We start from the raw sequence: 56,435 nt of genomic DNA, 5'->3' as shown, positions 1-56,435 counted from the left end.
GGTCCAGGCTGCCCCAGTTGACGCCGATGCGCACGACCTTGTCGTACTTCATCGCGGCCTCGATCATCTGGGCAAACTGGCGGTCCTTCTTGTCACCCTTGCCCACATTGCCCGGGTTGATGCGGTACTTGGACAGGGCCTGGGCCATGGCCGGGAACTCGGTCAGCAGGCGGTGGCCGTTGTAATGGAAGTCACCGACCAGGGGCACGTCGATGCCCATGCGGTCGAGCTGCTCGCGGATATGAGGCACAGCCTCGGCGGCCTCCGGCGTGTTGACCGTGATGCGCACCAGCTCCGACCCGGCCACGGCCAGTTCCTTGACCTGGATCGCGGTCTCGATGACGTCCACGGTGTCCGTGTTGGTCATGGACTGCACACGCACCGGGGCGTCGCCGCCGATGGTCACGACGCGGTCGCCCCAGCTCACGCGGGCCTGGCGGCTGCGGCGCGCGGCCGGACTGGCCGCAGCGATGGCGTCAAGGCCCTCAGGCATTTCAGGCGGGGTCGTCGGGGTCACACTCATCACTTCTTTCAGCTAGTTCGGCTCACCGGGCACGAGGCGGAGCCGCTCAGGGCAATTCCAGGCGTGCCACGTTGTCACGGGAACGGGTCTGCAGGTCCACCGTCTCACCGCGCAGGCTCAGGCTGGTGCCGGATACATTGCCTACGCGCAACTTGACTGGTGTCTGCACCTGCAGGTCGGCCACCTCGCCGGCACGCATCAGGCGGGAATACTGGACCTGTCCACGTGCATCGACCACCTCCACCCAGCTGTCAGCGCTGGCACGCAGCACCAGAGGCGCAAGGCCGGTGGTGGTGGGGGCGGAGCCTGGGCCAGCGGGGCTTGCAAGGGGAGTTGCCACGGACGTTGCGGTCGTCAAGGGCACCTGCCGCGAAGGCTCGGTCACGACAGGCGATGGAGCAGGTGCGGACTGTGTCACGCCAGGGGCGGCGTCGACAGACGTGGCCGGTGAAGGCAGCGCTGCTGAGGCCGCAGCAGTCCCCGGCGCCGCAGACACCCCAAGGGCGGGCGCAAGCGCAGGAGACACCACGGCAGACGCGGGCTCGGCCACCGGCGTCGGATGCGGCTCGAAGGCCGGCTCGCTCGCTGCCGGAGCGCCGGCCATGCGCCAGCGCGAGACCAGATCCGTGGGCACCAGGTACACCGCCAGCGCCGCCAGCAGCAGGCCCAAGGGCGCCAGCACCACCGGCTTGCGCAGCACGGCCAGGCTCACGCCCTCCCCGCCCAGCGCCTGAGCCTTGAAGGGCTGGTTCAGGCCCTTGCTCACCCGCTCCAGCCCCGGCTCTGTCGAGGCCGGCAACAGTTTCAGGACATCAGCAGGGTCGACCTTCAGCACGCGACAGACGGCCTTGGCCAGCGCGCGGGCAAAGGTGGCATCGGGCAGTTCGTGCAGCCGATCTGCCTCCAGCGCCTCCAGGCGGGCCTGCGGCACCTTGAGGGTGGCAGACAGCAGGCCGATGTGCATGCCGGCCGCCTCGCGCAGCGCCTTGAGCTTGGCGCCTGCGGTCGTCGGCTCAGCACGCCGAAGTCCCAGGCCCGTGGCCTCCTGCTCAGGGAACACCTGACCCTCACTCATCGAAGCGCCCATCCCGCAGACGTTGGGTCTCCACGGCGTCGGAGAAACGACGGCGCAGCTGCTGGCTGAGGTCATCCACCACCACACCATTGTTGAGCTTGCGCTCAATGCGCAGCTCCAGCCACAGGCTCTGCGCATTGACCAGATCGGCCTGCGCATTGATGCGGCGTGCGTAGAAGCGGGCACGCTCGTATTGCTGCTGGTGGTAAAGCACTTCAGCCAGATTCAGGGCCACGGCGGGATTGGCCGGATCCATCTCGAAAGCCTTGGAGAGGCTGCGCTCTGCGGCCGGCCATTCGCCGTTGCGAGCCTCGCAGACGCCACGAGCCAGCAGCGTCCGGCCGCTGCCGCGATAGTTGGGCAAGGCCAGCGCCTGCTCGAAAAGTGCGCGGGACGGTGTCCACCGGCCTTGCTGACAGAGGAACCAGGCGTAGTTGTGAATGGCATCGCCGTCCGTCGGCGCTGCGTTCAGGGCGCGCTTGAAGCCCTCCTCGGCCATTGCTGTCTCGCCCATGGCCGCATAGACCAGGTTGCGCAGGTTGACGGCTTCACGCAGCTCGGGCTTCAAGGCCAGGGCCTGCTTGATCTCATCCAGCGCGGTGTCGTACTGACCGCGAGCAAAGTAGCCGGTGGCCAGCTCGACGCGCACGGATGCCCGGCGGTCAAAGTCGGTGCGGTCGCTTTCCGTCTTGGGCTCGGCCGAGCTGCCCGAGCCCGTGCTGGCGCAGCCTGGCAGGAGCATCGCCACCGAGAGGGCCAGAAGGCCCCTCAGCATCAGGGGGCGCAGAAAACGGTGAGGACTCTGAAACACGATCGCTGGCGTCATCATGGAGGGAGCGTAGCTCGGGATCAGGAAGTAGGCTGCCCCGGCACGGTGCTCGCGCCATCGGCAGGACGGTCGACCGCATTCTTCACCACAACCACTGGCCGCACCATGCGTAGATGCGCGCGGGTGCGATCTTGCACCTCACCGGCCAGTTGGCCGCAGGCGGCGTCAATGTCGTCGCCGCGGGTCTTGCGCACGGTGGTGACGATGCCTGCCCGGATCAGCACCTCTGCAAAGGCCTGAACCCGCTCCTTGGGGCTGCGCTTTAGGCCGGAGGCAGGGAAGGGGTTGAAGGGAATCAGGTTGAGCTTGCAGGGCACCTTGCCCTTGAGCAGGCGCACCAGTTCCTCGGCCTGCTCGGGCGTGTCATTCACCTGGTCGAGCATGCAGTACTCGAAGGTGATGAAGTCGCGCGGTGCAGCGTCCAGATAGCGATTGCAGGCCGCCAGCAACTCGGCGATCGGGTACTTCCGGTTCAGCGGCACCAGTTGGTCGCGTAAAGAATCATTGGGGGCATGCAGGGACACGGCCATGGCAACAGGGCAATCCTCGCGCAGGCGGTCCATCATGGGCACCACGCCTGAGGTCGAGACCGTGACCCGGCGGCGCGAGAGGCCGTAACCGTGGTCGTCCAGCATGACCTTGAGCGCCGGCACCAGGGCCGCATAGTTCTGCAACGGCTCGCCCATGCCCATCATCACCACATTGCTGATGACGCGCTCCGGCGTATTCAAACGCACGCGCAGATGGTGCTCGGCAAACCACAGCTGGGCCAGGATCTCCCAGGTCTCGAGATTGCGGCTGAACCCCTGGTGGCCGGTGGAGCAGAAGCGGCAGCCCACGGCACAGCCGGCCTGACTGGACACGCACAGCGTGCCACGATCGTCCTCGGGAATGAACACCGCCTCGACGGCATTGCCCTGCCCCACATCGAACAGCCACTTGATCGTGCCGTCGGAAGAGGCCTGCTCGGAAATCACCGGCAGCGCCTGGATGTAGGCGCGGGTGGCCAGCTTGTCCCGCAGGGACTTGGCCAGGTCAGACATCTGCGCAAAGTCAGACGCCCCTTTTTGATGGATCCAGCGGAAGAGCTGGGTCGCGCGGAAGCGCTTCTCCCCCAGCTGCTCGCAGTACGCGGCCAAGCCTTCGAGATCGAACCCGAGCAGGTTCGTGAGTCCGGGTGGATTGACCGCGTCGTTCATGGTCTTGCCTCTCAAGGAAACGCCGAGCCGCCCCAGCCTACTGGCCCTCAAGGGGCCCGGCTCTCGGCGGCAGGTCTGGGGCGTTCTTCAATCAAATGCCGACCGCCCCAGGCACTGCACAAGGCAGCACGGCCGCGATGACGGCCTCCTGAGGCGGCTTTGTTGCGACTCGCCCCTTGAGGCCAGCTGCAAGAGGCTTTGCGCGACTTAGCGGCTGTAGACGTTCATGCCGGGGAAGAAGAAGGCAATTTCCACAGCGGCGGTTTCGGGAGCGTCAGAGCCGTGAACGGCGTTGGCGTCGATGCTGTCGGCGAAGTCGGCGCGGATGGTGCCCTTCTCTGCCTTCTTCGGGTCAGTAGCGCCCATCAGGTCGCGGTTCTTCAGGATGGCGCCTTCGCCTTCCAGCACCTGGATCATCACCGGGCCGGAGATCATGAAGTTCACCAGATCGTTGAAGAAGGGACGGGCCTTGTGCACAGCGTAGAAGGCTTCGGCTTCACCGCGCGACAGATGAGCCATCTTGGCGGCGATGACCTTGAGGCCGGCGCCTTCAAAGCGCGAGTAGATCTGGCCGATGACGTTCTTGGCCACGGCATCGGGCTTGATGATGGAAAGGGTGCGTTCGATGGCCATTTTTTTCTCCTGGAATCTGAGGCTTGGCAAAGCCGATGATTGTACTGCGTGAACTTGATGGGGCGGTGTCCGCCCCTATTGACTGTTGCAGGTGACTGCAGTCGCGCGGAAAGACCTGACCGAGATCAGGTCCCGCGCGCCGGCTCAGCGGCGGCCGCGGCCGCCACCGCCACCGCCACCGCCACCGCCACCGCCGCCACGGCCACCCCGGCCGCCGCCACCGCCGCGGCGGTGGAAGGCATCGGCACCGATGTAGCCGACCGAGGTCTGCATGGGATCCGGCTCGCGGGGACCGCCGCCGCCCTTCTTGCCGCCGCGCGGACCGTGGTCCACCGGATCCGGCCCGCTGCCACCACGGCCGAAGCCTTGCGGAATGCCACGGGACTTCCCGCTGGCAAAGCGGCGGTCGAAGGTCTGCTCCAGCGGGTTGATGTTGCGCGGGATGAAGTCGTCGTCTTCGTCATGGTCACGGTCGCGCGAACGCTCCTGCGCACGCGGCTCGACGAAGCGCTCCTTGCGCTCCGGACGCGGCTGCTGAGCCTCCTGCGGACGACTCGGGCGCGGGCCCGTGCCCTGGGCGCGATCCCCGCGGCGCTTGCCGTTCTTGCGGTCACGCTGCTGCGGCTGCTGCGGATTGCGATCCCCGCCGCGCTCGGCACGCTCCTCGCGAGGGCCGCCGGCCAGACGGCGGATGACGCGGACGTCACCGTCCTCCAGCTCCACCCACACGCCGCGCTTGAGGCCGCGCGGCAGCACGACCGTGCCGTAGCGGATGCGGATCAGGCGGCTGACGGTAAGACCCACGGCATCGAAGAGCTTGCGCACCTCGCGGTTGCGGCCTTCGGTGATGATGACGCGATACCAGTGGTTCACACCCTCGCCGCCACCATCCTCAATGCTCTTGAAGCTGGCCGTCTGGCCTTCGATTTCAACACCAGACAGCAGCTTGGCACGCTGCTCCTCATTGAGCGTGCCCAGCACGCGCACGGCGTACTCTCGCTCCACGCCGAAGCGCGGATGCATCAGCTGGTTGGCCAGTTCGCCGGAGTTGGTGAACAGCAGCAGGCCTTCGGTATTCAGGTCCAGACGCCCCACCGACTGCCACTTGCCATGGTGCAGCTTGGGCAGGCGGCGGAAGACCGTGGGACGGCCTTCCGGGTCGTTGTGGGTGACCACCTCGCCCGCAGGCTTGTGATAGGCAATGATGCGCGGCGCCGGCGGCTGGATGCGCACCTTGATGGGCTTGCCATTGACGGCAACACGGTCGCCAAAGGAGATGCGCTGGCCGATGTGGGCCACTTCGCCGTTCACCGAAATCTTGCCTTCGGCAATCATGTCTTCGATGTCGCGGCGCGAGCCGATGCCAGCCTGGGCCAGCACCTTCTGCAGCTTGGGTGCGTCGAGCTCAGGGGCCAGCACACGCTTGGTCTCCTGGCTGGCCTCCTCGTCAACCGGCACCACATCCTCGCCGTCGTAGGCGCCAGACAGCAGTTCCGCAAAGCGCTCGCCGGCCTGCGCCATCAGCTCTTCAGCCACGGGTTCTCCGCGCGCAGCGTCGCCTTCAGCGTCCTCAGCTTCCTCACCCAGAGTGAACACGGCTTCGGCGGGACGCGCGGAACGGTCGGCACCGCGTTCAGCACCTCGTTCGCCGTCACGCTCTCGGCGCCCCCGGCGGCGGTTGCGCCGGCCGCGGCCCTCTTCACCAGCCTCGCCGGTCTCACCAGCCTCGCTCAGGGGTGCGGACTCAAGCTCGGGGTTGGCAGTGACCGGCGCCACAGCGACTTCATTGACGGCCTCATCGGGACCCACTTCACGGCCCACTTCACGGCCCACTTCACGAGCCACCAGCTCAGCCCCCCCCGCAGGCGCTGCTTCAGCAGCCTGCGCAGCATCCAGGTCGGCCTGCGCCTTCGCGGTCTTGGCCGATTTGCGAGGCGCGCGGGCCTTGACCGGCTTGGGGTGCTGAGCGTCAGGCGCAACGGCCGCAGACATGTCCGGCGCAGCGAGCAACTCGGCAGCGACCTCGGTCACGGCCTTCTTGGCTGCAGTCTTGCGCGGCGCTCGCGGCTTGGGAGCCGGCGCCTCGCCTGTGGGCTCGGCCGCTTCAGGCGCGGCCACCTCGGCAGCGGCCTTGCTGCGTGCGGGGGCACGGCGGCGCTTGGGCGCCTCGGCTTCAGGATTCATCGCGCCCGCGCCTTCGGCGGCCGGATCGGTGTCATGGGCATTCATGCGTCAGCTTGCACCTTGTCATTCACATCGGGATGCTGAGCTTGCTGTGGCACCAAGGCCTCGGGCTCAGCGGGGACAGCGGCGACATCGGTCACCACCTCGGCGGCGTCGCCGGGGACGCCTTCTTCTGATTGCTCTGGTCGTTCGTTTGTTTCAATCACTTCACTCGCGCCTTCGGGCGGACTGGGCGCCACCCCGGGCATCGGCGCCTGAGCCCACCCCGGCGCTGCAGCCGGAAGTTCCAGACTGTTTGCGCCAGCGGTATCAGCGGCTGCATCAGTGGCTGTATCAGCCACCGAAGACACCCCGCCCGGTTCCATCTCCGTTTCCAGCAAGGACCCCTGCCCCTCCAGCACCTCCACCAGGGCGGAACCAGCTTCGCCAGCCGCCTCCAGCGCCGGCAGCTGGGACAGATTGAGCAATCCGAGGTCGTCCAGGAACTGCTGCGTCGTCGCGTAGAGCGCCGGGCGACCTGGGGCCTCACGGTGGCCGACCACCTCGATCCAGTTGCGGTCTTCCAGCTGCTTGACGATCTGCGTGGACACCACGACACCGCGGATGTCCTCGATGTCGCCACGCGTCACCGGTTGACGATAGGCAATGATGGCCAGTGTCTCCATCACAGCCCGTGAATAACGCTGCGGTTTCTCCGGATGCATGCGATCCAGGAATTCACGCATCTCCGGCCGACTCTGAAAACGCCAGCCGCTGGCAATCGCCACCAACTCCACGCCGCGGCCCTCCCAGTCCCCGGCCAGTTCGTCCAGCAGCATGCGCAGGCTGTCCGCACCGATCTCGTCAGCAAAGAGACTGCGCAGATCCTTGATCGTGAGGGGCTGCTGCGCACAGATGAGCGCGGTCTCCAGGACTCGCTTGGCTTCCTGCGTGTTCATCGCGTGTGTCGGCAGCACCTGCTCATCGAGCCGGCCATGGTGTTCAACAGTGTTCTATCGGAGGGCCAGAGGCCCGGAGGCAAACATCAGCTCATGCCGCTGTAGCAGACCCCGCATGTACAACAGACGATGCGCGACGGCGCTCGGCCGGCTCCGCATCTGATGCATGCAAGGTCAGGATCAGTCCAGCAACTCGGACGGCGAAACTCTCTCTCGCCCTCAGGCGCCGATCGCCCCTCACGGACGATCACCAGCCACCTGCTCGAAATGGATCGGGCCTCTTCGGCATTGCGTCAAGCTCAACAAGCCGCCAGGCCGAGGGCCGTAGACCCAAGCTCTGCGCTCATATTGTACCCTGCCGGCCGCCCTCACATTCAGAGGGCTGGCGCGGGGAATCCCGCAAGGCTCCAGGCCTGGGCCAAATCGGCCGGCAGCGGTGCCAGAAAGACCAGCAGCTGCGCCGTCATCGGATGTTCGAAACTCAGCTTGACCGCGTGAAGCGCCTGGCGCTGCAACCCGAGCGCCGGGGCACCACCATAGACCGCATCCGCCAGCAGCGCATGCCCCTTGTGAGCCAGATGCACCCGGATCTGGTGGGTGCGGCCGGTGTGCAGCACGCAATGCACCGCACTGATCCAGGGGGCGCCGGACGTATGGGCCAGCGGGTAGACATCGGTCTGCGCAGGCTTGCCGCCGGGCACCACAGCCATCCTGACACGCGAGGACGGATCGCGCCGCATGGGCGCATCGACGTGCAAGGCCGCCGCCACGCGGCCATGGCACAGGGCCAGGTACTCTCGATGCACACGCCGCTCGGCAATCATCCTCGACAGCGCGACGGTGGCCTCCAGCGTCTTGCCGACGACCATCAGGCCAGAGGTGTCCTTGTCTAGGCGATGGACGATGCCCGCACGCGGCAGCTGCGCCGCCTGTGCGTGATGAGCCAGCAGGCCATTCATGAGCGTGCCGGACCAGTTGCCCGGCGCCGGATGCACGACCAGACCGACAGGCTTGTTGACCACAAGCAGATGCGCATCCTCGAACAGGATGTCCAGGTCCATGGCTTCCGCCCGAAAGGCCTGGCTTTCCTCTGTTGGCTGCAGCTCCACCCGCACCAGCTGCCCGCCAAGCACCTTGCGTGCCGCCGTGGTCTGGACCTGCCCCTGCACACTCACCAAGCCGCGCTCGATCAGCCCCTGCAGATGGCTGCGCGAAAACTCCGGCGCCATGCCGACGAGGAACTTGTCCAGGCGCTGCCCCTGGGCCTCGCGCCCCACCCGAGACTCCCGGACCTCCACCTCCGCAGCGCCCGCATCCTCAAGGCCGTCCGCCTCCAGGTCGGCGGCTTCATCGCCTGCCGTGGCTTTCAGGTCCGTCAAAGCCTGAACCATATAATCGACGCTCCTTTTTCAGATGGGCTGGCGCTTGAGTGCCTGGCCAATGGACCATGATGGATTTCCTGGGGAAGCGTCACCCGACGCAGAGCGGCTCTGAGCCTGTCCTGTCTGCGGACAAGCCTGCCCGTCGTCTCATCGACGGCCCGGCCGGCGGGCTCCTGCGCGTACTGACGGGCAGCCTGGTACTGGCCCTTGCTGCCTGCTCTTCCGCCTTCAAGGAGGATCCCCACTCGCAGGCCAGTCTGGACAAATTGTACTCAGAGGCCAAGGACGACCTGGCCAACGGCGGCTTCGACCGGGCCATCAAGGGCCTGGAAAAGGTCGAAGGCCGTGCGGCTGGTACGGTACTCGCCCAGCAGGCACAGCTTGACATCGCCTGGGCCTACTACAAGAGCGGTGAGCGCGCCCAGTCCATCAGCGCCCTGGACCGCTTCATCAAGCTCAACCCCTCGAGTCCGGCGATGGACTATGCCCTCTACATGAAGGGCATCGTCAACTTCAACGAGGATATGGGCCTCTTCGGCCGCCTGGCCAGCCAGGACGTGGCCGAACGCGACCAACAGGCCTCGCGCGATGCGCTGCTGGCATTCCGGCAATTGGTCGAGCAGTTCCCGGAGTCCAAGTACGCCGAGGACGCGGTGATCCGCATCGACTTCATCACCAACACCCTGGCAGCCTACGAAGTCCATGTGGCACGCTATTACTTCAACCGCGGGGCCTATGTGGCCGCGGCCAATCGGGCGCAGTCCGCCGTGAAGGAATTCGAGACCGCCCCCGCGGCTGAGGAGGCCTTGTCCATCATGGTCCGCAGCTACGAACAGCTGGGCCTGCCCAAGTTGCGGGATGATGCCGAGCGCGTGCTGCGCAAGAGCTTCCCGCAGAGCCAGTACCTGGCTGGCAATGAACGCGTCGGGAAGAAGGCCTGGTGGAAGTTCTGGTAAGCAAGCACACGCCTTTCTGAAGGCGGCGCAAGGCGCATGCAGCAAGAGCGGCATGCGCCTTTTTCATGGGCAGCTCCGATACCTGATCTGACTCACAGCGCTGGCCGGCCTGTTCAGCCACGCCACGGTGTCAGAGCAGCGATGCGCGCTCTGCGGCCAGACTGCGCAGCCAGCCCAGCGCCTCCCCTTCATTGGCCACCGGCGTCATGGGCGGCAGGGCCCCGCGCAGTCGTCGGCCGTAATTCATGCCGGCCATGCGCGGATCACACACGACGAGCAGCCCCTTGTCGGTTTCCGTGCGAATCAGCCGACCGCCCCCCTGCTTGAGCGCGATCGCAGCCTCTGCGATGAAGTAGTCGGCAAAGGCATTGCGACCCTCGCTCTCCAGGCGCTGCACCCGGGCCTCCACAAGCGGGTCGTTGGGCGGAGGAAAGGGGAGCTTGTCGATCAGCACGCACTGCAACGCATCGCCCGGCACGTCAATGCCTTCCCAGAAACTGGCGGACCCCACCAGCACGGCACGCGGGTCCTCCATGAATTGCTGCAGCAGCATGCGCTTGGGGATGGCACCCTGGACCAGCACCTTCAGCGGCGCCCCCAGGGCCTCCAGTTCGGCTCGCAAGGCATCGCCAATGACCTGAAGCGCCCGCAGGGTCGTCGTCAGCACGAAGCAGCGCCCCCCGAGGGCCTGGGCACAGCGGGCCGCCAGCACGGCCACGCTGGCCGAATGATGGGGCTCGGAGGGCTTGGGGAAGCCGCGCGGCACATACAGGCGTGCATGGCTTGGGTAGTCAAAAGGGCTGCCCACGCGCAGCACGCGCGCATCGGCCAGTCCGGCGGACTCCGTGAACCAGCTCAGGCGCTCGTCGTCGCCCAGCGTGGCGGAGGTGAAGATCCAGGCCTTGGGCGAGGCCTTCAGCTGCTCCTGCATGGCGTCGCGGATATCCAGCGGAGACTCCACCAAACGCGCCTGGTGCGGACTGATGTCAATCCAGCGCACAGCGCCCGGCGCGGGGTCCTGGGAAAAGGCATGGGCATACTCGGACAGCTGCCGAGCGCGCTCGATCATGCGGAGAAAGTCCGGTGAACCGTTTTCCACTGAGGCCAGGGCCTGTGCCGCCTCGTCGGCCGCACAGGCGACCTCGGCCAGCGCCGCCGCAAACCCTTCCTGGCTCGCCCGCTCGTTCCAGCGCAGCTTGATGAGCCCACGCAGGTCCTTGAGATGTCCCGCGCAGACCAGGCGCAGCTCGCGCGCCGCCCGCTCCAGCTGGGCGTGCAGGGCCTGCCAGTCCAGGATGCCACGGGCCTCGGTCAGCCCCAGAGCCAGCAGGTCACGGGCAAAGTCAATCAGCTGCGAGGTACCCAGGTTCTGCCCCAGGAACTGCACCCCGGCTTCGGTGAGCTGATGAGCCTCGTCGAACACCGCCACGTCGACACTGGGCAGCAGCTCGGCCACGCCGCTGTCGCGCAGGGCCATGTCGGCGAAGAAGAGGTGGTGGTTGACGACGGCGATGTCAGCCTCCATAGCCTCGCGGCGCGCCTTGACGACAAAGCAGGAACCCCATTGCGGGCACTCGCTGCCCAGGCAGTTGTCGCGCGTGGAGCTGACGATGGGGATGACGGGCGAGCGCTCGTCCAGGCCGTCCAGCTCGGCAAAGTCACCGCTGCGAGTCTGCTGCGCCCAACGCTCCACGCGTGCCAGGGCCAGCACCGCGCGCCGGTCGGGCAGCTCGGCGCCATGACGAGCGTACTCAAGGCGATGCAGGCACAGATAGCTGCCACGGCCCTTCAACAGGGCAATGCGGGCAGGCACGGACAAGGCATCACACAGCCGGGGCAGGTCGCGCAGAAAGAGCTGGTCCTGCAAGCTTTTGGTGGCAGTGCTGATCAGGGCCCGGCCACCACTGAGGAGGGCCGGCACCAGATAGGCGAAGGTCTTGCCCACGCCCGTACCGGCCTCCACGACCAGGCTCTCCCTTCGCGCGATGGCGCGAGCCACCGCCTGTGTCATGGCCAGCTGCGGAGCGCGCGGGTGGTAGCCAGCATCGGCCCGAGACAAAGGCCCCCCTTGATCAAAGGCGGCCTGCACCCATTGCTCCAGTTCGCTGAGCGGCTCGCTGCCTGGGATGATGATGTCCGGTTCCTGGGGGCTCAAGGGGATGGCGTCGTCTGAGTCAGGCATGCGGGCCGGAGCAATGGAGGGACTGGCGCGGCGCGCCGGCCTACGCCTGCGGAGCAGTCATGCAGGGCGGTCATGCGGGTGGGCAATCATGCAGGCTGGTCGGGGTCGCAGGCCTGCTCCAGACGGGAGATGCGATCCTTCAAGGCCAGGCGCCGCTTCTTCAAGCGCTGCAGTTGCAGCTCATCCAGCGGCAGCATGCCAGACGCCCTGTCGATCAGGCCATCCAGATCTGCATGTTCCATCCGCAATTCAATCAATTGACGTGACAGGTAGTGAAGATCTGCGTCCATTTGTGGGGCCCCGGGGGGTGGTAGGCCAGCGAAACGCATCCGAGGCGCGGGTCGAGGGTTCAATCGCGATTATAGTTTTGGGCAAACTCGCAGAGACCGCATGAGCCGCAGCAACCCTGGATTTCGACTGAACGCCGCCACCGGCATCCACCGGGGTGATCGTACGTACCAGCAGGATCAGGTGCAGGTCATCAGCCACCCCCGCACGCCGGGTTGTGTGCTGGCGGTCCTTGCGGACGGCATGGGCGGCAAGAGCGGCGGCCGCAAGGCCGCCGACCAGGTCGTACTGACGGCCCAGCAGCTCTTCGAGCGCTTCTCCCCTGACGATGAAAGCCCGGCGGACCTGCTGCGCCAGATCGCTGACGAAGCCCATCTGATGATCAAGCTGACGGCCATCTCCGCCGAGGAAGAGCCGCACAGCACCATCGCCGCCTACCTGATCACGCCGGACCGCCGCTGCCACTGGCTGCATACCGGCGACTCGCGCATCTACTACTTCCGCGGCCCCAATATGCTCAAACGCACGCTGGACCATTCCTATGTCCAGCGCCTGGTCGATGAAGGCAAGATCAGCGAGACCGAGGCGGCCACGCACCCTCAGTCCAATCTGCTGACCGGCTGTCTAGGCACCGTGCAGGACCCCACGCCCACGGGCGATGCCATCGGCCCCCTGGAGCCGGGCGATTGCCTCATGGCCTGCAGCGATGGTCTGTGGCATTACTTCAACCCGCGCGAGCTGGGCACCGTGCTGCACAGCCTGCCTCCGCGCGAGGCCGCCGAGCTGCTGCTCAACAAGGCACGTCAACGTGCCCATGGCAGCGGAGACAACCTATCGCTGGCCGTGGTCCGGATCGAGCCTCTGGGCTGAAACGCTTCAGCGTGGCGCCGAACTGCCACTCGCGGGGGGCAGTGGCGGCGCCAGTGGCTTGAGCAAGGCACGGTCCTGCAAACGCTGAAGCACCTGGCGGCGGTGCGCCTCAGCCTTGTGCAGGCGCCCCTGCTGATCATGGGCGCGCTGCGCGGCGGCGGATTCTTCTTCACGTCGAAGCTTCTCCACGTCAGGCACAGGCCGGGCCGTACGAGAGGGTGCTGAGGCCGGCAGGACGAGCTCAGGACGCTGAGGCTGCGGTGCAGCCATCAGGGCCTCGCTGCGGCGTTGCGCCTCCAGCCTGGCCTGCTCCTGCGCCTTCTGACTCAGACGCTGACGGCTTTCAGAGGCCCGCTGCTCACGCAGGGCCAACGACTCCGCAAGTTCCTCATCCTGCAGCGGCTGCAGGGCCTGCTGCCGTGCCGCCTTGGCTTCCTGCAGGCAGGCGTTGACGGCAAAGCGGGCCTGGCAGTCCTGGACGGCCTGCTGGTAGCGCGACTCGATCAGGCGCCTGGTGGCCCGTCGCTCGTCCTCTCGGGTCTCCGCGGCGCCGGAAGCAATGTGCCAGCAAGCGGCCGTGCAGGCAGCCAGGGCAAGCAAGGGCCAGCGGCGCAGTCTATCGAGAGGGCTCATGTCAGCGAAGTATCCACGTCCCGGCGCTCCAGCTCCAGGTATTCGCGCGATTGCATCTCCCGCAGGCGGGATACGGTGCGCGGAAACTCGTGCGCGAGCGGGCCTTCGGTATAGAGCTGCTCCGGCGGCACTGCCGCCGAGATGAGCAGCTTGCAGCGCCGGTCGTACAGCACGTCCACCAGCCAGGTGAAGCGCCGAGCCTCGCTGGCCAGCCGCACGGGCATCTCCGGCACGCCGGACAGGATGAGGGTGTGGAAGCGCGATGCCAGCTCCAGGTAGTCATTCTGCGAGCGCGGACCACCGCAGAGCGTCTGGAAATCGAACCACACGACACCCCCTGCCCTGCGCCGGGAACGCAGCTCGCGGTGCTCGATGTGCAGCAGTGGGTCCTCGTCCTTGGCCTCGGCCAGGCTCTCGAAGGCATGCATCAGGGCGGCGTCGGCCTTGTCATCCAGCGGGCAGTGGTAGAGCTCCACATGCTCCAGGGACCGCTGGCGGTAGTCAGTGCCATTGTCGACATTGATGACCTCCATCTTCTCCTTGAGCAAGGCAATGGCCGGCAGGATGCGGTCGCGGTGCAGACCGTTGGGGTAGAGCCCGTCCGGGTGGAAGTTGGAGGTGGTGACGATGGACACGCGGTACTTGAAGAGCGCGTCCAGCAGCCGGTGCAGGATCATCGCGTCTGTCACGTCGGCCACGTGGAACTCATCAAAGCAGATCAGGCGGAAGCGCTTGGCGATGCGCTTGCCCAGCTCGTCCAGCGGATCGGCAATGCCCTTGAGGTCCTGCAGCTCGCGGTGCACCTCACGCATGAATTCATGGAAATGCAGGCGGGTCTTGCGGGTAAGCGGCACCGCCTGGAAGAAGCAGTCCATCAGGAAGCTCTTGCCCCGGCCCACGCCGCCAAACATGTAGACGCCGCGCGGGATGGGCGGGCGCAGCAACAGCTTGGTCACGGCATTGCTGCGGCGGGCCTTGTAGTCCGCCCATTCGTCCTGGCAGCGCTGCAGAGCCGCGACGGCGTGCAACTGCGCCGGGTCAGCCTGGAAGCCGCGTTCGGCCAGGGTCTGGTGATAGAGCTCGGTGACGCTGCTCATGGGGCCTCAGGCTGTTCCTCGTGACATCGTGAAAAGGGGCGACCGAGGCCGCCCCTTGCCGAACCGTGATTCCCGCCGGGACTCAGAAGTTCAGGGTGCGCTTGTCCACGGCCAGGGCCGCTTCCTTGGTGGCTTCGCTCAAGGACGGATGCGCGTGGCAAATGCGGGCGATGTCCTCGGCCGAGGCCTTGAACTCCATGGCCACGACGGCTTCCGAGATCAGCTCGGAGGCGAAGGGGCCGATGATGTGCACGCCCAGGATCTCGTCGGTCTTGGCGTCCGCCAGCATCTTCACGAAGCCGGTGGTGTCGCCCAGAGCGCGAGCACGGCCATTGGCCATGAAAGGGAACTGGCCGGCCTTGTACGCGACGCCTTCGGCCTTGAGCTGCTGCTCGGTCTTGCCGACCCAGGCGATCTCGGGGCTGGTATAGATGACCCAGGGGATGGTGCCGAAGTTCACATGGCCGTGCTGGCCAGCGATGCGCTCAGCGACGGCCACGCCCTCTTCCTCGGCCTTGTGGGCCAGCATGGGGCCGCGCACGACGTCACCCACGGCCCAGACGTTGGGCAGGTTGGTCTTGCACTCGTCGTCCACCACGATGGCGCCGCGCTCGTCGAGCTTCAGGCCCACGGCCTCGGGGTTCAGGCCGATGGTGTTGGGCACGCGGCCGATCGAGACGATCAGCTTGTCCACCACCAGGCTCTGCTCGGCGCCCTTGGCGTCGGCGTAGGCGATGGTGACTGTCCCATTGCCCTTGGTGACCGAGGCGATCTTGACGCCGAGCTGGATGTCCAGGCCCTGCTTCTTGAAGACCTTGGCGGCTTCCTTGGCCACGGCTTCGTCAGCGGCACCCAGGAAGGCCGGCATGGCTTCGAGGATGGTCACTTCCGCGCCCAGGCGGCGCCACACCGAGCCCATCTCCAGGCCGATGACACCGGAGCCGATCACACCCAGTTTCTTGGGCGTGGCAGGGATACGCAGCGCACCGTCGTTGGAGAGGATCAGCTCTTCGTCGAACTCGGCGCCAGGCAGCTGGCGGGCGTTGGAGCCGGTGGCGATGATGACGTGCTTGGCCGTCAGCAGCTCCTCGGCGGCGCCTGCCACCTTGATCTCGTAGCCGCCGTCCTTGGCAGCAACGAAGGAACCGCGACCGTGGAAGAAGCTGACCTTGTTCTTCTTGAACAGGTAGAGGATGCCGTCGTTGTTCTGCTTCACGACGGTGGCCTTGCGGCCGATCATCTTGGCCACGTCGATCTGGACGTTGTCGGCCGTGATGCCGTGCTCGGCGAAATGGTGGTTGGCGTGCTCGAAGTGTTCCGAGGACTGCAGCAGCGCCTTGGAGGGGATGCAGCCGACGTTGGTGCAGGTGCCGCCCGGTGCGGGGCCGCCCTTCTCGTTCTTCCACTCGTCGATGCAGGCCGCGTTGAAGCCCAGCTGGGCGGCGCGGATGGCGGCGATGTAGCCGCCGGGGCCGCCGCCGATCACGACGACGTCAAAGTTCTTGGTGCTCATATGTGTGTTCCTTGTCTCGACATGCCTCGATGGCTCGGGGCGTAGCGAGCGGGTGCATGGCTAGGCGCGGGTGCCGACCCACCGGAACGTAGCAGCGCTACGTGAGGGTGGGCAGGACGGGCCCTGCAACGTTGCCATGCGCCCGCGCAGTAGCCCTCGCGTCAGATGTCGAACAGCAGGCGGGCCGGGTCCTCGAGCGCTTCCTTCATGGTGACCAGGCCCAGCACGGCTTCGCGGCCGTCGATGATGCGGTGGTCGTAGGACATCGCGAGGTAGTTGATCGGGCGGACCACAACCTGGCCGTTCTCGACCACAGCGCGGTCCTTGGTGGCGTGCACGCCCAGGATGGCCGATTGCGGCGGGTTGATGATGGGGGTCGACAGCATGGAGCCGAAGGTACCGCCATTGGAGATGGAGAAGGTGCCGCCGGTCAGGTCATCGATGGAGATCTTGCCTTCCTTGGCCTTCTGGCCGAACTCGGCGATCTTCTTCTCGATGTCGGCGAAGCTCAGTTGGTCAGCATTGCGGATGATGGGCACCACCAGACCGCGGGGCGAGCCCACGGCGATGCCGATGTCGAAGTAGCCGTGGTAGACGATGTCATTGCCATCGACCGAGGCGTTCAGCACCGGGAACTTCTTCAGCGCGGCAACCGCAGCCTTCACGAAGAAGCTCATGAAGCCCAGCTTCACGCCGTGCTCCTTCTCGAACTTCTCCTGGAACTTCTTGCGCATCTCCATCAGCGGGGCCATGTTCACTTCGTTGAACGTGGTCAGGATGGCGTTGGTGGACTGCGACTGGATCAGGCGCTCGGCCACGCGGGCGCGCAGGCGGCTCATGGGCACGCGCTGCTCAGGGCGGTCACCCAGGTTCTGGGCCACAGGCGCAGCCACGGTCGGCAGGGGCTTGGCAGCAGCCACGGGCGCGGCAACCGGCGCGGCCACGGCGGCAGGCTTGGCGCCAGCGGCCAGGGCATCGCCCTTGGTCACACGGCCGTCCTTGCCAGTGCCAGCGACGTCGGTGGGCTGCAGGCCCTTCTCGGCCAGGATCTTGGCGGCGGCGGGCATGGCCACGTCACCCTTGTTGGCGGCAGACGACGCTGCGGCGGCCGGAGCAGCCGCGGGGGCGGCGGCGGCCGGGGAGGCCACGGCACCGGCCTTGCCTTCGGTGTCGATGCGGGCGATGACTTCCTCGCTCACGACGGAGGCGCCGCCGTCCTTCAGCGTCTCGGCCAGCACGCCAGCGCTAGGCGCGGGCACTTCCAGCACGACCTTGTCGGTTTCGATCTCGATCAGGATCTCGTCCACCGCGACGGCTTCGCCGGGCTTCTTCTTCCAGGAGATCAGGGTGCCTTCGGACACCGATTCAGAGAGTTGGGGAACCTTGACTTCAACGATTGCCATGATGATTCTTTCTGCTTGCTGCTGCGCTTGCCGCTCACTGCCGGCTGCCCGGCGTCACGACAGGGACGCCTGAACAGCCGGGGCCAGGAGCGGCACCGATGGCCGCTTTGACTTATTTGGTGAGAACAAAGCCCTTGAGCTTGGCGAAGGCCTGGTCCAGCAGCGCCTTCTGCTGCTCCTGGTGCAGGTGCGCGTAGCCGCAGGCGGGCGAGGCCGACGCCGGGCGGCCGGCGAAGCCCAGCTTCTGGCCTTCCAGCATGTTCTCGTGGATGTAGTGCTGCACGAAGAACCAGGCGCCCTGGTTCTGCGGCTCGTCCTGGCACCACACGATGTCCGCGGCGTTCGGGTACTTCTTGATCTCGGCAGCGAAGGCCTTGTGCGGGAAGGGGTACAGCTGCTCGACGCGGATGATCGCGACGTCAGTGGCCTTCTTCTCCTCGCGCTTCTTGACCAGGTCATAGTAGACCTTGCCCGAGCAGGCGATCACGCGCTTGACCTTGGCGGCGTCGATGCTGGCGTCCAGTTCGCCGATCACGGTCTGGAACTCGCCCTTGGTGAACTCGGACAGCGGCGAGGTGGCATCCTTGGCGCGCAGCAAGCTCTTGGGGGTCATGATGACCAGCGGCTTGCGGAACATGCGCAGCATCTGGCGGCGCAGCACATGGAAGATCTGTGAAGCCGTGGTGGGCTGAACGATCTGCATGTTGTTGTCCGCGGCCAGTTGCATGAAGCGCTCCAGACGGGCCGAGCTGTGCTCGGGGCCCTGGCCTTCGTAGCCGTGCGGCAGCATCATGGCCAGACCGTTGGCACGGCCCCACTTCACTTCGCCGGAGGCGATGAACTGGTCGATCACGACCTGCGCGCCGTTGACGAAGTCGCCGAACTGGGCTTCCCAGATGGTCAGGGTGTTGGGTTCGGCGGCGGCATAGCCGTACTCGAAGCCCAGCACGGCCTCTTCCGACAGGATGGAGTCGATGACCACGAACGGCGCCTGGTTGTCGGCGACGTTCTGCAGGGGGATGTAGGTGCCCTCATCCCAGTTGCTGCGGTTCTGGTCATGGATCACTGCATGGCGGTGCGTGAAGGTGCCACGGCCGCAGTCCTCGCCCGACAGGCGCACGGGGTAGCCAGAGGCGACCAGCGAGGCAAAGGCCATATGCTCGCCCATGCCCCAGTCGACGTTGATCTCGCCACGGCCCATGGCGGCGCGGTCGGCGATCAGCTTCTGCACCAGGTTGTGCGGCACGAAGTCCTTGGGCAGCGTGGTGACGCGCTCGGCCAGGCGCTTCCATTCGGAAACGGGGATGGCGGTGTCACAGTTGTCCGTCCACTTCTTGCCCAGGAAGGGGGTCCAGTCCGTGGCGTACTTGCCCTTGTAGTTGGTCAGCACCGGGTCCACGGTGTGACGGCCTTCATCCATGGCGGCGCGGTAGGCCTTGACCATGTTGTCGGGCTCATCCGCGGCCAGGGCGTTCTGGGCGACCAGCTTGTCGGCGTACAGCTTGCGGGTGCCGGGGTGGGCGGCGACCTTCTTGTACATCAGGGGCTGCGTCAGGGCCGGCGTGTCCTGCTCGTTGTGGCCCAGCTTGCGGAAGCAGACGATGTCGATGACCACGTCCTTCTTGAACGCGGTGCGATAGTCCATCGCCAGCTGCGCGGCCCACACCACGGCTTCCGGATCGTCGCCGTTCACGTGCAGCACCGGGGCCTCGATCATCTTGACCACGTCCGAGCAGTACTGCGTGGAACGCAGGTCGCGCGGGTCGCTGGTCGTGAAGCCGATCTGGTTGTTGATCACGATGTGCACGGTGCCGCCCGTGCGGTAGCCACGGGTCTGGGCCATGCACAGCGTTTCCTGCACCACGCCCTGGCCGCCGAAGGCTGCATCGCCGTGCACCAGCACCGGCAGCACCTGGCTGCCGGCAGTGTCGCCACGGCGGTCCTGGCGGGCGCGCACGCTGCCCTCCACCACCGGGTTCACGATTTCCAGGTGCGAGGGGTTGAAGGCCAGGCTCAGGTGGACGGGGCCACCCTGCGTGGACACATCGCTGGAGAAGCCCTGGTGGTACTTCACGTCACCGGCCGGCAGGTCGTGGGCACCCTTGTGCTCGAACTCGGCGAACAGGTCCTTGGGCATCTTGCCCAGAGTGTTCACGAGCACGTTCAGGCGGCCGCGGTGAGCCATGCCGATCACGATTTCCTGCACGCCGTTCTCGCCGGCGCGCTGGATCAGCTCGTCCATGGCGGCGATGAAGCTCTCGCCGCCTTCGAGCGAGAAGCGCTTCTGGCCGACGTACTTGGTGTGCAGGTAGCGCTCCAGACCTTCGGCCGCGGTCAGGCGGTCGAGGATGCGCTTCTTGTCATCGGCGGCGAAGCTGGGCTTGCCGCGCTGCTTCTCCAGGCGTTCCTGCCACCAGCGCTTTTCAGCCGGGTCGGAACCGTGCATGAACTCGGCGCCGATGGTGCCGCAATAGGTCTCGCGCAGGGCCTGCACGATCTGGCGCAGGCTCATGGTCTCGCCACCGAAGTAGGTGTTGGCGGCGGAGAAAGCGATGTCCATGTCGGACTCGCTCAGGTCGTAGAAGGCCGGATCGAGTTCGGGAATCTTGGGACGCTCACCACGCTTGAGCGGGTCGAGCTCGGCCCAGCGGTTGCCGAGGAAGCGATAGGCAGCGATCAGGGACTGGACGTGCACCTGCTTGCGAGCCACGGCCAGGTCGGCGCTGGAAGCCTTGTTGCCGAAGGCATTGGCCTTGGCGCGCTGTGCAAAGGACTCGATGACAGGCGCGTGGGCCACGTCGCGGGAGTCGGTGCCGTCCACGGCAGGGACGTGCTGGAGGGCGTCGAAGTAGGCGCGCCAGTTGTCCGGCACGGAACCCGGGTTGTCGAGGTAAGCCTCGTACATCTCTTCGACATAGGGCGCATTGCCCCCGAACAGGTACGAATTCGACCTGTATTGCTGCATCATTTCGCTCACCTCTCGTCCCGGTTTCCGGAACTGTTGGCTGGTTGGACAACCTTCCGCGACACGGCTTGACCGGTTGGCGGATTGCGACCCGCCTTTGCTGTTGCCAGAAAAGGGGACGGGAAGGACCTGAGGATCCGCCGAAGCCACCGCTGGTTTTTGGCATGAATCCCCATCACAGGGAACCGGACTGTAACACCCTTGCCATCTGCCACCAATGCGGAGCCCGCGTTGATCTTCGGCAACTTGTGAGCAGTCCTGAGGCTTTTGCACGACTCGCCCCTCATCCGCCGACGCAGCGTCGCCGGGCCAAACGTTTGCGAATTCAGGAGCCATCGCCTAGACTTCCCGCGCGCGCCACGGCCCCGCGATTGAATGGCCGGGCGACGGGAAGAGAAAAGGACCTCCCCCATGCAAGTCAGCGTCGTTGACTACCGCGCCCCGGATGCCGCCGAGCGCTTCACCCGTTCCCTGCATGAAACCGGCTTCGGCGTGCTGGTGAACCACCCCATCCCCCAACCGCTGGTCGAGAAGATCTATGCCGATTGGCTCGGCTTCTTCAACAGCGAGGAAAAGACGGGCTACGCCTTCTCCAAGGAAACCCAGGACGGCTGGTTCTCCACCGAGATCTCCGAGACAGCCAAGGGCTTCACGCAGAAGGACATCAAGGAGTACTTCCATATCTATCCCTGGGGCCGCATTCCGCCGAGCCTCAAGGACGATGCGATGCAGTACTACGGCCTGGCCAACGGGCTGGCGGCCGAGCTGCTGTCGTGGGTCGAGCAGCACACGCCCGCTGACATCGCGAAAAACTACCGCGAGCCGCTCTCCAACATGATCAAGGACAGCCGCCAGACCCTGCTGCGCGTGCTGCGCTACCCGCCGCTGACGGGCCAGGAGCCGGCCGGCTCGCTGCGCGCGGCCCCGCATGGCGACATCAACCTGCTGACCATCCTGCCCGCCGCCAATGAGCCGGGGCTGCAGGTCCAGGCCAAGGACGGCAGCTGGGTGGACGTGCCCTGCGACTTCGGCATGCTGATCATCAACATCGGCGACATGCTTCAGGAAGCCTCTCAAGGCTACTACCCCTCCACCATCCACCGCGTGGTGAACCCGACGGGCGATGGCGCAAAGAAGAGCCGCATCTCCCTGCCCCTGTTCCTGCACCCGCGCAACGAGGTGGTGCTGAGCGAGCGCTACACGGCGCACAGCTATCTGGAGGAGCGGTTGCGGGAGTTGGGCGTGAAGGGCTGAGTCCCCTCTGGCCAGTACCCCGACGACAAAGCCGCCTCTGGCGGCTTTTTCATGGCTGCGGCGCAGTGCGTCCCGCTACAGTCGGCCGCATGACTCGCCCCCGCGTCATCGAGATCCACCCAGACGCCCCGCCCAAGCCGGCCGTCGGCCAGCCCTGCAACGGCTGCGGCATCTGCTGCCTGGCCGAGCCCTGCCCACTGGGCATGCTGCTGAGCCGGCGGACACGCGGCACCTGCGTGGCCTTGCGCTGGGAGGGCCAGCGCTATGTCTGCGGCGCCCTCGCCGCGCGGCCGCAAGGCCTGCGAGGCTGGCTGTTGCGCCGCTGGATTGCCGCGGGCCGTGGCTGCGACTGCTCGCTGGAGCCCACGCGGCCCGAGGCCTGATCCGAGGCGTCTCAGCCGAGCGCCAGACGCGCGCGGGCGGCGCGGTACTCGCGCTCCAGGCGATCCACCAGCTGTGCGGCAGGCACCACCTCGCGGATGGCGCCGATGCCCTGGCCGCAACCCCAGATGTCCTTCCAGGCCTTCTTGGAATCACCGCCGAAGTTCATCGCGCTGGGGTCGGACTCCGGCAGGTTCTCCGGATCCATGCCCGCGGCAATGATGGAGCCCTTCAGGTAGTTTCCGTGCACGCCGGTGAAGAGGTTGCTGTAGACGATGTCGTCGCTGTTGCTGGCCACGATCATCTGCTTGTAGGCCTCGGCGGCGCGGGCCTCCTCGGTGGCAATGAAGGCCGAGCCCATGTAGGCGAAGTCGGCCCCCATCGCCTGGGCGGCGAGGACGGCATCACCAGTGGCCATGGAGCCGGACAGCGCCAGCGGGCCATCGAACCACTCGCGGATCTCCTGGATCAGCGCGAAGGGGCTCTTGGTGCCGGCGTGGCCGCCCGCCCCCGCCGCCACGGCGATCAGGCCGTCCGCGCCCTTCTCGATGGCCTTGTGGGCGAACTTGTTGTTGATGATGTCGTGCATCACCAGCCCGCCCCAGGCATGCACGGCCTGGTTGACGTCCTCGCGGGCGCCCAGCGAGGTGATGACCAGCGGCACCTTGTACTTCTCGCACACGGCCATGTCCTGCTCGAGGCGGTCATTGCTCTTGTGCACGATCTGGTTGATGGCGAAGGGCGCGGCCGGGCGGTCCGGGTGAGCGCGATCGTGCGCCGCCAGGGCCTCGGTGATCTCGGCCAGCCAGTCGTCCAGTTGAGCGGCCGGGCGCGCGTTGAGCGAGGGCATGGACCCCACGATGCCGGATGTGCACTGGGCAATCACGAGCTTGGGGTTGCTGATGATGAACAGCGGCGAGCCGATGACGGGCAGGCGCAGACGCTTCAACAGGGCAGGCACGGTCATTCCAAGTCCTTCCGGAAAGACGGATCAACGAGACGGGAGATGGGAGGCAAGACTTGGCACCACGGGCGCGGGGTCAGGTCTTGCCTGAGGCGGAAGACTTCGATCAGAAGGCGTCCAGGGCCATTGCGGTGACGCTGTCCGCGCCCTCGACGATGGCATCGCGCTGGGCCAGCGCGCGCGGCAGGATGTGCTCGGCATAGAAGCGCGCGGTGGCGATCTTGGCCTGCATGAAAGCCTGGTCCTCGCCGGCGGCCAGCTTGTCCTCGGCCACCATCAGCGCGCGGGCCATCTGCCAGCCCGCCACCAGATTGCCGGCCAGCATGAGGTAGGGCACCGAACCGGCGAAAGCCGCATTGGGGTTGCCCTTGCCGCTGCCGGCGATGAACTCGGCCGCCTCCACGAAGGCCTTGCGAGCAGCCGACAGCTGCTTGAGCATGGCCTTGGCGGCGGCACTGCCACGAGCCGCCAACTGGACTTCGGTGCCCTCGATCTGGGTGGCCACGGCCTTGGCCATCTGTGCACCGTCGCGCAGGGTCTTGCGGCCCACCAAGTCATTGGCCTGAATGGCGGTCGTACCTTCGTAGATGGTCAGGATCTTGGCATCGCGGTAGTACTGCGCCGCGCCCGTCTCCTCGATGAAGCCCATGCCGCCATGCACCTGCACGCCCAGGGAGGTCACCTCCAGGCTCATCTCGGTGCTGTAGCCCTTCACCAGGGGCACCATGAACTCGTAGAAGGCCTGGTTCTGCTTGCGCGTCTCGGCGTCCGGATGGTGGTGTGCGGCGTCGTAGGCGGCAGCGGCCACGAGCGACATGGCGCGGCAGCCTTCCGTCAGCGAGCGCATGGTCATGAGCATGCGGCGCACATCCGGGTGATGGATGATGGCGGCGCTGCCGGCCACCGAGCCGTCCACTGGGCGCGACTGCACGCGGTCGCGGGCGTACTGCACGGCCTTCTGGTAGGCGCGGTCCGCAATGGCGATGCCCTGCACGCCCACGCCGAAGCGGGCCGCGTTCATCATGATGAACATGTACTCCAGGCCGCGGTTCTCCTGGCCGATCAGGTAGCCGATGGCGCCGCCGTTGTCGCCGAACTGGAGCACGGCCGTCGGGCTGGCCTTGATGCCCATCTTGTGCTCGATGGACACGCAATGGGCATCGTTGCGCGCGCCCAGCGAGCCGTCAGCATTGACCATGAACTTGGGCACGAGGAAGAGGCTGATTCCCTTCACGCCTTCCGGCGCACCGACCACGCGGGCCAGCACCAGGTGCACGATGTTCTCGGACATGTCGTGCTCGCCGTAGGTGATGAAGATCTTGGTGCCGAAGATCTTATAGGTGCCGTCCGGCTGCGGCTCGGCGCGGGTGCGCACCAGGGCCAGGTCCGAGCCGGCCTGCGGCTCGGTCAGGTTCATGGTGCCGGTCCAGCTGCCGTCGATCAGCTTCGGGATGTAGGTGGCCTTCTGCTCGTCGCTGCCGGCGGTCAGCAGGGCCTCGATGGCGCCGTCCGTCAGCAGGGGGCACAGCGCGAAGCTCATGTTGGCGCTGTTGATCATCTCGCCGCAGGCCGCGCCGATGGTCTTGGGCAGGCCCTGGCCGCCGAATTCAGTCGGGTGCTGCAGGCCCTGCCAGCCGCCTTCTGCGAACTGCTTGAACGCCTCCTTGAAGCCCGGAGTCGTGAAGACCTGACCGTCCTTCCAGTAGCTGGGGTTCTTGTCGCCTTCGAAGTTCAGCGGGGCGATCACGTCCTCGTTGAGCTTGGCGCACTCCTCCAGCACGGCCTGCGCGGTCTCGACGCCGTAGTCCGCGAATTCGGGAATCGATTCGGTCAGCTGCTGCAGGCCGGCGAGCTCCTGCATGGTGAAGATCATGTCCTTGACGGGGGCGCGGTAAGTCATCGTCTTGTCTCCAGATGGACGAAGGGCGCCGCAACCGTGAGTTCCGGCGCCCTCTGCTTCAGGCTATTGGCGTGTGGGGGCGGCTCAGAGGCTGCTGACCAGCTCCGGCACGGCCGTGAACAGGTCGGCTTCCAGGCCGTAGTCGGCCACCGAGAAGATCGGGGCTTCCGGGTCCTTGTTGATCGCGACGATCACCTTGGAGTCCTTCATGCCGGCCAGGTGCTGGATGGCGCCGCTGATGCCGCAGGCGATGTACAGCTGGGGCGCGACGATCTTGCCGGTCTGGCCGACCTGCCAGTCGTTGGGCGCGTAGCCGGCGTCCACCGCGGCACGCGAGGCACCCAGGGCGGCGCCCAGCTTGTCGGCCAGGGGGGTCAGGACTTCGTTGAACTTGTCGCTCGAACCCAGGGCACGTCCGCCGGAGACGATGATCTTGGCGGCGGTCAGCTCGGGGCGGTCGCTCTTGGTGACTTCACGGCCCACAAAGCTGCTCTTGCCGCTGTCGGCGGCGGCGGCCACGGTCTCGACGGCGGCGCTGCCACCGGTCGCGGCGGCGGCGTCAAAGCCGGTCGTGCGGACCGTGATCACCTTGACGGCGTCGGCCGACTGCACGGTGGCGATGGCGTTGCCGGCGTAGATCGGACGCTCGAAGGTGTCGGCGCTGATGACCTTGGTGATGTCGCTCAGCTGGGCCACGTCCAGCAGGGCCGCGACGCGGGGAGCGACGTTCTTGCCAGAGGCGGTAGCGGGGAACAGCAGGTGGCTGTAGCCCGAGGCCAAGGCCAGCACTTGCGCGGCCAGGTTCTCTGCCAGGCCGTCGGCCAGGGCGGCGCTGTCGGCGTGCAGCACCTTGCTCACGCCAGCGATCTGGGCAGCAGCGGCAGCGGCAGCGCCGGCATTGTGGCCAGCCACCAGCACATGGACGTCCCCACCAGCAGCCGCAGCGGCCGTGACGGTGTTCAGCGTGGCGCCCTTGATGGACGCGTTGTCGTGTTCAGCAATGACGAGTGCGGTCATGTCTTCTATCTCCATCAGTGCGGCGGACCGGCCGCCGCACCGCTTCAATCTGTATTTCCCAACTGAGCCCGAGGATCCGGCTTTGCCGGGCCTCCGGGCTCGCCCCTTGAGGGGCGCGCGAAGCGCGTAGGGGTGGTTAAATCACTTTCGCTTCGTTCTTGAGCTTGGACACCAGGGTGGCCACATCCGGCACCTTGATGCCGGCGCTGCGCTTGGGCGGCTCTTCGACCTTCAGGGTCTTGATGCGGGGGGCGACATCCACGCCCAGATCGGCCGGTTTGACGACGTCAAGCGTCTTCTTCTTGGCCTTCATGATGTTCGGCAGGGTGACGTAGCGCGGCTCGTTCAGGCGCAGGTCAGTGGTGACCACGGCCGGCAGGCTCAGGGACACGGTCTCCAGGCCACCGTCGACCTCGCGGGTCACGGCCACCTTGCCGTCGACCACTTCGACCTTGGAGGCGAAAGTGCCCTGCGGCAGGCCGGTCAGCGCGGCCAGCATCTGGCCGGTCTGGTTGCAGTCGTCATCGATGGCCTGCTTGCCCAGAATCACCAACTGGGGCTGCTCCTTGTCGACCAGCGCCTTCAGGATCTTGGCCACGGCCAGGGGCTGCAGCTCGGCGTCGGTCTCGACCAGGATGGCGCGGTCGGCACCGATGGCCATGGCGGTGCGCAGGGTCTCCTGGCATTGGGTCACGCCGCAGGACACGGCGATCACCTCGGTGACGACGCCCTTTTCCTTCAGGCGCACGGCCTCTTCGACGGCAATCTCGTCAAAGGGATTCATGGACATCTTCACATTGGCGATGTCCACACCCGTGCCGTCACTCTTGACGCGCACCTTGACGTTGTAGTCGACGACTCGTTTGACGGGAACCAATACCTTCATCGAAGCACTCCAGGCGAATTGACGTAAACGTTAATCAGGATTCTACGGGGGTCTGGTGCCCATGCGCGAAGCCCTGCACGCCGCACGTCCATCAAGGTGAAAAATAAAACGAACGATCGTTCTATTTTAGGCATGAAGAATGGGGCCTTGGCAAGCTGCATTTAGACTCCGCTCCCTGATGATGGACAGCAATCCCCGCGCCACCGCCCCGGCACTACCGAGCGCGCCGAGCATCGGTGTCTTCGATTCCGGCGTAGGCGGACTCACCGTCTTGCGAGCGCTGCGCAGCGCCCTGCCCGACGCCCCCCTGCATTACGTGGCGGATTCGGGTCATGCCCCCTACGGCCCCAAGAGCACCGAGGCCATCGTGGCGCGCTGCCTGGCCATCGGCGAGCACCTGATCGCTCATGGTGCCGCCCTGATCGTGGTGGCCTGCAACACCGCCACGGCGCACGCGGTGGCTGCCTTGCGGGCGCGCTGGCCCGCTCTGCCCATCGTGGGCATCGAGCCCGGCATCAAACCGGCCGTGCAGACCACGCGCAATGGGCGCATCGCCGTGATGGCCACGCAGGCCACTGTCAACAGCGAGCGGTATCGACAACTCATTGCCACCCATGCGGGCACCGTGCACGTGCACAGCCAGGCCTGCCCGGGGCTGGTCGATCGCATCGAGACCGGCCACCTGGACGACGAGCATCTGCAGAGCCTGCTCAAGACCTACAGCGACGCCGTGAAGGCCAGCGGCGCCGACACCGTGCTGCTGGGCTGCACGCACTACCCTTTCATCCAAGACCGCATCGAGACGCTGCTCGGGCCCGGGATCACCGTCCTCAACACGGAAGGCGCTGTGGCGCGGCAGACGCACAAGCGCTGGACGGAACTGGGCCTACCCGCCCAGCAGGCTTCGGTAAGGCTGGAAAGCACGGGCGATCCAGCGCCTCTCGAGCGGCTGGCCACCCTGGCTCTGCAGGCGCCTCAGACGGCGCGCCAGATCAACATCTGAACCCACTCCGACGCTGCGTGCACGCCGAGGAGTCAGAGACCTGCTGCAGAAATGAAAAAGCCGACACGAGGTCGGCTCTGACGCAATGCGATCTGGTGCCCGGGACGGGACTCGAACCCGTACGCCCCGTTCAGGGCCGCGGATTTTAAGTCCGCTGCGTCTACCAATTTCACCACCCGGGCAGGGTCGCTGACGGTGCGCATTATCTGCGGCAAGGCACCCCTGGCGGCACCGCAAGGGGCACGCCGGCATGAAGACCGGCCTTGAAACGACAAAGGGGAAGCAGTGCTTCCCCTTGTCAGATCTGGAGCGGGAAACGAGGCTCGAACTCGCGACCTCAACCTTGGCAAGGTTGCGCTCTACCAACTGAGCTATTCCCGCATGGGCCGGATGACAAGCATCCAGCGCATACAAACTGGAGCGGGAAACGAGGCTCGAACTCGCGACCTCAACCTTGGCAAGGTTGCGCTCTACCAACTGAGCTATTCCCGCATGGTGCCGGCTGCTTTGGTGGCAGCCAACGTTCGGATCGAATGATGGAGCGGGAAACGAGGCTCGAACTCGCGACCTCAACCTTGGCAAGGTTGCGCTCTACCAACTGAGCTATTCCCGCATGTCACTCTGGAGGCGCGGTCCGGAGTCGAACCGGACTAACCGGATTTGCAATCCGGGGCATAACCGCTTTGCTACCGCGCCATCACAATCCACGCCAAAGCCCTTGGTGAAGACCTTGACGAAAAAGGGAAGCCGGGGCCTCCCTTTTGAAATTCGTCTTCAAAATCCTGGAGCGGGAAACGAGGCTCGAACTCGCGACCTCAACCTTGGCAAGGTTGCGCTCTACCAACTGAGCTATTCCCGCATGGACTCTGATTAGAGTTCAACACACGTTTGAGAAAACCGCCTTCAAGACTATTGCCTTGATTTCAGTGTCGCACCGTTTGCGCTGAAGCTCAGATTATAGACCGGATTTTTTGACCCGCGCAAGCCTTGCGCGGGTCATTTCAATCAAAGTCTCAGTGCTTGATGGTTTCCCCCGCTGCAGCCGCCGGCTTGGCGGCCTCCTCAGCGGCCTTGGGCTGCACGGCTTCCTCTTCCGGGAGCGGCTTGGGCACGGACTCCAGCGCCACTTCCAGCACCCGCTCGATCCAGCGCACAGGCACGATCTCCAGCTGGTTCTTGACGTTCTCCGGGATGTCCTGAAGGTCCTTGACGTTCTCTTCAGGAATCATCACGGTCTTGACGCCGCCGCGGTGTGCAGCCAGCAGCTTTTCCTTCAGACCGCCGATGGCCGTCACCTCGCCTCGCAGCGTGATCTCGCCGGTCATGGCGACATCCGCGCGCACCGGAATGCCCGTCAGCGCGGAGACGAAGGCCGTCGTCATGGCAATGCCCGCGCTGGGGCCGTCCTTGGGCGTGGCGCCATCAGGCACGTGCACGTGCACGTCTCGCTTCTCGAAGAGCTCGTCCTTGATGCCCAGGCGGCTGGCCCGCGAGCGCACCACCGTACGTGCGGCCTCGACAGACTCCTTCATCACGTCGCCCAGCGAGCCGGTGCGGATGATGTTGCCCTTGCCCGGCATTGCCGTGGCTTCGATGGTGAGCAGGTCGCCGCCCACTTCCGTCCAGGCCAGACCGACCACCTGGCCGACCTGGTTGGTCTTTTCGGCACGACCGAAGTCGTACTTGCGCACGCCCAGGAAGTCGTGGAGGTTGTCTTCCGTGACGACCACCTTGCCTTCATAACTCTTCAGCTGGTGACCCTTGACCACCTTGCGGCAGATCTTGGAGACCTCGCGCTCCAGCGAACGCACGCCGGCCTCGCGGGTGTAGTAGCGGATCACGCCACGGATGGCGGACTCGGCCACTTCCAGCTCGTCTTCCTTGACGCCGTTGTTGCTGCGCTGCTTGGGCAGCAGGTAGCGCTGGGCGATGCTGACCTTCTCGTCTTCCGTGTAGCCGGACAGGCGGATCACCTCCATGCGGTCCAGCAGGGCCGGCGGTATGTTCAGCGAGTTGGACGTGGCCACGAACATGACATCGGACAGGTCGAAGTCCACCTCGATGTAGTGATCGGCGAAGGTGTGGTTCTGCTCGGGATCCAGCACCTCCAGCAGGGCCGAGGAGGGATCGCCGCGGAAGTCCATGCCCAGCTTGTCGATCTCATCCAGAAGGAACAGCGGATTGCGCGTGCCCACCTTGGAGAGCGACTGCAGCACCTTGCCCGGCATGGAGCCGATGTAGGTGCGGCGATGGCCGCGGATCTCGGCCTCGTCACGCACGCCGCCCAGGGCCATGCGCACGAACTTGCGGCCGGTGGCACGGGCCACGGACTGGCCCAGCGAGGTCTTGCCCACGCCGGGAGGGCCGACCAGGCACAGGATGGGTGCCTTGACCTTGTCCACACGCTGCTGCACCGCGAGGTACTCGAGGATGCGTTCCTTGACCTTATCGAGGCCGTAGTGGTCCTCGTTCAGCACGGACTCGGCGAAGGCCAGGTCGTGCTTGATCTTGGTCTTCTTGCTCCAGGGCAGGTTGACCAGGGTGTCGATGTAGTTGCGCACCACGGTGGCTTCGGCCGACATGGGCGACATCAGCTTGAGCTTCTTCAGCTCGCCCTCGGCCTTCTTGCGGGCTTCCTTGGGCATGCGGGCGGCCTGGATGCGCTTTTCCAGCTCTTCCATGTCGGCGCCTTCTTCGCCGTCGCCCAGTTCCTTCTGGATGGCCTTGACCTGCTCGTTGAGGTAGTACTCGCGCTGGCTCTTCTCCATCTGGCGCTTGACGCGGCCACGGATGCGCTTTTCCACCTGCAGGATGTCGACCTCGTGCTCCAGGAGGTCCAGCAGCTTCTCCAGGCGCTTGGCGACGTCAGCCAGGTCCAGCACGGACTGCTTGGCATCGAGCTTGAGCGGCAGGTGGGCTGCGATGGTGTCCGCCAGGCGGCCGGCGTCGTCGATGCCGGCGATGGAGGTGAGGATCTCCGGGGGGATCTTCTTGTTGAGCTTGACGTACTGGTCAAACTGCTGGGTCACGGCGCGGCGCAGGGCCTCCACCTCAGGGGCCAGGGTGGCCTCGGGCGGGATGGGCGTGACCTCGGCAACAAAGTGTTCCTCGGTCTCGCTGATGGTGTTGGTGGTGGCGCGCTGCAGGCCCTCCACCAGGACCTTCACGGTGCCGTCTGGCAGCTTGAGCATCTGCAGAATGCTGGAGACGCAGCCGACCTCAAACATGTCGTCGGCCTTGGGCTCGTCCTTGCCGGCGGCCTTCTGAGCCACAAGCATGATCTGGCGGCCGGCGTCCATGGCAGCCTCCAGGGCCTTGATGGACTTGGGGCGCCCCACGAACAGCGGGATCACCATGTGCGGGAACACCACCACATCGCGCAGCGGCAGCAGCGGGAGGGTGATGGGTTCTGCGGGCAGGATGGGATGACCGGACATAGAAACCTCTCTTTCTCAGGCCCATCTGGGGCCCGAGGGCCTGATTGCAAGGCCGGGCGGCTGCCCTCTTTTGCCATCAGACCGATATTGACGGTGCTTTGGCACGCAAGCGGCCCGAAGGCCACCCGCATGCAGGCAGGGACCGGTCAGGCGCTCGCCTTGGCCTGCTCGCGATAGACGAGCAGCGGCTTGGCGTCTTCCTCGATGTTGTGTTCGTCCAGCACGACCTTGGCCACGCCATCGAGGGCCGGCAGTTCGAACATGGTGTCGATCAGCGAATGCTCCATGATGGAACGCAGGCCACGCGCCCCCGTTTTGCGGGCCAGGGCCTTGCGTGCGATGGCACCCAGGGCCGAGGAACGAATCTCCAGTTCCACGCCATCCATGGCGAACAGCTGCTGGTACTGCTTGACCAGGGCATTCTTGGGCTCGGTGAGGATCTGGATCAGTGCGTCCTCGGTCAGTTCGCCGAGAGTGGCGACCACCGGCAGGCGGCCCACCAGCTCAGGGATCAGGCCGAACTTGATCAGGTCCTCGGGCTCGACCTCGCGGAAGAGCTCGGAGACCTTGCGCTCGGACTTGCTCTTCACCGAGGCACCAAAGCCGATGCCGGACTTCTCGGAGCGGTTCTGGATGACCTTTTCCAGGCCGTCGAAGGCGCCGCCACAGATGAACAGGATGTTGGTCGTGTCAATCTGCAAGAAGTCCTGGTTGGGGTGCTTGCGGCCACCTTGCGGGGGCACCGAGGCCATCGTGCCTTCGACCAGCTTCAGCAAGGCTTGCTGCACGCCCTCCCCCGACACGTCACGGGTGATGGAGGGGTTGTCGGCCTTGCGGGAGATCTTGTCGATCTCGTCGATATAGACGATGCCACGCTGCGCACGCTCGACGTCGTAATTGCAGTTCTGCAGCAGCTTCTGGATGATGTTCTCGACGTCCTCGCCCACGTAGCCGGCTTCGGTCAGCGTGGTGGCGTCGGCGATCACGAAGGGCACGTTGAGCAGGCGGGCCAGGGTCTGGGCCAGCAGGGTCTTGCCGGAGCCCGTGGGGCCGATCAGCAGGATGTTGCTCTTGGACAGTTCCACCTCGCCCTTGTTGTCCGCCATGTGGCGCAGGCGCTTGTAGTGGTTGTAGACCGCCACGGACAGCGTGCGCTTGGCGACATCCTGGCCGATGACGTACTGGTCCAGGCTGCTCTTGATTTCACTCGGGACGGGCAGATCGGATTTGCTGGCACGCGGCTGCGCGCCTTCGGCCGGCACCTCATCGCGGATGATGTCGTTGCACAGCTCGATGCACTCATCGCAAATGAATACCGACGGGCCAGCGATCAGCTTCTTCACTTCATGCTGGCTCTTGCCGCAGAAGGAGCAGTAGAGGACTTTCTCGCTGGAGTTGCCTTTTTTCTCGGCCATGGATCTGCTTTTCGGTTCAGGTGGGAGACCTGTGCTGATGATAGTTCATAAGAAGAAAGGGCCCTTGGGTGGATAAGGGCCCTCATCCGGCACCAGTTGGCAGCGGCACCGGGTGCGTCATGCGGGCCAGACGAGGCCTCGGTGAGCCCCCGCCCTGCCCGCTCGCACTCAGGGTCGCTTCTCGATCACCTGGTCGATCAGGCCATAGGCCTGAGCTTCGGCGGCCGACATGAAGTAGTCGCGCTCGGTGTCGTTCTGGATCTTCTCCAGGGGCTGGCCACTGCGCTCGGCCATGATGCGATTGAGCTGCTCGCGGGTCTTGAGGATCTCGCGGGCATGGATCTCGATGTCTGTGGCCTGACCTTGGGCGCCACCCAGGGGCTGGTGGATCATGATCTTGGAGTTGGGCAGAGCGAAACGCTTGCCCTTGGCACCGGCCGTCAGCAAGAAAGCGCCCATGCTTGCGGCCATGCCCATGCACAGGGTCGAGACCTCGGGCTTGATGAACTGCATGGTGTCGTAGATGGACATGCCGGCCGAGACGCTACCGCCGGGGCTGTTGATGTACAGCGAGATCTCCTTGTCAGGGTTCTCGCTCTCCAGGAACAGCAACTGGGCCACGACCAGGTTGGCGGTGGCGTCATTGACGGGGCCTACCAGGAAGATGATGCGCTCGCGCAGCAGGCGGCTGTAGATGTCGTAGGCACGCTCGCCGCGGCCCGATTGTTCGATGACGATGGGCACCATGCCCAGATTGCTCGTTTCCAGCGCGCTCATGAAGGGTCCTTGCGGTTGGTTCAGCGGGTGATAGCGGGTCATATGGGGTCGGATTATGTCCCGGCAAGCGCAGGCTTTCCGCCAGGGGTTCATCCGAGCAACAGCGGCGAGCCCCTACCCGGGCCCGAGTGCCGACACCGGCCACGCCCCAGGCTCCCGCGCAATGAAAAAAGGCGCCGGCCTAACGGCACGGCGCCCTTGGCAGTCCCGGGGCGGGCCCGGGACTCCGAGTCATCAGGCCTGGGCCATCAGTTCGTCGAAAGGCAGGGCCTTGTCGCTGACCTTGGCCTTGGCCAGCACGAAGTCGGTGACGTTGTTCTCGATCACGATGGCTTCGACTTCGGCCAGGCGCTGACGGTCGCTCAGGTACCAGCGCACGACTTCGGCGGGCTTCTCATAGCTCTGCGACAGCTCTTCGATGTGAGCTTGCAGCTGCTCGGGCTTGGCCTGCAGGTTGTTGGCACGAACCAGCTCCGACACCACCAGACCCAGACGCACGCGGCGCTCGGCTTGGGCGGTGAACAGCTCGGCGGGGATCGGGGCCTTGTCGGCATCCTTGACGCCGCGCTTCTTCAGGTCCTCGCGGGCACCTTCGACCAGGCGCTCGGTCTCGCCGCTCACCAGGGCCTTGGGGATGTCCAGCTCGGCAGCGGCTACCAGGGCGTCCATCACGGCAGCCTTGTTGCGGGCCAGCACGCGGAACTTCACTTCGCGCTCAAGGTTCTTCTTGATGTCGGCGCGCAGGGCTTCGACCGTGGCGTCCTTGATGCCCAGGGACTTGGCAAAGGCCTCATTCACTTCGGGCAGGTGCTGGGCCTCGATCTTCTTGACCGTCACCAGGAAGTCGGCTTCCTTGCCGGCCACGTCCTTGCCGTGGTAGTCCTCGGGGAAGGCCAGGGGGAAGGTCTTGGACTCGCCCGCCTTCATGCCGCGCACGGCCTTCTCGAAGGCCTCAAGCATCTGGCCTTCGCCCAGCAGGAACTGGAAGCCTTCGGCCTTGCCGCCAGCGAAGGTCTCGCCGTCGATCTTGCCTTCGAAGTCGATGGTGACGCGATCGCCGTCAGTGGCAGCCTCGGCAGCAGGACGCTGGGCGAAGGTGCGGCGCTGCTTGCGCAGGATCTCGACGGTCTTGTCGATGGCTTCCTCGGTCACCTCGCTGGAGACGCGCTCCACCTCGGCGGCAGTCAGATCGCCGATCTTGACTTCAGGATAGACCTCGAAAGTGGCGTCAAAGGCCATCTGGCCTTCGGGCGCATCGTCCTTCTGAGCGATGTTGGGCACGCCGGCGACGCGCAGTTGCGCCTCGTTGGCTGCGGCGGTGAAGGCCTGACCCAGCTTGTCGTTCATGACTTCATACTGGACGGAATAGCCATAGCGCTGGGCGACCACGCTCATCGGCACCTTGCCGGGGCGGAAGCCATCAGCCTTGACCGTGCGGGCCAGCTTCTTCAGGCGGGTCTCGACTTCGCTGTTGATGTCAGCGGCCGCCAGCGTGAGCGTGATGCGGCGTTCGAGCTTTTCGAGGGTTTCGACGGTGACAGCCATAGTGGACTCTGTGAACAAAGTGATTCTGGTGCGCGGGGTCGGACTCGAACCGACACGCCCGTGAAGGCGTCAGGACCTAAACCTGGTGCGTCTACCAATTTCGCCACCCGCGCGAGTGGTTTCAAGGCTGCCGCAGCATCGGGGTCCTAAAACCCCAAGCCACCTCAGCCTCGTGGCATTTCGGCAAACCGGTGATTGTAGCCGTGAATACGGGCATTTCCCGGACCTAGGGGTTAGCCGCAATCACCTCCCCCCAAAAAGAGAAAGGCGCCCTGCCCGTTTCCAGGCAAGGCGCCCCGGTGCCAGGCCGCTCAGAAGCGAGAGGGCGTCGGGAAGCGCGAGTTCGCTTCCGCCGGGCGCATCACCCGGAACCAGGCCGCATACATGGCCGGCAGGGCCAGCAGCGTCAGCACGGTAGCGACGATCAGGCCGCCCATGATGGCCACAGCCATCGGGCCCCAGAACACACTGCGTGACAGCGGAATCATGGCCAGCACCGCTGCCGCCGCCGTCAACACGATGGGGCGGAAGCGCCTCACCGCCGACTCGACGATGGCCGACCAGGCCGGCACGCCGCGGGCACGGTCCTGCTCGATCTGGTCGATCAGGATCACCGAGTTGCGCATGATCATGCCCATCAGCGCGATCACACCGAGCAGGGCCACGAAGCCGAAGGGCCTGTTCAGCAACAGGAGTGCCGCCGCCACGCCGGCAATGCCCAGGGGGCCGGTCAGGAAGACCAGCATGGCACGCGAGAAGCTCTGCAGCTGCAGCATCAGCAGGGTGAAGATGATGAAGAGCATCACTGGCACACCGGCGGCGATGGAGCCCTGGCCCTTGCTGCTTTCCTCCACCGCGCCGGCCACCTCGATGCGGTAGCCTGGCGGCATCTTGGCTGACAGCGCCTGCATCTGGGGCCAGACCTGGGCCGAGACGGTGGCCCCCTGCATGCCCTCCTCCACGTCGCCCTGCACGGTGACCGCGTAGTTGCGGCCCTCGCGCCACATGACGCCGGGCTCCCATTCAAAGCCCACCTTGGCCACCTGGGTCAGGGGCACGGCGCGGCCGGTCGTGGTGGGCATGTAGGCATTGCCCAGGTCGGTGATGGCATTGCGCTCTTCCAGGGGCTGGCGCAGCACGATGTCGATGAGCTTGTCCGCCTCGCGGTACTGGCCGATGACGGTGCCCGACAGGATGGTGCGCGAGGCCTGCGCCAGGCTCTGGCTGGTGACGCCCAGGGCGCGGGCCTTGTCCTGATCCACGTCCAGCTTGAGGGCCTTGATGGACTCGTTCCAGTTGTCGTTGACGCCGCGCATGTGCGGATTGGCCTTGAGCAGCTCCTTGGCCTTGTCGGCCCACTGGCGCACGAGCCTGGGGTCCTCACCCGTCACGCGGAACTGCACCGGATAGGGCACCGGCGGCCCGTTGGGCAGCAGCTTGACGCGGGTGCGGACCTCGGGGAACTCGGTGGCCATCAGCTCAGGCAGGCGCTTGCGCAGGGCCTCGCGCTGGGCAAGGTCCTTGGGCAGCACGATGGCCTGGCTGACATTGGACTGCGGGAAGACCTGATCCAGCGGCAGGTAGAAGCGCGGCACGCCGCTGCCCACCCAGGTGGTGATGCTGGCCACGCCCTCTTCCTTGAGCATGCGGGCCTCGAAGCGCTTGGCCATCTGCTCGCTCTGCTGGATGGTCGAGCCCTCGGGCAGCCACAGGTCGACGAGGATCTCGGGCCGGCTGGAGTCGGGGAAGAACTGCTGCTGCACGCGGGTCATGCCGAAGAGGCCGGCCAGGAACAGCAGCACGGTGATGCCTATGGTCTTCCAGCGATGCTCCACGCACCAGCGCACCATGCCGCGGAAGCGGTTGTAGAACGGCGTGTCGAAGAGCTCATGACTCTCGCCGGGATGGCCGGCCTTGGTCTTGAGCAGGAAGGAGCCCAGGTAGGGCACGAAGTAGATCGAGACCACCCAGGAGATGACCAGCGAGGCCGCCGTCACCGCGAAGATGGCGAAGGTGTACTCGCCCACCGTGGACTGCGCCAATCCGATGGGCAGAAAGCCCACGGCCGTGATCAGCGTGCCGGTGAGCATGGGCATGGCGGTGACGTCATAGGCGAAGGTCGCCGCATGCATCTTGTCGTAGCCCTCTTCCAGCTTGCGGACCATCATCTCGACCGCAATGATGGCGTCGTCCACCAGCAGGCCCAGCGCAATGATCAGAGAGCCCAGCGAAATCTTGTGCAGCCCGACGCCCCAATAGAACATGGTGACGAAGGTGATCGCCAGCACCAGCGGGATGGTGATGGCCACGACCAGGCCCGGCCAGATGTCGATGCGCAGGGGCCGCGTGTGCAGGCCCAGGCTGATGAAGCTGACGGCCAGGACGATCACCACGGCCTCGATCAGCACATGGACGAACTCGTTCACCGAGCGCGAGACCGAGGCCGGCTGGTCCTGGATCTGCGAGAGCTCCATGCCCGCAGGCAGGCCCTTCTGGACCTCGGCCAGTTGGGTCTTGAGTGCCTGGCCCATGGCGATGATGTCGCCGCCCTTGGCCATGGACACGCCCAGGGCCAGCACCTGCTTGCCCTGGTGGCGCACCATGGTGCTGGGCGGGTCGACGTAGTCGCGCTTGATCTCGGCGATATCACCCAGACGGAACTGGCTGGCTGCCCCTGTGAAGGGATTGACCGCACGAATGGAGAAGTCGCGCAGGGCCTTCAGGTCATCCAGCTGACCCTGCACGCGGATCTGCAGATTGGTACTGCCGGCATTGAGCACGCCCGCGCCTTCCACCGCGTTCTGGGCGCCGATCTGGTTGATCACCTGCGTGAAGTCCAGGCCCAACTCGGCCAGGCGCTTCTGCGAGACCTCGATGTAGATCTTCTCGGGCTGGATGCCGAAGACCTCCACCTTGGCCACGTCGCGCACCTTGAGCAATTGGTGACGCACGCGCTCGGCGTAGACCCGGGTCTCCTCACGGCTGAAGCCATCGCTGCTCAGGGCGTAGATGGAGCCGTAGACATCACCGAAGTCGTCGTTGAACACGGGGCCCAGCACGCCCTGCGGCAGGGTGTAGCGCATGTCGTTGACGCGCTTGCGGACCTGGTACCAGACGTCCGCCACATCCTTGGGCGGCGTGCTGTCCTTCAGCTGAAAGATGGTGAGCGACTCGCCCGGCTTGGTGTAGGAGCGGATCTTGTCCGAGTAAGGCACTTCCTGCAGCGTCTTCTCGATCTTGTCCGTCACCTGGTCGGCCATCTGCATGGCAGTAGCGCCCGGCCAGAAGGCCTGGACCACCATCAGGCGGAAGGTGAAGGGCGGGTCCTCGTCCTGGCCGAGCTGGAAATAGGCGGCAAAGCCCATCACCATCAGCACGATCATGAGGTAGCGCGTCAGGGCGGGGTGTTCCAGCGCCCAGCGCGACACATTGAAGCGGGAGCCTGCGTGGCCCGGTTTGCTGCTCATGGACACAGTGAGCCTCCTCAGCGCGAAGCCGCAGCGGGCGCGGCAGGCGCGGCATCACCCGCGTAGCGACGCACCTTCTGGCCGTCGTTCAGCACATGGACGCCTGCCGTCACCACCTCCTGGCCGGGCGTGAGCCCGCCGGCAATGACGACGGTATTGCCGTCAGCCCCACCGATCTGCACCGGCTGGGCCTTGACCGTCATGGCGGCGGGGTCCAGCACCCAGACCTGGCTCTTGCCGCCCCGCTCCAGGATGGCGCTCAGCGGCAGCTTGACCACATTGCCCAGCCGCGGCAGCTCCCACAGCACCGCAGCCGTCTGGCCCAGCTTGACGTCAGCCTTGCCCACATCTGCCTTGACCTGGAAGGTGCGGGTGACGGGATCGGCCGCAGCCGACACTTCCCGCAAGGTCAGCGGCACGACTTCCTGCTGCCCCCACAGGCGCATGCGCAGCGCGCCAGGCTGGCTGGCAGCCGCGCGCAGGCCACCGACCTGGTCTTCGGGAACGGAAAACACCACGTCACGCGGCCCGTCATGGGCAACACGCAGCACCGGCATGCCCGCGCCTACCACCATGCCTGGCTCTGCGTCCACACCGGTCACGACGCCAGGCGCATCCGCCACCAGGCCGGCATAGGCCACCTGGTTGCCCTGCACACTGGCCTGGGCCTTGGCCTGGTCCAGCTGAGCCTGGGCCGCCTTGAAGTAGGCATCGCGGCGCTCCAGTTCAGCAGCACTGATGAAACCCTGTTGATGCAGTTCGATGAAGCGCCGGTAGTCCGCACCGGCCTGATCACGATTGGTGCGGGCAGCAATCATCTGGGCCTGCGCCGCGTCGGCCCCCAGGCGCAGGTCCTGGGCATCCAGCTGCGCCAGCACCTGCCCGGCGCGCACCTTGTCGCCCACATTCACCAGACGCTGCTGGATCTTGCCTCCCACCCGGAAGGACAGGCGGGATTCGGTCCGGGCGCGGATCTCGGCCGCGAACTCACGCGTCATGCCGGCGCTGCCCGCCTCGATCAGCTGTGTCCGGACGGCGCGTTCAGGTTCAGGGGCTGCCGCCTGCTTGCCGCAAGCGCTGAGCAGCAGGGCCACCATCATGGGCAGCAAGGCGGGGAATCGGGCATTCCGGATTTTGGGCATCGAGGACCTCTTCATGACGGATCGTGCGGCAAGGCACGGCGGCAGGCCACAGGGCTGCCGCGCAGTAACTGACTGACCGGTCAGTAATGTATTAAGCACGTTCCGGCTTGTCAAACCCCGAAACGTGCGCGCCGACACACCGCCAGGCCAGCGGACATTGCGGACACAATGCCGGCCGTGAGCATAGAGCACTACGAGAACTTTCCCGTCGCCTCCTGGCTGTGTCCCCCACACTTGCGGCCTGCCGTGGTGGCGATCTACCACTTTGCGCGGACCGCAGACGATCTCGCGGACGAAGGCAGCGCCACGACTGCCGAACGCCAGGCAGATCTGCGCGCCTATCGCCAGGACCTGCACGCCTGCTTCGCCGGCCAGGCGCCCTCACCCCGCTGGGCGTCCCGCGTCTTTGCGCCGCTGGCCCCGCAGGTGATTCGGCATGGCCTGCCCTTGCCCTTGTTCGAAGCCCTGCTGGACGCCTTCGAGCAGGACCTCGTCAAGACCCGCTACAACAGCCGGGAGGAGCTGCTGCACTACTGTGAGCGGTCGGCCAATCCGGTGGGCCGGCTGCTGCTGCATCTGTATGGCGTCGACAGTCCGACGGCCTTGGGGCAGTCGGATGCCATCTGCAGCGCGCTGCAGCTGATCAATTTCTGGCAGGACTTCAGCCGCGACGGCCCCAGCGGCCGCTGCTATGTACCCCAGGAAGATCTGGCTCGCCATGGCCTGCAGGCCGAGGCCTGGGTGCGCTGCGAAGACAGTCCGGCGGCCCGGCGCCTCATCGCCGAGCTCTGCGATTGGTCCCGGCAGCTGATGCTGATCGGCATGCCCCTGGTTCATACCCTGCCAGGGCGGGCAGGGTGGGAATTGAGGCTGGTCGTCCAGGGCGGGCTGCGCATTCTTGAGAGAATCCGGGCCATGGATCATGCCTCTCTTGTTCATCGTCCGCACCTGAGCGCCCTGGACGCCGCCCCCCTGCTGTGGCGAGCCCTGCGCATGCACCCAGCCTCCCAAGGAGCTGCCGCGTGACACCCGACCAGTACGCCCAGCAGCGCGCGGCCGCCAGCGGATCCAGCTTCTACTACGCCTTCCAGTTCCTCACGCCGCCACGGCGCGCTGCCATCACCGCCTTCTACGCCTTCTGCCGCGAGGTGGACGACGTGGTGGACGAGATCCAGGACCCGGGTGTGGCCGGCGCCAAACTGGCCTGGTGGCGCAAGGAGGTGCAGGCAGCTTTTGCCGGCCAGCCCAGCCATCCGGCCATGAAGGCCCTGATGCCGCACGTCCGGGACTACGACATCCGCGCTGATCACCTGCTGGCCGTGATCGAGGGCTGCCAGATGGACCTGGACCAGAGCCGCTACCTGGACTTCGCCGGCCTGCAGCGCTACTGCCACCTCGTGGCGGGCATCGTGGGCGAAGTAGCCTCGGGCATCTTCGGCCGTACCGAGGCCCAGACCATCGCATACGCCCACAAGCTGGGCCTGGCCCTGCAGCTGACCAACATCATCCGGGACGTGGGCGACGACGCCCGCCGCGGCCGCATTTACCTGCCGGTGAATGAGCTGCAGCAGTTCGGCGTCAAGGCCAACGAGATCCTGTTGCGCCAGGCCCCCTGGGGCTACAGCGAGCGCTTCACCGCCCTCATGCAGTTCCAGGCCGAGCGCGCCCACCGCTGCTATGACGAGGCCTTCGCCCTCCTGCCCGAGGCCGACCGCAAGGCCCAGAAGCCTGGCCTGATGATGGCCAACATCTACCGCGCCCTGCTGCGCGAGTTGGAGGCCGAAGACTTCCGCGTGCTGCACCAGAAAATCTCGCTGACGCCGCTGCGCAAGGTCTGGATCGCGATGAAAACCAACTGGCGCGGCCGCTGAAGGCATGGCCCGCATTGCCGTCATCGGCGCCGGCTGGGCCGGTCTCAGCGCAGCCCTGGCGCTGCAGGACCGGGGCCATGCGCTGAGTCTCTTCGAAATGGCCCCGGCGCCTGGTGGGCGGGCCCGCAGCCTGCCGCAGCAGGGCCTGGAACCGCCGCTGGACAACGGCCAGCACATCCTCATCGGTGCCTATACCGAGACCCTGGCCCTGATGGCCTCGCTGGGCCTGCCGATAGACCAGCTGCTCCAGCGCAGCCCTCTGCAACTGACGGACGCCGACGGCCGCGGCCTGCGACTGACCAAGGGCCCGCCGCAGCTGGCCTTTGCCCGGGCCGTGCTGCAGGCCCGGCACTGGTCCTGGTCCGCCCAGCTGAGCGTGCTGGGCTTCAGCCTGGGCTGGGCGCTGAGCGGCTTCCGCTGCCGGGAGCATCTGACGGTGCGAGAGCTGTGCCATGGCATGCACCGCCAGCCCTACGACGAACTGGTGGCACCACTGTGCGTCGCGGCGCTCAACACGCCTGCTGAGCAGGCCAGCGCCCGGGTCTTCCTTCGGGTGCTCAAGGACGCACTGTTCGCCGGCCGCGGATCGGCCGACCTGCTGCTGCCCCGCCAGCCACTGTCCGCGCTGCTGCCGGCACCCGCGCTGGCGGCCCTTGAAGCACGGGGCGCCCGTGTGCAACTCGGGCGCCGGGCCCACCTCGGCCGCAGCCCGGCGGGCATGTGGACGGTCCAGACCGACGGCACGCCCGAAGCCTTCGACGCCATCGTCCTGGCCTGCCCGGCCCTGGAAGCCTCCCGCCAGCTGGCATCCCATGATGCCGCCTGGTCAGCCAAGGCAGCCACCTTGCGCTATGAGCCCATCGTGACGGTCTACCTGCGGGCCCAGGGCCGACTACCCTTTCCCATGGTCGCACTGAAGGAGTCGGCGACGGAGCCCGCCCAATACCTCTTCGACCATGGCCAGCTGGACCTGGGCCCCGGTCGTTTCGCGGCCGTCGTCAGCGGCGCCGGCGCCTGGCTTGATCGCGGGCCGGATGGCACTGCGGCCTGTGCGCAGGCCACCCTGGCCCAGGTGACCCGGCAGGCACCGCAACTGGGCCCGGTGCAGCTGGAGCGCGTGCTCGCGGAGAAGCGAGCCACCTTCGCCTGCACGCCAGGCCTGAAACGACCCGCCGCCCGCGTGGCAGCCGGCTTGTGGGCTGCAGGGGACTACGTCGATGGCCCCTACCCGGCTACCCTCGAAGGCGCGGTCCGGTCCGGTCGCCAGGCGGCGCTCGGCCTCCACGCCGAATTGAGCGTTGTCGCGCCCCGCGCCACACACTGAGACTGGTCTCCAATTTCGCCATGCAAAAAATTGCTGCTTTGCCGCACAATGATCGGCATGAAGAGCACTGAGGCACAGACCCCTGCCATCCAGGTCCTGGAACGCAGCTTCGCCATCCTGGATGTGTTGGCCAGCCACCAGGATCCCGTCTCCCTGAAGCAGATCAGCGAAACCACTGGACTGCACCCCTCCACGGCGCACCGCATCCTGAACGACCTGGCCATCGGACGCTACGTCGATCGCCCGGAGGCCGGCGCCTACCGCCTGGGCATGCGGCTGCTGGAGCTGGGCAATCTGGTCAAGGCCAGGCTGGATGTGCGAGATGCGGCGCTGGAACCCATGCGCGAGCTCCACAAGTTCACCCACCAGCCGGTCAATCTCTCGGTGCGCCAAGGGGATGAGATCGTCTATATCGAGCGCACCTATTCCGAGCGCTCGGGCATGCAGGTCGTCCGTGCCGTGGGCGGACGGGCCCCATTGCACCTCACCTCGGTGGGCAAGCTCTTCCTGGCCAGCGACGATCCCCAGCGCGTGCGAGCCTACGCCACACGCACTGGTCTGGCCGGCCATACCCGCAACAGCTTGACCGACATCGCCGCCCTGGAACGGGAGATGGCCATGGTGCGCCAGCGCGGTGTCGCTCGCGACGACGAGGAGCTGGAGCTGGGCGTGCGCTGCATGGCCGCCGGCATCTACGACGACCAGGGCAAGCTGGTCGCCGGCCTGTCCATCTCAGCACCGGCAGATCGCCTGGAGGAAGCCTGGCTGGGCCGACTCAAGGACACGGCAGCCCAGATTTCCGCAGCCCTGGGCTATCGGGGCTGATGCCCGCTTGGCCGGACCGGCCATCTCATCGCAAACAACAACGCCCGGCACCTTGCGGTCCGGGCGTCTGTCTTTGGACCTGCGCCCCCGATGCGTGCGCCGGCCTGTCAACGCGGGCCGACGCTCAGCCGGCCTTGCCCAGCGTCATCTGCGCCTGGGGTTGAGGGCTGCCGGTGCTGCTCAGCCCGGTATTGGTCAAACCGTTGTTGGTCAACCATTTGCGGATGCGCTCTGCATCACCGATTCGCGAGTATTTGCCAGTGGAGTCCAGCAGCACCATGATCAGCTTGCGACCCGCCAGGCTGGCCTGCATCACCAGGCAGCGGCCGGCCTCGTTGATAAAGCCGGTCTTCTGGATGCCGATGTCCCAGCTGCCCGAGCGCACCAGGCCGTTGGTGTTGTGGAAAGCCACCTGGCGACGCCCCAGGGCCACGGTCGCGTCACGGGTGGTGGAGTACTCACGCAGCAGCGGCACCTCGTGGGCCACCTTGACCAGGGCCGCGAGGTCCTTGGCGCTGGACTGGTTGCGACTGGACAGGCCGGTGGGCTCGACGTAATGGGTGTCCGTCATGCCCAGCGCCTGCGCCTTCTGGTTCATGGCCGCCACAAAGGCCGTCAGACCGCCCGGATAGTTGCGCCCGAGCGCATTGGCCGCTCGGTTCTCGGAGGACATCAGGGCCAGGTGCAGCATCTCAGAGCGGGTCAGCGTGGTGCCGGGAGCCAGGCGCGAGCCCGTGCCCTTCTCGGTGTCACGGTCGTCCTCGGTGATGGTGATCTTCTCGTCCAGGGCCTGCCCCCCTTCGACCACAACCAGAGCCGTCATCAGCTTGGTGATGGAGGCGATGGGCAGCACGGCCTGGGTGTTCTTGGACAGCAGGATCTCGTTGGTGTCCTGGTCCATGACCAGGGCCACACTGCTCTTGAGATCCAGGGGATCGTCGACCGCATGCAGGCCGTACATCTGACCAAAAGTCGGGCTGGCGGGCGTGGCGACCACGGCTGCCTTGCGCACCACCGAGGCAGGCTTGGCCTTGCGGGCGTTCTTGGCCACGGCCTTGGTCGGCGCCTTGCCTGAGGTCTTGCCGACTCCCTTGCTGCCGGCAGTGCTGGAGGCCGCGTGGGCTCCTTGCGAAGCCAGGGCCAGCATCAAGGCGATCACGCTGCCCGCGGCAGCACCCACTATGGTCTTTACAACTGCTTTCACGCCAGCCCCCAACAAGGTCTGCGCCAGTTTAGGTCAAGCGGAAAACACCGGCAAGATCAAAAACTTAGCTCAGGCTTTTAAAGTTCACGAACGGGGCAGCCGGCGGGCCCGGACCCGTCACCGGATCCGGATGCAGCCAGGAGTCAGCCCTGAGCCGCCACGCGCTCCGTCTTGCTCTGCAGCTTGTTCAGCGCGGCCAAATATGCCTTGGCCGACGCGACCACGATATCCGGATCGGCACCAACACCATTGACCACGCGGCCCGCGTGCTGCAACCGCACCGTCACCTCGCCCTGCGATTCTGTGCTGCCGCTGGTGATGGCATTGACCGAATAGAGGATCATTTCCGCGCCGCTTTGCACCTCGGACTCGATGGCCTGCAGGCAGGCGTCCACCGGACCGTTGCCGTCGCTCTCGGCCTTGAACTCCTTGTCACCCACGGCGAAGACCACGCGGGCATGCGGGCGCTCGCCCGTCTCGCTGCGCTGGGCCAGGGACAGCAGGCGGTAGTGCTCGTTGTCCTGGACGACGGACTCGTCCATCACCAGGGCGATGATGTCCTCGTCAAAGATCTCGTTCTTGCGGTCAGCCAAGTCCTTGAAGCGCTGGAAGGCGGCGTTGATCTCGGCCTCAGACTCCAGCTCGATGCCCAGCTCCTGCAGGCGTTGCTTGAAGGCATTGCGGCCCGAGAGCTTGCCCAGCACGATCTTGTTGGCGCTCCAGCCCACGTCCTCGGCGCGCATGATCTCGTAGGTGTCACGGGCCTTGAGCACGCCGTCCTGGTGGATGCCCGAGGCGTGGGCGAAGGCGTTGGCCCCAACCACCGCCTTGTTGGGCTGCACCACGAAGCCGGTGGTCTGCGATACCAGCTTGGATGCGGGCACGATCTGCGAGGCATCGATGCCCACGTCCAGGCCGAAATAGTCGCGGCGGGTCTTGACCGCCATCACCACCTCTTCCAGCGAGCAGTTGCCGGCGCGTTCGCCCAGGCCGTTGATGGTGCATTCGATCTGGCGCGCGCCGCCGATCTTCACCCCGGCCAGCGAATTGGCCACGGCCATACCCAGGTCGTTGTGACAGTGCACGGACCAGATGGCGAGGTCGGAGTTGGGCACCTTCTCGCGCAAGGTCTTGAGGAAGTTGCCGTAGAGCTCGGGGATGGCGTAGCCCACGGTGTCGGGGATGTTGATGGTGCGCGCGCCCTCGGCAATCACGGCCTCGCAGACGCGGGCCAGGAAGTCCATGTCCGAGCGGTAGCCGTCCTCGGGCGAGAACTCGATGTCATCCGTCAGATTGCGGCCGAAGCGCACCGCCAGGCGAGCCTGCTCCAGCACCTGCTCGCGAGTCATGCGCAGCTTCTTCTCCATGTGGAGCTCGCTGGTGGCGATGAAGGTGTGGATGCGGGAACGGGCCGCACCCTTCAGCGCCTCGGCAGCGCGGGCGATGTCGCGGTCATTGGCGCGGGCCAGGGAGCAGACGGTGCTCTCGCGGACAACGTCAGCAATGGCCTTGACCGCCTCGAAGTCGCCATTGCTGGCTGCGGCGAAGCCGGCCTCGATCACGTCCACACGCATGCGTTCCAGCTGGCGGGCGATGCGCAGCTTCTCGTCTTTCGTCATCGAGGCGCCGGGCGACTGCTCGCCATCGCGCAAGGTGGTGTCGAAGATGATGAGCTTGTCAGCCATGAGGGTCTCCGTGGAACGTGGATGAAGGGGATCAGGAAGATGCGGCCGGAAAAACAAAAAGCCCGCGAAGCAGGTGCTCGGCGGGCTCTTGGTGCGGAAGTGCGGTGGCGATCAGACGCGCGACTGCCTCGTGCCCAAGGGCCCGATGGCTAGTAGCAGAGCGGCAATGACGTTCGGCGTCTTCATGGTGATCGAATGTAGCACGCGGTCCGATGGCAGCACCGGGCCTGCCTACGTCAATGGTGAAGGCCCTTTTCATCGGGCTCGTCGGTCGAGATCGCGATCACGCTCACCGGCTTGCCCTTCATGCGCTTGTAGCCATAGACCACATAGCCCGAGAGGCCATAGACGCAGAACAGGCCGAAGAGCACGCGCGGCGGATCGATGTTGATCAAGGCGATGCCCAGGGCAATGGCGACCACGCTGACGAAGGGCACCGAGCGCTTGAAGCTGATGTCCTTGAAGCTGTAGAAAGGTGCGTTGGTGACCATGGTCAGGCCCGCGTAGAGCGTGAAGCCGAAGGCCAGCCAGGCCAGGCCCGGGGACGAGGCCGGCGCGTGGTAGCCCGCATCCTCCATGGCCCAGATCAGGCCCATCACCAGTGCGGCGGCTGCGGGGCTGGGCACGCCCTGGAAGAATCGCTTGTCGACCACGGCAATGTTGGTATTGAAGCGGGCCAGGCGCAGGGCGGCGCCGGCGCAGTAGACGAAGGCCGCGAACCAGCCCCATTTGCCCAGGCCCTGCAGGGCCCACTCGTACATGATCAGCGCGGGCGCGGCACCGAAGGACACCATGTCGGAGAGGCTGTCCATCTGCTCGCCGAAGGTGCTCTGGGTGTTGGTCATGCGGGCCACGCGGCCGTCCAGGCTGTCCAGCACCATGGCGCAGAAGACGCCGTAGACCGACTGCTCGAAGCGGCCGTGCATGGCCATCACGATGGCGTAGAAGCCGCCAAAGAGCGCGGCCAAGGTGAACAGATTGGGGAGGATGTAGATGCCCTTGCGGCGCGGGCGCACCGGGGTCAGGACTTCGGCGTCCTCATCGTCGTCGTGAGGCACCGTGGACTGCTTGGAATCGGTCATGGGCAAGGAGGATAGCGCAAGCGTCGCCATAAAAAAGCCGCGTCTGCCCGGAGGCGACGCGGCTCTCTAAAGGGATTCGCGAATCCCGTGACTCAGTGCTTGATCAGTTCTTCGACTGGTCGACCAGGCGGTTCTTCTTGATCCAGGGCATCATGGCGCGCAGCTTCTCGCCGACCTGCTCGATCGGGTGCTCGGCCGTCAGGCGGCGGCGGGACAGCAGGGTCGGTGCACCGGCCTTGTTCTCCAGGATGAAGCTCTTGGCGTACTCACCAGTCTGGATGTCCTTCAGGCACTGGCGCATGGCGTCCTTGGTGGCCTCGGTCACCACGCGCGGGCCGGTGACGTACTCACCGTACTCGGCATTGTTGGAGATCGAGTAGTTCATGTTGGCGATGCCGCCTTCATAGATCAGGTCCACGATCAGCTTCAGCTCATGCAGGCACTCGAAGTAGGCCATTTCGGGCGCGTAGCCGGCTTCGGTCAGCGTCTCGAAACCGGCCTTGATCAGCTCGACGGCGCCGCCGCACAGCACTGCCTGCTCGCCGAAGAGGTCGGTCTCGGTCTCTTCACGGAAGTTGGTCTCGATGATGCCGGCCTTGCCACCGCCATTGGCAGAGGCATAGGACAGGGCCAGGTCGCGCGCCTTGCCGGTCTTGTCGGCATAGACGGCGATCAGGTGCGGCACGCCGCCACCCTGGGTGTAGGTGCCGCGCACGGTATGGCCTGGCGCCTTGGGGGCGACCATCCAGACGTCCAGATCGGCACGGGGCGTGACCTGGCCGTAGTGCACGTTGAAGCCATGGGCGAAGGCCAGCGAGGCGCCCTGCTTGATGTTCGGCTCGACTTCGCGCTTGTAGACATCGGCGATCTGCTCGTCAGGCAGCAGGATCATGACCACGTCGGCGGCCTTCACGGCCTCGGCGATCTCGGCGACCTTCAGGCCGGCGTTCTCGGCCTTGGACCAGGACGCGCCACCGCGGCGCAGGCCAACCGTGACCTTCACGCCGCTGTCGTTCAGGTTCAGGGCGTGGGCGTGGCCTTGTGAGCCGTAGCCAATGATGGTGACGTTCTTGCCCTTGATGAGGCTGAGGTCGGCGTCCTTGTCGTAGTAAACGTTCATGTCGGTCTCCAGGAAAAACTTTGCAATCAATGTTCGGGCCCCTTGAGCAGGCGAACCTCGTGCCGGGGCCACACCGAGCCAGGTCCGCTGCCCTGCCGGCTCATGGTCGGCAGGGCGACGGCAGCACCCCGCGGGGCTGCCGCCAGGGGAAAGGTCAAACTCTCAAGATGCGCTCACCGCGGCCGATGCCGCTGGCGCCGGTGCGCACGGTCTCGAGGATGGCGGTGCGATCGATGGCATCGATGAAGGCGTCGAGCTTGCTGGCGTCGCCGGTCAGCTCGACGGTATAGGTCTTCTCGGTCACGTCGATGATGCGGCCGCGGAAGATGTCCGCCGTGCGCTTCATTTCCTCGCGCTCCTTGCCGACGGCTCGCACCTTGATGAGCATCAGCTCACGTTCGGTGTAGTTGCCCTCGGTGAGGTCCACGACCTTGACGACCTCGATCAGCCGATTCAGGTGCTTGGTGATCTGTTCGATGACGTCATCGGAGCCGGTGGTCACGATGGTCATGCGGGACAGCGACGGGTCTTCCGTCGGCGCCACGGTGAGGCTCTCGATGTTGTAGCCCCGGGCGGAGAACAGGGCCACGACGCGCGACAGCGCACCCGGCTCGTTCTCGATGAGCAAAGCAATGATGTGTCTCATGGGTCTCGTCCTTCGCGCTCTTCAGGCCGGCGGCGGTAACCGACGGCCCTTGGCCACGCTCTTCGACTGATGAAAAAGAATGCTGGGGGGCGCCGATGCGATTCCTCGCGGACCCTGCGCCGGTCCGGGGCCGGTAAGCCGGCGGACCGTGCAGGGCTCACGAAGGGATCACAGGTCCTCGGACCCCAGCAGCATTTCCGAAATACCCTTGCCCGCCTTGACCATGGGCCAGACGTTCTCGGTCGGATCGGTGCGCACGTCCAGGAAGACGGTGCGGTCCTTCAGGCGCATGGCCTCGCGCAGCGCGGGTTCCACGTCAGACGGATGCTCGACGAGGAGGCCCACATGCCCGTAGGCCTCCGCCAGCTTGACGAAGTTGGGCAGCGCATCCATGTAGCTGTGGGAGTAGCGGCCCTCGTAGTCGAGCTCCTGCCACTGCCGCACCATGCCCAGGTAGCGGTTGTTGAGGGAGACGATCTTGACCGGCGTCTTGTACTGCTGGCAGGTCGAGAGCTCCTGGATGCACATCTGGATGGAGCCTTCGCCGGTGATGCAGAACACATCCGACTCAGGCTTGGCCAACTTGATGCCCATGGCGTAGGGCAGCCCCACGCCCATGGTGCCCAGGCCGCCGGAGTTGATCCAGCGGCGGGGTTCGTCGAACTTGTAGAACTGCGCGGCCCACATCTGGTGCTGGCCCACATCGGAGGTGATGTAGGTGTCACGGTCGCGGGTCAGGTTCCAAAGGGTCTCGACGACCATCTGCGGCTTGATGACCTCGCTGTCGCGCTTGTAGGCCAGGCAGTCCTTGCGGCGCCATTCGTTGATCTGGCTCCACCAGGCGTTGATGGCGTTGCTGTCCGGGCGGGCCTGCGCTTCCTTGATCTGGTGGATCAGTTCCTGCAGCACGTCCTTGACGTCGCCAACGATGGGAATGTCCACCCGCACGCGCTTGGAGATCGACGAGGGGTCGATGTCCACGTGGATGATCTTGCGCTCGACCTGCGCGAAGTGCTTGGGGTTGCCGATCACGCGGTCATCAAAGCGGGCGCCCACGGCCAGCAGCACATCGCAGTGCTGCATGGTCATATTGGCCTCGTAAGTGCCGTGCATGCCCAGCATGCCCAGGAAGCGCGGGTCGGTGCCGGGCATGGAGCCCAGGCCCATCAGGGTGTTGGTGCAGGGGTAGCCCAGCAGGTTGACCAGCTCGCGCAGCTCGGCCGTGGCCTCGCCCAGGATGACGCCGCCGCCGGTATAGATGTAGGGGCGCTTGGCCGCCATCAGCAACTGCACGGCCTTGCGAATCTGCCCCGAGTGCCCCTTCTTGACGGGGTTGTAGGAGCGCATCTCGACCGTGGCCGGGTAGCTGAAGTGGGTCTTGTTGAGGGAGACGTCCTTGGGGATGTCCACCACCACCGGGCCCGGGCGGCCGGTACGGGCGATGTGGAAGGCCTTCTTGAGCGTGCTCGCCAGGTCGCGCACGTCCTTCACGAGGAAGTTGTGTTTGACGATGGGGCGGGTGATGCCCACGGTGTCACATTCCTGGAAGGCATCCAGGCCGATGGCGGGCGTGGGGACCTGGCCGGTCACGATCACCATGGGAATGGAGTCCATGTAGGCGGTCGCGATGCCAGTGATGGCATTGGTGACGCCGGGACCCGAGGTCACCAGGGCCACACCGACTTCGCCGGTGGCGCGGGCATAGCCGTCAGCGGCATGCACGGCGGCCTGCTCGTGGCGCACCAAGACGTGTTGGATGGAGTCCTGCTTGTAGAGCGCGTCGTAGATGTAGAGGACAGCGCCGCCCGGATAGCCCCAGAGGTACTTGACACCCTCTGCTTGCAGGCTACGGACCAGGATCTCGGAGCCATTGAGCTCCTGACCTGAAAAGGACTGGGTATGGGAAGAAGAATGCGGTTGTGCACGACCATCGGTCGCTGCACGTTTGACGTCCGCGGCAGACATATCCATGTCGAACCTCTGTGAATTTCTCTGACGAAAAACCATCGGTGCTCCTCTTCACACCCTTGTGAGGCGGATTCGGAACGTGCGCGGTCAAAAAACTCGGCGCCCCGGTCGGGCACCAGCTTGAGACCTTGGGAACTCATTGTGCGAAGCAACATTATGCATGGAATTGGCGCCCTGACTGGGGGCTGGACTCCAATTCCAGCCGCAGTGCCATAATCCGCGACGTTTTTCCCGCCGGCGCCCCGGCCCGGGCGCACTGGATCCATCTTGGCGACAGACAAAGAACTCAACGATTTCCTGAAGAGCGTCGACCGGCGGGCTTTCAAGCGCACCGTCTACATGGTCCGCGACGACGATGCCGCCCTGGACATCGTCCAGGATTCCATGATCCGACTGGCCGAGAAGTACTTCGACCGCCCGGCGGCGGAGCTGCCCCTGCTCTTCCAGCGCATCCTGTCCAATGCGACCATGGACTGGTTCCGGCGCCAGAAGGTCCGCAACGCCGTCATGTTCAATATGTCGGACGTCGAGGGCGCGGATCCGGACGATGACTTCGACCTGCTGGAAACCCTCACCAGCAGCAACGGCGGCCTGGGTACGCTCAGCGCGGCGGACGAGGTTTCGCGCGGCCAGATCCTCCAGGCCATCGACGCCGAGGTCAGTCAGCTGCCGGCGCGTCAACGGGAAGCGTTTCTGCTGCGTTACTGGGAAGAGTTGGACGTCGCCGAGACGGCCAGCGTCATGGGTTGCTCGGAGGGAAGCGTCAAGACGCACTGCTCCCGGGCCGTTCACGCACTGGCGAAGGCGCTCAAAGGCAAGGGGATCACACTATGAACAAGCTCACGACCACGGCCGGCATGGATCCGGCAGTCGATGCCCGCGTGTCGGCCTATGGCAAGCGCCTGGCCGCCGGCCTGAGCCAGGCCGCGGACGACCTGCCTGCCGACATCACCGAACGCCTGCGCTTCGCGCGCGAGCAGGCCCTGCGCAAGGCCAAGGAAGCCCGCGTGGCGGCGCCCGTCACCGCCGAGCAGACCCTGCGCATGGGCAGCACCCTCGCCCTGCAGGGCGGTGATCGCCCGGCGCGCTGGTTCAAGCTGGCCTCGCTGACACCTCTGCTCCTGCTGCTGGCCGGCCTGCTGCTGATCCAGCACAGCCAGTGGTACCAGCAGATCCTCGCCGCCGCCGAGGTGGACACCGCCATGCTGGCCAAGCCCCTGCCGCCCGCCGCCTACAGCGACCCGGGCTTCAAGGAATACCTGGATGAGAATCCGGACGAGCAACAAGAACGACACGAAGAGTGACCGCCCGCCCATGACGCCTGCGCTGAACGTCCGCCGCCTGCTCGCCCTGCTGCTGATCCCGGCACTGCTGAGTGCTGCCCACGCCCAGCCCAGCGAAGCGCCCGCCCTGGCCGCCAGCGCCGCCGTGCCCGCCTCGGCAGCCCTGCCTCCCGCCCCCAAGCCCTTGCCCACCGCCAGCTTGGTGGGCGACCAACGCTGGGCCAGCCTCAGCCCGGCCCAGCAGGCCGTGCTGGCCCCGTTGGCGGATGAATGGGACGGCCTGGATGCCGCCCGCAAGAGCAAGTGGCTCGAGATCGCCGCCCGCTTCCACACCCTCACGCCCGAGCAGCAGGCCCGCCTGCGCGAACGCATGATCGCCTGGACGCGCATGAGCCCCGCAGAGCGCCAGCAGGCGCGCGTAGGCTTCCAGTCCAATCCTCAGCTGCGCGATGAAAAGCTGCAGTCGGAAAAGCTGCAATCCAAGTGGGAGGCCTACCAGGCCCTCACGCCCGAGGAGCGCCAGGCCCTGGCCCAGAAGGGCGCCGAGAAGGCCGCCCGGAAGCGTGCGGACCCCAAGGCTGCAGCCCAGGCCCAGAAGCCGCTGAGCGGCGCCAAGTCTGCCTTCGTACCCCCGAGGCAAGCCGCCGCCCCGGTGGCCGTCGCACCCTCGGTGCTGCAGGCGCGTCCGGGCGTCAGCACGGTGCTGATCACCCAAGGCGTGCCGCATGCGGGACGCCAACTGCCTGGCCGGCGCAAGATCGTCGTGGACCCGGCCCTGGTCGATCCCAAGACCCTGCTGCCCCGCGCCCCTCAGCCATCCGCCGCAGCCTCGGCCCCCGCTCGCTGAACCATGGACACGCAGTTCCCTGAACAGGCGCCGAGCCTGTGGCGCCGCATGGCGTCCTTCCTGTATGAAGGCGTGCTGCTCTTCGGCGTCACCTTCATCTCGGGCTATCTCTATGCGGCCCTCACCCAGCAGCGCAGCGCCCTGATCGGCAAGACCGGCCTGCAGGCCTTCGAGTTCGTGGTGCTGGGCATCTACTTCATCTGGTTCTGGACGCATGGCGGCCAGACCGTCGCTATGAAGGCCTGGCACCTGCGCGTGGTCGACGAACACGGCGCGCCCCTGCGACAGGGGCGCGCCCTCGCCCGCTACCTGCTGTCCTGGCTGTGGTTCCTGCCGGCGCTGGCCTCGGTCTACTTCGCCGAGCTGCATGGCGGCGGCGCCATCTTCGGCGCCCTGCTCGCGGGCGTGCTGGGCTACGTCCTGCTGGCCCGCATGCACCCCTCACGCCAGTTCCTGCACGACCTGCTGTGCCGGACCCGCGTGATCACGCAACTGCCGCCTGCACGCAAGAAGCCATGAGCAACCCTCACAAGGGCCGGACCGGCCTGGATCGCATCCTGCATGCGGCCGGCTACTCCTGGGCTGGCTTGCGCGCGGCCTACAGCGGCGAAAGCGCCTTCCGCCAGGAGGTGTGGCTGTGCCTGCTGGCCGTACCCCTGGCCTTCTGGCTGGGCCAGGGCTGGGTGGAGACGGCCCTGCTGCTGGGCTCGCTGCTGCTGGTGCTGATCGTGGAGCTGCTGAATTCCGGCATCGAGGCGGCCATCGACCGCGTGGGCTTTGAGCTTCACGAGCTGTCCAAGCGCGCCAAGGACCTGGCCAGCGCGGCCGTGCTGCTGTCCCTGCTGCTGTGTGCTGGCGTCTGGGGCGCCGCGGCCTGGCATCGCTTTTCCTGAATTCCTCGGCCCCAAAGCAAAGGGCGCCTCGCGAGGCGCCCTTCTTCATGGCAGAACTGCCGATCAGACCGCTGCTTCGTCTTCCTCACCGGTGCGAATGCGGATGACCTGTTCGACCGGAGTCACGAAGATCTTGCCGTCACCGATCTTGCCGGTCTTGGCGGCCTTGAGGATGGCCTCGATGCAGCGCTCGACGTCGTCATCCTTCACCACCACTTCCACCTTCACCTTGGGCAGGAAGTCCACCACGTACTCGGCACCGCGGTAGAGCTCGGTGTGGCCCTTCTGGCGGCCGAAGCCCTTCACCTCGGTGACGGTCAGACCGGACGCCCCCACCTCGGCCAGGGCCTCGCGGACCTCGTCCAGCTTGAAGGGTTTGATGATGGCGGTGATCTGTTTCATCGGGGACTCCAAAGCGGATTGATAAAGACTGTTGCCCCGATTTAAGCATGGAACTCAGGCCGGAATGCGCTGCAGATCGGCCAGCCAGACGCCCGCTTCGCCATCGCTGGGAGCCCGCCAGTCGCCCCGCGGCGACAGCGATCCGCCACTGCCCACCTTGGGCGCGTTGGGCACGCAGCTGCGCTTGAACTGGCTGCCCTGGAAGAAGCGTTTGACGAAGATGCCCAGCACCCTTTTGATTTCGGCAAGCTCGTATTCGTTGCGCTGCACATGCTCGCCATCCGGCCAGTCCCCCTGCTCGCGATCGCCCCAGGCCTGCAGAGCGAGGAAGGCGATCTTGGCCGGCGCGAAGCCATGGCGCAGGGTGTAGAAAAGATTGAAGTCCTGCAGCTCGTAGGGGCCGATGTGACTCTCTGTGCTCTGCAGCGCCTGCCCCGGAACCAGCTCGGGGCTGATCTCGGTAGCGAGGATGTCCAGCAGGACCTCCCGGCCGCTGTCATGGCCCAGTTGGTCCGTTTCGGCCACCCAGCGCACCAGGTACTGGATGAGCGTCTTGGGCACGCTGGCGTTCACGTTGTAGTGCGACATGTGGTCGCCCACGCCATAGGTGCACCAGCCCAGAGCCAGCTCGCTGAGATCGCCCGTGCCCAGCACCAGGGCACCGAGGTGGTTGGCCAGACGGAAGAGATGGCTGGTGCGCTCACCGGCCTGCACGTTCTCGAAGGTGACGTCGTAGACCGCCTGGCCCTCGGCATAAGGATGGCCCAGGTCCTGCAGCATCTGCGTGCAGCTGGGGCGGATGTCGATCTCGCGTGCCTCGCAGCCTATGGCCTGCATCAGCCGCCAGGCCTGGTCGCGGGTGCGGGTGCTGGTGGCGAAGCCCGGCATGGTCACGCCGATGATGTGCTGGCGCGGCAGGCCCAACTGGTCCATGGCGCGGGCGGCCACGAGCAGGGCATGGGTCGAGTCCAGGCCGCCCGAAACGCCCAGCACCAGCTTTCGGATGCCGCTGGACTCCAGGCGCTGCACCAGGGCCTGCACCTGGATGTTGAAGACCTCGTGGCAGCGCTCGTCGCGCCGGCTGCGGTCGGCCGGCACATAGGGGAAGCGGTCCACGCGCCGGCGCAGGCCCAGGGCACGATCACGCGGAGGCGACAGCTCCAGGCCGACGCGGCGGAAGTCCCGCAGCTGCGCGGCATGGCGGCGCACCGAGGTGCCGAAGCTGGTCTGGCGCATGCGTTCACGCGCGAGGCGCTCCAGGTCCACGTCCGCGAAGATCAGCTGCGAGCCGCGGTGGTAGCGCTGCGACTCGGCCAGCAGCTCGCCGTTCTCACTGATCAGCGCCTGGCCATCCCAGGCGAGGTCGGTGCTGGACTCGCCCGCGCCGGCCGAGGTGTAGACGTAGGCTGCCAGGCAGCGCGCCGCCT

47 protein-coding genes and 7 tRNA genes (2 of these 54 cut by a window edge) are annotated in these 56,435 nt (G+C 66.0%); 14 read left to right on the top strand and 40 right to left on the bottom strand.

Going from position 1 to position 56,435, the window contains the following annotated elements; genetic code table 11:
* The 8 genes from ispG to ACS5PK_RS06010 form a co-directional block, all read right to left on the bottom strand.
* Window positions 1-493, bottom strand: the beginning of a protein-coding gene (gene ispG / locus ACS5PK_RS06045) for a flavodoxin-dependent (E)-4-hydroxy-3-methylbut-2-enyl-diphosphate synthase (protein WP_439439592.1). It extends 773 nt beyond the left edge of the window; only the first 493 of its 1,266 coding nucleotides appear in the window; the start codon lies at window positions 491-493; its stop codon lies beyond the left edge, outside the window.
* Between the two features lie 76 nt (window positions 494-569).
* Window positions 570-1,598 carry a RodZ domain-containing protein gene (locus tag ACS5PK_RS06040; RefSeq protein ID WP_439439345.1) on the bottom strand — a complete coding sequence of 343 codons (1,029 nt, stop codon included), beginning with the start codon at window positions 1,596-1,598 and terminating at the stop codon, window positions 570-572.
* Window positions 1,591-2,373, bottom strand: a complete 783-nt coding sequence (gene pilW, locus ACS5PK_RS06035; RefSeq protein WP_439439344.1) for a type IV pilus biogenesis/stability protein PilW — start codon at window positions 2,371-2,373, stop codon at window positions 1,591-1,593. The genes ACS5PK_RS06040 and pilW overlap by 8 nt, the downstream gene beginning before the upstream one ends.
* Window positions 2,374-2,447: 74 nt before the next feature.
* The gene (gene rlmN, locus ACS5PK_RS06030; protein WP_439439343.1) at window positions 2,448-3,626 is read right to left on the bottom strand and encodes a 23S rRNA (adenine(2503)-C(2))-methyltransferase RlmN; all 1,179 of its coding nucleotides are present in this window, start codon (window positions 3,624-3,626) and stop codon (window positions 2,448-2,450) included.
* 207 nt (window positions 3,627-3,833) lie between these two features.
* Window positions 3,834-4,259 (bottom strand): nucleoside-diphosphate kinase, encoded by a 426-nt coding sequence (ndk, locus tag ACS5PK_RS06025; protein ID WP_439439342.1) that lies wholly within the window; start codon window positions 4,257-4,259, stop codon window positions 3,834-3,836.
* 144 nt (window positions 4,260-4,403) lie between these two features.
* On the bottom strand, window positions 4,404-6,488 hold the full coding sequence (gene rluB / locus ACS5PK_RS06020; protein WP_439439341.1) for a 23S rRNA pseudouridine(2605) synthase RluB: 2,085 nt from the start codon (window positions 6,486-6,488) through the stop codon (window positions 4,404-4,406).
* Window positions 6,485-7,381 (bottom strand): SMC-Scp complex subunit ScpB, encoded by an 897-nt coding sequence (scpB, locus tag ACS5PK_RS06015; protein WP_439439340.1) that lies wholly within the window; start codon window positions 7,379-7,381, stop codon window positions 6,485-6,487. Before scpB ends, rluB begins: the two co-directional genes overlap by 4 nt.
* A gap of 374 nt (window positions 7,382-7,755) precedes the next feature.
* Window positions 7,756-8,772 carry an RluA family pseudouridine synthase gene (locus tag ACS5PK_RS06010; protein WP_439439339.1) on the bottom strand — a complete coding sequence of 339 codons (1,017 nt, stop codon included), beginning with the start codon at window positions 8,770-8,772 and terminating at the stop codon, window positions 7,756-7,758.
* 56 nt (window positions 8,773-8,828) lie between these two features.
* Between ACS5PK_RS06010 and ACS5PK_RS06005 the strand changes: the two genes are divergently transcribed.
* Complete coding sequence (locus ACS5PK_RS06005; RefSeq protein ID WP_439439338.1) at window positions 8,829-9,719, top strand: outer membrane protein assembly factor BamD; 891 nt, start codon at window positions 8,829-8,831, stop codon at window positions 9,717-9,719.
* Between the two features lie 130 nt (window positions 9,720-9,849).
* On the opposite strand, the gene ACS5PK_RS06000 is transcribed toward ACS5PK_RS06005, so the two are convergent.
* Window positions 9,850-11,901, bottom strand: coding sequence for an ATP-dependent DNA helicase (locus ACS5PK_RS06000; RefSeq protein ID WP_439439337.1), 2,052 nt, complete (start codon window positions 11,899-11,901; stop codon window positions 9,850-9,852).
* A gap of 86 nt (window positions 11,902-11,987) precedes the next feature.
* Window positions 11,988-12,191, bottom strand: coding sequence for a YdcH family protein (locus tag ACS5PK_RS05995; protein ID WP_439439336.1), 204 nt, complete (start codon window positions 12,189-12,191; stop codon window positions 11,988-11,990).
* A gap of 100 nt (window positions 12,192-12,291) precedes the next feature.
* Between ACS5PK_RS05995 and ACS5PK_RS05990 the strand changes: the two genes are divergently transcribed.
* Entirely contained in the window at window positions 12,292-13,059 is a 768-nt protein-coding gene (locus ACS5PK_RS05990) for a PP2C family protein-serine/threonine phosphatase (RefSeq protein ID WP_439439335.1), read from the top strand.
* Window positions 13,060-13,065: 6 nt separating this feature from the next.
* Here the strand turns inward: ACS5PK_RS05990 and ACS5PK_RS05985 are convergent, their stop codons facing one another.
* The 5 genes from ACS5PK_RS05985 to ACS5PK_RS05965 all read right to left on the bottom strand — a co-directional run bounded on the left by ACS5PK_RS05985 (window position 13,066) and on the right by ACS5PK_RS05965 (window position 20,673).
* The gene (locus tag ACS5PK_RS05985) at window positions 13,066-13,692 is read right to left on the bottom strand and encodes a hypothetical protein (RefSeq protein WP_439439334.1); all 627 of its coding nucleotides are present in this window, start codon (window positions 13,690-13,692) and stop codon (window positions 13,066-13,068) included.
* The gene (gene zapE, locus ACS5PK_RS05980; RefSeq protein ID WP_439439333.1) at window positions 13,689-14,789 is read right to left on the bottom strand and encodes a cell division protein ZapE; all 1,101 of its coding nucleotides are present in this window, start codon (window positions 14,787-14,789) and stop codon (window positions 13,689-13,691) included. The genes ACS5PK_RS05985 and zapE overlap by 4 nt, the downstream gene beginning before the upstream one ends.
* Before the next feature lie 82 nt (window positions 14,790-14,871).
* The gene (gene lpdA / locus ACS5PK_RS05975) at window positions 14,872-16,302 is read right to left on the bottom strand and encodes a dihydrolipoyl dehydrogenase (protein WP_439439332.1); all 1,431 of its coding nucleotides are present in this window, start codon (window positions 16,300-16,302) and stop codon (window positions 14,872-14,874) included.
* Window positions 16,303-16,463: 161 nt separating this feature from the next.
* Window positions 16,464-17,705, bottom strand: a complete 1,242-nt coding sequence (gene odhB, locus ACS5PK_RS05970) for a 2-oxoglutarate dehydrogenase complex dihydrolipoyllysine-residue succinyltransferase (RefSeq protein ID WP_439439331.1) — start codon at window positions 17,703-17,705, stop codon at window positions 16,464-16,466.
* 112 nt (window positions 17,706-17,817) lie between these two features.
* Complete coding sequence (locus ACS5PK_RS05965) at window positions 17,818-20,673, bottom strand: 2-oxoglutarate dehydrogenase E1 component (RefSeq protein ID WP_439439330.1); 2,856 nt, start codon at window positions 20,671-20,673, stop codon at window positions 17,818-17,820.
* Window positions 20,674-21,081: 408 nt separating this feature from the next.
* Here ACS5PK_RS05965 and ACS5PK_RS05960 point away from each other — a divergent pair, with 408 nt between their 5' ends.
* Complete coding sequence (locus ACS5PK_RS05960; RefSeq protein ID WP_439439329.1) at window positions 21,082-21,924, top strand: 2OG-Fe(II) oxygenase family protein; 843 nt, start codon at window positions 21,082-21,084, stop codon at window positions 21,922-21,924.
* An 89-nt stretch (window positions 21,925-22,013) separates the two neighbouring features.
* The gene (locus ACS5PK_RS05955) at window positions 22,014-22,307 is read left to right on the top strand and encodes a hypothetical protein (protein WP_439439328.1); all 294 of its coding nucleotides are present in this window, start codon (window positions 22,014-22,016) and stop codon (window positions 22,305-22,307) included.
* A gap of 11 nt (window positions 22,308-22,318) precedes the next feature.
* Here the strand turns inward: ACS5PK_RS05955 and ACS5PK_RS05950 are convergent, their stop codons facing one another.
* From ACS5PK_RS05950 to ACS5PK_RS05935, 4 genes are all read right to left on the bottom strand, one after another.
* Entirely contained in the window at window positions 22,319-23,272 is a 954-nt protein-coding gene (locus ACS5PK_RS05950; protein ID WP_439439327.1) for an NAD(P)H-dependent flavin oxidoreductase, read from the bottom strand.
* A gap of 103 nt (window positions 23,273-23,375) precedes the next feature.
* Complete coding sequence (locus tag ACS5PK_RS05945; RefSeq protein ID WP_439439326.1) at window positions 23,376-25,169, bottom strand: acyl-CoA dehydrogenase; 1,794 nt, start codon at window positions 25,167-25,169, stop codon at window positions 23,376-23,378.
* An 84-nt stretch (window positions 25,170-25,253) separates the two neighbouring features.
* Window positions 25,254-26,186, bottom strand: coding sequence for an electron transfer flavoprotein subunit alpha/FixB family protein (locus ACS5PK_RS05940; RefSeq protein WP_439439325.1), 933 nt, complete (start codon window positions 26,184-26,186; stop codon window positions 25,254-25,256).
* Between the two features lie 136 nt (window positions 26,187-26,322).
* Window positions 26,323-27,072 (bottom strand): electron transfer flavoprotein subunit beta/FixA family protein, encoded by a 750-nt coding sequence (locus ACS5PK_RS05935; RefSeq protein ID WP_439439324.1) that lies wholly within the window; start codon window positions 27,070-27,072, stop codon window positions 26,323-26,325.
* A 178-nt stretch (window positions 27,073-27,250) separates the two neighbouring features.
* Between ACS5PK_RS05935 and murI the strand changes: the two genes are divergently transcribed.
* Window positions 27,251-28,075, top strand: coding sequence for a glutamate racemase (gene murI, locus ACS5PK_RS05930; RefSeq protein ID WP_439439323.1), 825 nt, complete (start codon window positions 27,251-27,253; stop codon window positions 28,073-28,075).
* 93 nt (window positions 28,076-28,168) lie between these two features.
* Here murI and ACS5PK_RS05925 read toward each other — a convergent pair.
* The 13 genes from ACS5PK_RS05925 to ACS5PK_RS05865 all read right to left on the bottom strand — a co-directional run bounded on the left by ACS5PK_RS05925 (window position 28,169) and on the right by ACS5PK_RS05865 (window position 39,858).
* Window positions 28,169-28,257: transfer RNA gene (locus ACS5PK_RS05925), tRNA-Leu, on the bottom strand.
* Between the two features lie 123 nt (window positions 28,258-28,380).
* Window positions 28,381-28,456: transfer RNA gene (locus tag ACS5PK_RS05920), tRNA-Gly, on the bottom strand.
* Window positions 28,457-28,491: 35 nt separating this feature from the next.
* Window positions 28,492-28,567: transfer RNA gene (locus tag ACS5PK_RS05915), tRNA-Gly, on the bottom strand.
* 45 nt (window positions 28,568-28,612) lie between these two features.
* Window positions 28,613-28,688 (bottom strand) — tRNA-Gly (locus ACS5PK_RS05910).
* A gap of 9 nt (window positions 28,689-28,697) precedes the next feature.
* Window positions 28,698-28,771 (bottom strand) — tRNA-Cys (locus ACS5PK_RS05905).
* An 87-nt stretch (window positions 28,772-28,858) separates the two neighbouring features.
* Window positions 28,859-28,934: transfer RNA gene (locus tag ACS5PK_RS05900), tRNA-Gly, on the bottom strand.
* A 154-nt stretch (window positions 28,935-29,088) separates the two neighbouring features.
* Window positions 29,089-31,512 carry an endopeptidase La gene (gene lon, locus ACS5PK_RS05895; RefSeq protein ID WP_439439322.1) on the bottom strand — a complete coding sequence of 808 codons (2,424 nt, stop codon included), beginning with the start codon at window positions 31,510-31,512 and terminating at the stop codon, window positions 29,089-29,091.
* A gap of 146 nt (window positions 31,513-31,658) precedes the next feature.
* Window positions 31,659-32,927, bottom strand: a complete 1,269-nt coding sequence (gene clpX, locus ACS5PK_RS05890; RefSeq protein WP_183104799.1) for an ATP-dependent Clp protease ATP-binding subunit ClpX — start codon at window positions 32,925-32,927, stop codon at window positions 31,659-31,661.
* Between the two features lie 168 nt (window positions 32,928-33,095).
* Window positions 33,096-33,704 carry an ATP-dependent Clp endopeptidase proteolytic subunit ClpP gene (clpP, locus tag ACS5PK_RS05885; protein WP_269629651.1) on the bottom strand — a complete coding sequence of 203 codons (609 nt, stop codon included), beginning with the start codon at window positions 33,702-33,704 and terminating at the stop codon, window positions 33,096-33,098.
* 234 nt (window positions 33,705-33,938) lie between these two features.
* A complete protein-coding gene (tig, locus tag ACS5PK_RS05880; protein ID WP_439439321.1) occupies window positions 33,939-35,249 on the bottom strand; it encodes a trigger factor in 1,311 nt (436 codons plus the stop codon).
* 26 nt (window positions 35,250-35,275) lie between these two features.
* Window positions 35,276-35,362, bottom strand: a tRNA-Leu gene (locus ACS5PK_RS05875).
* Window positions 35,363-35,560: 198 nt separating this feature from the next.
* Window positions 35,561-38,716, bottom strand: coding sequence for an efflux RND transporter permease subunit (locus ACS5PK_RS05870; protein ID WP_439439320.1), 3,156 nt, complete (start codon window positions 38,714-38,716; stop codon window positions 35,561-35,563).
* A gap of 17 nt (window positions 38,717-38,733) precedes the next feature.
* Window positions 38,734-39,858, bottom strand: a complete 1,125-nt coding sequence (locus ACS5PK_RS05865; RefSeq protein WP_439439319.1) for an efflux RND transporter periplasmic adaptor subunit — start codon at window positions 39,856-39,858, stop codon at window positions 38,734-38,736.
* A 168-nt stretch (window positions 39,859-40,026) separates the two neighbouring features.
* Between ACS5PK_RS05865 and hpnC the strand changes: the two genes are divergently transcribed.
* From hpnC to ACS5PK_RS05845, 4 genes are read left to right on the top strand one after another with little or no spacing between them, the layout of a single operon-like run.
* Window positions 40,027-40,884, top strand: coding sequence for a squalene synthase HpnC (hpnC, locus tag ACS5PK_RS05860; protein ID WP_439439318.1), 858 nt, complete (start codon window positions 40,027-40,029; stop codon window positions 40,882-40,884).
* Window positions 40,881-41,729, top strand: coding sequence for a presqualene diphosphate synthase HpnD (gene hpnD / locus ACS5PK_RS05855; RefSeq protein WP_439439317.1), 849 nt, complete (start codon window positions 40,881-40,883; stop codon window positions 41,727-41,729). Before hpnC ends, hpnD begins: the two co-directional genes overlap by 4 nt.
* A gap of 4 nt (window positions 41,730-41,733) precedes the next feature.
* Window positions 41,734-43,053, top strand: a complete 1,320-nt coding sequence (gene hpnE, locus ACS5PK_RS05850; RefSeq protein WP_439439316.1) for a hydroxysqualene dehydroxylase HpnE — start codon at window positions 41,734-41,736, stop codon at window positions 43,051-43,053.
* A 57-nt stretch (window positions 43,054-43,110) separates the two neighbouring features.
* Window positions 43,111-43,878, top strand: coding sequence for an IclR family transcriptional regulator (locus ACS5PK_RS05845; RefSeq protein WP_439439315.1), 768 nt, complete (start codon window positions 43,111-43,113; stop codon window positions 43,876-43,878).
* A 124-nt stretch (window positions 43,879-44,002) separates the two neighbouring features.
* Here ACS5PK_RS05845 and pbpG read toward each other — a convergent pair whose 3' ends face one another.
* The 6 genes from pbpG to ACS5PK_RS05815 form a co-directional block, all read right to left on the bottom strand.
* Window positions 44,003-45,025 (bottom strand): D-alanyl-D-alanine endopeptidase, encoded by a 1,023-nt coding sequence (pbpG, locus tag ACS5PK_RS05840; RefSeq protein ID WP_439439591.1) that lies wholly within the window; start codon window positions 45,023-45,025, stop codon window positions 44,003-44,005.
* A 200-nt stretch (window positions 45,026-45,225) separates the two neighbouring features.
* On the bottom strand, window positions 45,226-46,767 hold the full coding sequence (locus ACS5PK_RS05835) for a 2-isopropylmalate synthase (RefSeq protein WP_439439314.1): 1,542 nt from the start codon (window positions 46,765-46,767) through the stop codon (window positions 45,226-45,228).
* A gap of 236 nt (window positions 46,768-47,003) precedes the next feature.
* Window positions 47,004-47,849: a CDP-diacylglycerol--serine O-phosphatidyltransferase gene (gene pssA / locus ACS5PK_RS05830; protein WP_439439313.1), complete on the bottom strand. Its 846-nt coding sequence runs from the start codon at window positions 47,847-47,849 to the stop codon at window positions 47,004-47,006.
* A gap of 103 nt (window positions 47,850-47,952) precedes the next feature.
* The gene (gene ilvC, locus ACS5PK_RS05825) at window positions 47,953-48,969 is read right to left on the bottom strand and encodes a ketol-acid reductoisomerase (protein ID WP_269629662.1); all 1,017 of its coding nucleotides are present in this window, start codon (window positions 48,967-48,969) and stop codon (window positions 47,953-47,955) included.
* Between the two features lie 154 nt (window positions 48,970-49,123).
* Window positions 49,124-49,615 carry an acetolactate synthase small subunit gene (gene ilvN / locus ACS5PK_RS05820; protein ID WP_183104787.1) on the bottom strand — a complete coding sequence of 164 codons (492 nt, stop codon included), beginning with the start codon at window positions 49,613-49,615 and terminating at the stop codon, window positions 49,124-49,126.
* 168 nt (window positions 49,616-49,783) lie between these two features.
* Window positions 49,784-51,586 (bottom strand): acetolactate synthase 3 catalytic subunit, encoded by a 1,803-nt coding sequence (locus tag ACS5PK_RS05815; RefSeq protein WP_439439312.1) that lies wholly within the window; start codon window positions 51,584-51,586, stop codon window positions 49,784-49,786.
* Window positions 51,587-51,850: 264 nt separating this feature from the next.
* Between ACS5PK_RS05815 and ACS5PK_RS05810 the strand changes: the two genes are divergently transcribed.
* The 5 genes from ACS5PK_RS05810 to ACS5PK_RS05790 are packed head-to-tail and all read left to right on the top strand — an operon-like array spanning window position 51,851 to window position 54,606.
* Entirely contained in the window at window positions 51,851-52,417 is a 567-nt protein-coding gene (locus tag ACS5PK_RS05810) for an RNA polymerase sigma factor (RefSeq protein ID WP_439439311.1), read from the top strand.
* The gene (locus tag ACS5PK_RS05805) at window positions 52,414-52,887 is read left to right on the top strand and encodes a DUF3619 family protein (RefSeq protein WP_439439310.1); all 474 of its coding nucleotides are present in this window, start codon (window positions 52,414-52,416) and stop codon (window positions 52,885-52,887) included. Before ACS5PK_RS05810 ends, ACS5PK_RS05805 begins: the two co-directional genes overlap by 4 nt.
* Window positions 52,847-53,713, top strand: coding sequence for a DUF3106 domain-containing protein (locus tag ACS5PK_RS05800; protein WP_439439309.1), 867 nt, complete (start codon window positions 52,847-52,849; stop codon window positions 53,711-53,713). Before ACS5PK_RS05805 ends, ACS5PK_RS05800 begins: the two co-directional genes overlap by 41 nt.
* Before the next feature lie 3 nt (window positions 53,714-53,716).
* Window positions 53,717-54,232, top strand: a complete 516-nt coding sequence (locus ACS5PK_RS05795) for an RDD family protein (protein ID WP_439439308.1) — start codon at window positions 53,717-53,719, stop codon at window positions 54,230-54,232.
* Window positions 54,229-54,606, top strand: a complete 378-nt coding sequence (locus ACS5PK_RS05790; RefSeq protein WP_439439307.1) for a diacylglycerol kinase — start codon at window positions 54,229-54,231, stop codon at window positions 54,604-54,606. Before ACS5PK_RS05795 ends, ACS5PK_RS05790 begins: the two co-directional genes overlap by 4 nt.
* 63 nt (window positions 54,607-54,669) lie before the next feature.
* Here ACS5PK_RS05790 and ACS5PK_RS05785 read toward each other — a convergent pair whose 3' ends face one another.
* Together ACS5PK_RS05785 and ACS5PK_RS05780 are read right to left on the bottom strand one after the other, a co-directional pair.
* Window positions 54,670-55,008, bottom strand: a complete 339-nt coding sequence (locus tag ACS5PK_RS05785; RefSeq protein ID WP_183104780.1) for a P-II family nitrogen regulator — start codon at window positions 55,006-55,008, stop codon at window positions 54,670-54,672.
* 54 nt (window positions 55,009-55,062) lie between these two features.
* Window positions 55,063-56,435 carry the 3' portion of an NAD(+) synthase gene (locus ACS5PK_RS05780; protein WP_439439306.1) on the bottom strand. Its footprint extends 670 nt past the window's final position, so 1,373 of the gene's 2,043 nt are visible here — the last part of the coding sequence; its start codon lies beyond the right edge, outside the window; the stop codon is at window positions 55,063-55,065.

Origin of the sequence: Roseateles sp. DB2 (assembly GCF_051857535.1) — a bacterium.
Lineage (GTDB): Bacteria > Pseudomonadota > Gammaproteobacteria > Burkholderiales > Burkholderiaceae_C > Roseateles_B.
Note: the sequence above shows the minus strand (reverse complement) of the source record. Positions and strands in the feature narration are given on the sequence as shown.

Coding starts and splice junctions, on each gene's coding strand:
- ACS5PK_RS06040 (WP_439439345.1), bottom strand. CDS start 1,598: ATGAGTGAGGGTCAGGTGTTCCCTGAGCAGGAGGCCACGGGCCTGGGA.
- pilW (WP_439439344.1), bottom strand. CDS start 2,373: ATGCTGAGGGGCCTTCTGGCCCTCTCGGTGGCGATGCTCCTGCCAGGC.
- rlmN (WP_439439343.1), bottom strand. CDS start 3,626: ATGAACGACGCGGTCAATCCACCCGGACTCACGAACCTGCTCGGGTTC.
- ndk (WP_439439342.1), bottom strand. CDS start 4,259: ATGGCCATCGAACGCACCCTTTCCATCATCAAGCCCGATGCCGTGGCC.
- rluB (WP_439439341.1), bottom strand. CDS start 6,488: ATGAATGCCCATGACACCGATCCGGCCGCCGAAGGCGCGGGCGCGATG.
- scpB (WP_439439340.1), bottom strand. CDS start 7,381: ATGAACACGCAGGAAGCCAAGCGAGTCCTGGAGACCGCGCTCATCTGT.
- ACS5PK_RS06010 (WP_439439339.1), bottom strand. CDS start 8,772: ATGGTTCAGGCTTTGACGGACCTGAAAGCCACGGCAGGCGATGAAGCC.
- ACS5PK_RS06005 (WP_439439338.1), top strand. CDS start 8,829: ATGATGGATTTCCTGGGGAAGCGTCACCCGACGCAGAGCGGCTCTGAG.
- ACS5PK_RS06000 (WP_439439337.1), bottom strand. CDS start 11,901: ATGCCTGACTCAGACGACGCCATCCCCTTGAGCCCCCAGGAACCGGAC.
- ACS5PK_RS05995 (WP_439439336.1), bottom strand. CDS start 12,191: ATGGACGCAGATCTTCACTACCTGTCACGTCAATTGATTGAATTGCGG.
- ACS5PK_RS05990 (WP_439439335.1), top strand. CDS start 12,292: ATGAGCCGCAGCAACCCTGGATTTCGACTGAACGCCGCCACCGGCATC.
- ACS5PK_RS05985 (WP_439439334.1), bottom strand. CDS start 13,692: ATGAGCCCTCTCGATAGACTGCGCCGCTGGCCCTTGCTTGCCCTGGCT.
- zapE (WP_439439333.1), bottom strand. CDS start 14,789: ATGAGCAGCGTCACCGAGCTCTATCACCAGACCCTGGCCGAACGCGGC.
- lpdA (WP_439439332.1), bottom strand. CDS start 16,302: ATGAGCACCAAGAACTTTGACGTCGTCGTGATCGGCGGCGGCCCCGGC.
- odhB (WP_439439331.1), bottom strand. CDS start 17,705: ATGGCAATCGTTGAAGTCAAGGTTCCCCAACTCTCTGAATCGGTGTCC.
- ACS5PK_RS05965 (WP_439439330.1), bottom strand. CDS start 20,673: ATGATGCAGCAATACAGGTCGAATTCGTACCTGTTCGGGGGCAATGCG.
- ACS5PK_RS05960 (WP_439439329.1), top strand. CDS start 21,082: ATGCAAGTCAGCGTCGTTGACTACCGCGCCCCGGATGCCGCCGAGCGC.
- ACS5PK_RS05955 (WP_439439328.1), top strand. CDS start 22,014: ATGACTCGCCCCCGCGTCATCGAGATCCACCCAGACGCCCCGCCCAAG.
- ACS5PK_RS05950 (WP_439439327.1), bottom strand. CDS start 23,272: ATGACCGTGCCTGCCCTGTTGAAGCGTCTGCGCCTGCCCGTCATCGGC.
- ACS5PK_RS05945 (WP_439439326.1), bottom strand. CDS start 25,169: ATGACTTACCGCGCCCCCGTCAAGGACATGATCTTCACCATGCAGGAG.
- ACS5PK_RS05940 (WP_439439325.1), bottom strand. CDS start 26,186: ATGACCGCACTCGTCATTGCTGAACACGACAACGCGTCCATCAAGGGC.
- ACS5PK_RS05935 (WP_439439324.1), bottom strand. CDS start 27,072: ATGAAGGTATTGGTTCCCGTCAAACGAGTCGTCGACTACAACGTCAAG.
- murI (WP_439439323.1), top strand. CDS start 27,251: ATGATGGACAGCAATCCCCGCGCCACCGCCCCGGCACTACCGAGCGCG.
- lon (WP_439439322.1), bottom strand. CDS start 31,512: ATGTCCGGTCATCCCATCCTGCCCGCAGAACCCATCACCCTCCCGCTG.
- clpX (WP_183104799.1), bottom strand. CDS start 32,927: ATGGCCGAGAAAAAAGGCAACTCCAGCGAGAAAGTCCTCTACTGCTCC.
- clpP (WP_269629651.1), bottom strand. CDS start 33,704: ATGAGCGCGCTGGAAACGAGCAATCTGGGCATGGTGCCCATCGTCATC.
- tig (WP_439439321.1), bottom strand. CDS start 35,249: ATGGCTGTCACCGTCGAAACCCTCGAAAAGCTCGAACGCCGCATCACG.
- ACS5PK_RS05870 (WP_439439320.1), bottom strand. CDS start 38,716: ATGAGCAGCAAACCGGGCCACGCAGGCTCCCGCTTCAATGTGTCGCGC.
- ACS5PK_RS05865 (WP_439439319.1), bottom strand. CDS start 39,858: ATGCCCAAAATCCGGAATGCCCGATTCCCCGCCTTGCTGCCCATGATG.
- hpnC (WP_439439318.1), top strand. CDS start 40,027: ATGCCGGCCGTGAGCATAGAGCACTACGAGAACTTTCCCGTCGCCTCC.
- hpnE (WP_439439316.1), top strand. CDS start 41,734: ATGGCCCGCATTGCCGTCATCGGCGCCGGCTGGGCCGGTCTCAGCGCA.
- ACS5PK_RS05845 (WP_439439315.1), top strand. CDS start 43,111: ATGAAGAGCACTGAGGCACAGACCCCTGCCATCCAGGTCCTGGAACGC.
- pbpG (WP_439439591.1), bottom strand. CDS start 45,025: ATGCTGGCCCTGGCTTCGCAAGGAGCCCACGCGGCCTCCAGCACTGCC.
- ACS5PK_RS05835 (WP_439439314.1), bottom strand. CDS start 46,767: ATGGCTGACAAGCTCATCATCTTCGACACCACCTTGCGCGATGGCGAG.
- pssA (WP_439439313.1), bottom strand. CDS start 47,849: ATGACCGATTCCAAGCAGTCCACGGTGCCTCACGACGACGATGAGGAC.
- ilvC (WP_269629662.1), bottom strand. CDS start 48,969: ATGAACGTTTACTACGACAAGGACGCCGACCTCAGCCTCATCAAGGGC.
- ilvN (WP_183104787.1), bottom strand. CDS start 49,615: ATGAGACACATCATTGCTTTGCTCATCGAGAACGAGCCGGGTGCGCTG.
- ACS5PK_RS05815 (WP_439439312.1), bottom strand. CDS start 51,586: ATGGATATGTCTGCCGCGGACGTCAAACGTGCAGCGACCGATGGTCGT.
- ACS5PK_RS05805 (WP_439439310.1), top strand. CDS start 52,414: ATGAACAAGCTCACGACCACGGCCGGCATGGATCCGGCAGTCGATGCC.
- ACS5PK_RS05800 (WP_439439309.1), top strand. CDS start 52,847: ATGAGAATCCGGACGAGCAACAAGAACGACACGAAGAGTGACCGCCCG.
- ACS5PK_RS05795 (WP_439439308.1), top strand. CDS start 53,717: ATGGACACGCAGTTCCCTGAACAGGCGCCGAGCCTGTGGCGCCGCATG.
- ACS5PK_RS05790 (WP_439439307.1), top strand. CDS start 54,229: ATGAGCAACCCTCACAAGGGCCGGACCGGCCTGGATCGCATCCTGCAT.
- ACS5PK_RS05785 (WP_183104780.1), bottom strand. CDS start 55,008: ATGAAACAGATCACCGCCATCATCAAACCCTTCAAGCTGGACGAGGTC.